The following is a 56,115-nucleotide window of genomic DNA, read 5'->3' as shown; positions in this document are numbered from 1 at the left end:
TGGCGCTCGGCCGCGCCTTGCCGCCCAGCGCTGCGATGGATTTCAGCAGGCGCGGGTCGCAGCAGACCTGCCGCAGCTTCAACAGCGCGTCGATCACCGCGATGGCGTTCTGGCCCAGCCCCTTGCCGCTGGCGGCCAACGCCGCGCGCACCGTCTCGTTCACCGACAGGCGGATGGTCTCGTAAAGGTCGCGCTGGTCGCGTTCCAGGTCGATGCGCACCACCACCTCGGTCTTTGGCGGCAGCTCCTTGGCCACCGCCTCCTTGGTGCGGCGGAGCAGGAAGGGGCGGATGCGGCGCATCAGCAGGTTGGCGCGGGTGTTGTCGCCGCGCTTCTCGATCGGCACGCGGTAACGCTTGCCGAAATCCTTGCGGTCGCCCAGCAGGCCCGGCATCAGGAAGGCGAACTGGCTCCACAGCTCGCCCAGATTGTTCTCCACCGGCGTGCCGGACAGGCAGAGCCGGTGCCGCGCCGGCAGCGCCGCCACCGCGCGGGTCGCCTTGCCGTCGGGGTTCTTGATCGCCTGCGCCTCGTCCAGCACGATCATGTGCCAGGTCAGGCGTTTCAGCAGATCGACGTCGCGCGCCACCACGCCATAGGTGGTGACGACGATGTGGGCGCGGTCGATCTCCGACAGCTTGCCATGGCGGTCGACGCCATGCAGCACCACCACCCGCAGATGCGGGGTGAAGCGCTCCGACTCCGCGACCCAGTTGGGCACGAGGCTGGTCGGCACCACGACGAGGCAGGGCTCGGTCAGCCGGCCCTCATGTTCCTCCATGGCGATGTGGGCCAACGTCTGGGCGGTCTTGCCCAGCCCCATGTCATCGGCCAGGATTCCGGCGACGTTGTTGGCGCGCAGGCTCTGCATCCAGGCCAGACCGCCGCGCTGGTAATCGCGCAGTTCACCCCGGAAGCCTGGCGGCGGGGTCATGTCGCCCGGCATCTCGTCGGCGCGCAGGCGCTGGAGATAGCCGTCGATCTGCGCCGTCTCGTCGCCGCGCCGGGCGATCAAATCGTCGATGTCCAGCAGCGAGTCGGCCTCGGCCAGCGGCACCTTCAGCCGGTCGCCGCTGCTGCGCCCGCTGTCCAGCATCGCTTCGAGAACGCTGAGCAGCCGCTCGATCCGCTCGGCCGGCAGGGCCAGGACATTGCCGTCGTCCAGCACGATGTGGGCGCGGCCGTCGATGACACGGGTGGTCGACAGGCCGCCCTTTTCCACCAGCCGGGCGAGGATCGGCAGCAGCGGCTGGCGCTCGCCGTCGATCTCCACGCCGACATCAAGGTCGAACCAGCCGTCGCCGGCATCGCGGACGGCAACCTCGACCTCCGCCCCCGGTTCGATGACCTTGGTGCCGAAATCGGCGCCGACCTCCATAATCCAGCCGGCCTTGGTCAGGGCGGGGACCTCGTTGGTCAGGAAATGCTGCCAGCGCTCCTCGACGTCGCGGCCGGTCAGCCAGTGGACGCGGGAGCCGCGGGCGTTCAGCGCGCCCTTCGGCGGTTCGATCCGCGCCTGGGCGAAGCCGAGGCCGGACAGCCGGTCCAGCGCCGCCTGCTCGTCGGCCTTGTCGCGTCGGACGAAGGTGACATCGCCGAAGTCGTCCTCATAGCGGGCGAACTGGCGCTGGTCGTCGGGCTCGATCTCCACGGCGCGGCCGGGCTCGCCATAGTCGAAGGAGAGGCGCAGCACGTCGACCAGCCCGTCGGCCGGCGTCACCACGCGGCCGAGGCGCGCGATGATTCGGGGGGAGCGCTCGACGATGGCCGCCGCATCGGCCGCCCCGCTGCGCACGCCGGGGATGGCGTTGTCGCGGAAGCTGGATGTCGCGATGGAGGGCGGCGGCGGGGTGATGCGCGGCATCGACGCCACACCACCGCGCGACGGACCGAACAGGCGGGACGGCGTCGATTTGGACGGGGGAGATTTGGATGGGGGAGATTTGGACGGAACCGGCGGCGGTGGCGGAGCGGCCGGTACCGGCTTGGCCTTCGGCACCTCCACCACCTGGAGGTCGACCGGGAAAACAGTGCCTGAGGCACTGTCCACGCACCAATAGGACTGACCCTTCACCAGCACGCTGCGTTCGGGCAGGCCGGTCGGGCGCAGCTTGCGGGTGGCGGGGTCGCGGAAGGCGCGGACGGTGCGGCCCGGCCCCTCGGCCAGCGGGGTGCCGTCGCGCCAGCGCAGGCGGCCGGTGGAGAGCAGGCGACGCAGCAGGCGGTCCACCGCCTCTCCCCGGCTCTTGGCAACGGGGGTGCGTTCGGTGCCGCCGCCGCCGAGCAGCCGGGCGATGGCACGGTCGGCATCGCCGTCGACGGAGCGCGGCGCCTTGGCCAGCACGTCGCGCGGGCTGGCGGGGCTGGCGTCGGCCGATCCCTCCGCCACGAATTCCACCAGGATGTAGCAGGCGACGTCGCCCTGCCCCGGCTCCAGCGTCCAGCGCAGGCTGCGCACCGGCTCCGGCTTGGGTGCCGGGGGTGGAGGCGGTGGGGGCTGGGGCGCCACGCTACGGATCGGCGGCGGGACCGGCGGGCGGACCAGGGTGAGCGGAGCCTTGGGAGCGGGCGGTGCCGAGGGGGCCGCTGCGGCCGGGGTGGGCGCGACGGGTACAGGCGGCGGCGGAGGAGGCGGAACCAGCGGAGCCTTCACGTCCGCCACGTCGAACAGCGAGGCGCGGCGCCATTCCGGCCGGCTTTCCAGCGCCAGCATCGCCGCCGCCGCCATATGGGCGCAGGCGTTGCGGCCACAGGAACAGCTGCGGTCGAGCACGATGCTGCGCTTGCCCTGCACCGGCGTCACCGTCACCGACAGGCGGCGGCCGAGATCGCTGACCTCCGCCTCGATCCGGTCGCCGCCGGGAGGACCCAGCGTCACCGCACCGGTCATCATCAGCGTGCGGCCGCGCTGCAGCGTCTTGGCATCGAAGACGCGCGTCAGGTCCTCCTGACCGAAGGGGACGGCGGCGCCACCCGACGAAGGGCCACGCGGCAGGGCATCGAAAAGCGACATGCGGTGCGAGGTGACCAGGCGAAAGCTGATGGAATGGGGCGGAACGGAACGGAAACGGGGCGTCGGTATAGGATCTTGCGCGGCGTGGCGCAAGCCTTAGGCTCAAGCATTGACGCGAACGGTGCCGCAACGGCGGAACCGGGCGCGGCCGTCCGTCATAGCACAGGACGACAGCGGCTTCACCCCGGTTGGTGATTTACCCGCGATTGCCGGGGAATACCCGGCTGGCCAGTTCGCACAGGCCGCCCTCGCTGCCCAACTGATGGGCGGCCCAGCGGATGGTTCCCTCGACGAAGGACGGATCGCCGGCGTGGACCAGCAGAGCCAGCCCCAGCGCCATCGCCCCCGCCAGCCAGGGGGAGGGACGCAGGCGCGGGACGGCGTCCTTGCGGCTGCTCCACAGGAACAGCAGGGCCGACAGCCCGCCGATCATCAGCCCGGCCACCACCTCGGCCCCCGAATGGGCGGAGACTGCGATACGCGAGGCGCCGATGGCCAGCACCAGCGCCACCGCCGCCAGCGGCAGCACGATGCGGAGCCAGCGCGATCGGGCACTGCGCGCCGCCAGCGCCGACACCGACCCGTAGAAGACGGCGGAGAAGGCGGCATGACCGCTGGGGCTGACGAAACGGTCGCCGGCGAACAGCGACGGGAACAGCGGAAAATCGGGCAGGCCGCAGCCATGCCCCACCAGCTTCAGCACCACCATGGCGCCAAGGCACAGCGACAGGGCAAGCAGCCAGCGCAGCGCCAGCGGCGCCGAATGGTGCCGCCACAGCGCTGTCGCATAGAGGGCGGAAAGCGGGACGAGAAGGCTGCTGCTGCCCAGATGGGTGATGGCGCCGCTGGCGGTGGCGAGCATCGGTCCCCCATGGATGCCGGTGGAAACGAACGGCTTTGCCACATGGTGCGGCGCAGCAGGATCGGCAAGAGGACGAGTCGAAAGCCCCGCCCCTACCCCTCCATCTGGTCGGCGCGGGCGTCGGCGATGACGCAGTTGCGGCCCGACCGCTTGGCTTCGTACAGCGCCTCGTCGGCCCGGCGGACCAGCCCTTCGGCGGTATCGCCCAGCCGTCCGCCGATCGAGATGCCGACGGACACCGTCACGTTGATCTCGCCGTGGCCGGTCGATACGGCGAAGGGCATGTCGGCGATGCGCGAACGCAGGCGTTCGGCGACGATCAGCGCGGCTTCCCCGTCGGTATCGGGCAGGATGACGATAAACTCCTCGCCACCCAGCCGGGCGACGAGGTCGAAGGTGCGCAGGTTGCGGCTGGCGCGGGCCGACACCTCACGAAGAACCTCGTCACCGATGGCGTGGCCATAGGTGTCGTTGACCACCTTGAAATGGTCGATGTCGAACATCAGCACCGACACCGGCTTGTGGCTGTCGATGGCGCGTTCCAGCAGCCGCGGCAGATGGGCGTTGACGTAACGGCGGTTGAAGACGCCGGTCAGGCTGTCGGTCAGCGCCATCGACAGGCTCTGCTCGTAATTGGAGCGCAGCCGTTCCTGATAGCGCTTGCGCCGGATCTGGGTGCGGGCGCGGGCCAGCAACTCGTTCCGGTCGACCGGCTTGACGACGTAATCGTTGGCGCCGAGTTCCAGCCCCTTCGCCACCTGCCCCAGGTCGCCTTCGTCCACCATCAGCAGGATCGGCACCTGCCGCGTGCGCTCATGCGAGCGCAACTGCGAGCAGAGGCGCAGACCGTCCTCGTTCAGCAGGGTCAGACTGACCACCACCAGATCGAGCGGCGTGCCCAGCGCGCGTTCCAGCGCCTTGGCGCCGGTGTCGGCGGAGAACACCATGTTGTGGTCGCGCTGAAGCGTCTCCGTCACCTTTTCCAGGTCGAGGGCGGAGTCCTCCAGCACCAGCACATTGGCGCGCTCGAAGGATTCGCTCAGCATGGTACCGCTGCGCTCGATGACGCCGAACTGGCCGGACGTGCTTTCGCGCAGGCGCCACTCGTCCATCATCATCTTCAGCCGAACCAGCGAGCGGACGCGCGCGAACAGCGCGATGTCGTTCACCGGCTTGGTCAGGAAATCATCGGCCCCGGCCTCCAGGCCGCGGACGCGGTCGGCGATGTCCGACAGCGCCGTGACCATCACCACGGGAATGTGCATGGTGGCGGGATCGGAACGGATCTTCTCGCACACCTCGAACCCGTCCATGCCCGGCATCATGACGTCCAGCAGGACGATGTCCGGCGATTCCTTCCGCACCATCTCAAGCGCGTCGGGTCCGTTGAAGGCCGTCAGAACATTGAAGTACTCGCGCGTCAGCTTCGCCGCGAGCAGCTTCACATTCGGCAGTACATCGTCGACGACAAGGACACGCGCGGACATCGGAAGGAAATTCCTGCAGAATTGCTACAGAGAAAACAGACTTAGCCGAGAAACTTTTTGACTGTTTCGAGGAACTTCACAACCGAAATGGGCTTCGCGACATAATCCTCGCAACCGCCCTGACGGATTTTCTCTTCGTCACCTTTCATGGCGAAGGCGGTGACGGCCACGACCGGAATGCTCCTCAGATCCGGATCGTCCTTGATCCAGCGGGTCACCTCCAGCCCGGAAACCTCCGGCAACTGGATGTCCATCAGGATCAGGTCGGGGCGGTGCTGACGGGCCAGCCGCATCGCCTCCATGCCTTCGCGGGTCTGCAGCGTGCCATAGCCGTGCGCTTCGAGCAGGTCATGAAAGAGCTTCATGTTCAGCTCGTTGTCCTCGACGATGAGGACGGTCTTCGTCGGCCCACCACCGGTCACCAATGGACCGCAAGGCTCCGCTGACATGCATCCTCCCTGGGTGTGACCCCCGCGTTCACGCCGTCCATTACCGGATTGCGTACCGCAGTTGCGGGGTCGCAAGACCGGTATAGCCCCTTTCTGATTAGGTCGCGACGGTTAAATAGTCGTTACCGGACCGCTGGATGGCAGCCCTGATGACCGCGGACCACCCTGCATTCAAACGAAAACCGCCCGCGGCGGACGCGGGCGGCGATCGGTTATCGACAACGGCAATATACTGAAATGGAGCTGCGTGACGGCTCAGGCCGCCCGCCTGGTCTTGCGCTTTGCATCGCGGCGGCGGGCCCCCTTGGCGCCGTACATCATGGCGTCGGCGCGGCGCATCACCTCGTCCTCGCTGTCGTCGGCGCCATAGGGCTGGGTGCCGACGGAGAAACGGACCGGCAGCGACTGCCCACCCCATTCGACATGGGTGGCGTCGGCGATGGCGGCCAGCTGGCGGGCGCGGGCGAGGCCGCTGGCGGTGTCGGTGTTGGTCAGCAGCACGGCGAACTCGTCACCGCCCAGCCGGGCGACCACGTCCTCCTGCCGGACATTGCCGACGATCATCCGCGCCACCTGCCGCAGATAGGCGTCGCCGGCGATATGGCCGTGGGTGTCGTTGATGGCCTTGAAACCGTCCAGGTCGATCATGACCAGCAGGCCGCCGGCGGACCCGTTGCGGCGGGCCGAGGCCAACTCGCGCCGGAAGTGGCTGTAGAAGCCGCGCCGGTTCAACAGGCCGGTCAGTTCGTCCGTCATCGTCAGGCTTTCCAGGTAGGCGATGCGCTCATGCAACTCGGCGATCGTCTCCTTGGCTTCGGCGAGCAGCGCGATCGTCTCGTCCAGCGTCTGGCGCTCAGTCCCCCGCAGAAGCCCGACACGCGAAGCCAACGCGACCGGCGACCATCCGGCCGGCACGTCGAAACGGTCGGAGGTGTGGTGCTTCAGGTCCAGGGCGGCGACGATGGCATTCATGGGGTCGGCTCCTCTGATGAAGGTCGGAACACTTCGCCTCTACCCAAGCAACCCCTGTGCCAACCCGCCGCACCCCGCAGATACCAAGCATTTTATGCATTTCCGGCGGATTGCGCCGTCGGATCATCGGTAGGGGATGGAGCCTCTTTCCTACCGGACCGGCATCTTCTGCCCACCCCAACCGTTCGGGGCAGGAAATCCCTGCCGGTAAGGGGCGGCCGAAACGCCGGCCCGGTAAAAGGCTCCACCCACCCGTCACACCACCCGATCCGGCGCCGGCCGGCCGGCCATCACCGCATCGATGTTGTCCAGCGCCTTGAATCCCATGGCATTCCGCGTTTCCACCGTGGCGCTGCCCAGATGCGGCAGCAGGAACGCGTTGGGCAGATCGCGGTAGCCGGGATGCAGGTTCGGCTCGTTCTCGAACACGTCGAGCCCGGCGGACGCCAACCGCCCGGCCTTCAGCGCGGCGATCACCGCCTCATCGTCGACCACGCTGCCGCGCGCCGTGTTGATGAGGATGGCCCCCGGCGGCAGCCGCCCGATCCGTTCGGCGTTCAGCCAATGTCGGGTTTCCGCCGTGGCGGGGAAGTGAAGCGACAGGACATCGCACACCGGCAGCATCGCCTCCGGATCGGTATGATAGGTGGCGCCCAGTTCGAGGTCCGGGGTCAGGCGCCGGCGGTTGCTGTAATGGATGGTCATGCCGAAGGCGCGGGCGCGGGCCGCCACCGCCTGTCCGATGCGGCCCATGCCGACGATGCCCAGCCGCTTGCCGCCGACATGGGTGCCCATCAGCTGGGTCGGTGTCCATCCGGTCCAGGCATTGGCACGGATCATCCGCTCGCCCTCCGAGGCGCGGCGCGCGGCACCCAGCAGAAGAAGCAGCGCGATGTCGGCGGTGGCGTCGGTAAGAACGTCCGGCGTGTTGGTGACGGTCAGGCCGCGGGCGCGCGCCGCCTCCAGGTCGATGTGGTCGGTGCCGACGGAAAAGGTCGCCAGCACCCGCAACCGCTGCGGCAAGGCCGCGATGGCGGCGGCGTCCAGCCGATCACCGGCACAGCAGAGCACGGCGTCGGCCCCAACCTCCGCCGCACGGGCGGCGATCTCCGCCCCGCTGAAGGCGCGGTCTTCCGGATTGAGCACGGCCCGGTAATCGCGCGAGGCCCGCGCCTCCACCGCTTCGGGAAGGCGGCGGGTCAGCAGCAGCACCGGGCGGGCAGAGGGCTGGGCAGAGGGGTGGGAGGCGGGACTGTCCGACTGCGCCGCAAACGGCAACTCGGCAGGGCTTGTCATTCCGGCGGTTCCCTTCCATTGATAAGACATTCGGGTGGCGGGCCTTTCGGACCGCGGAAAAAACACCCATACTTCACCAAGAGCCGTCAATCACCTGTGGATCCCGTCTTGCTCGACCGTCTTTCCGCCTTTCCGGCAACCGTCGGCGCGGTCCTCGCGGCCGCCGTTTCCACCGGTGCGCTCCTCGCGGCCTCCCCCGTCCTGGCTCAGCCGGCCGCGACCTCCATGGCGGCGGTGGCGGCCAGGATCCAGCCGCACCGGGCGATCTACACCATGTCGCTGGCCTCGGCCCGCAACGGCTCGAAGGTCAGCGACGTTCGCGGCCGCATGATGTTCGAATGGGCCGACGCCTGCGACGGCTGGACGACGGAGCAGCGCTTCCAGCTGCGCTTCGTCTACAGCGAAGGCGACGACATGGCGATGAACACCAACTACACGACCTGGGAATCGAAGGACGGCCTGCGCTACCGCTTCAACGTCCGCAAGCTGGTCAACGGCGAGGTGGACGAGGAGGTGCGCGGCGAGGCGAACCTGAACCGCGACGGCGCCGGCACCGCCCAGTTCACCAAGCCCGAACCGCAGGAGATGGAGCTGCCGGCCGGCACCATGTTCCCGACCGCCCACACGCTGGCGATCCTGGACCATGCCGAACGGAAGGACCCCTTCTTCACCCGCACCATCTTCGACGGGTCCGACGCGGAAGGACCGACCGAGGTGTCGACCGTCGTCGGCAAGCCAGGCGCGCCGACGGATGCCGGCAAGGATCCGCTGCTGAAGGTGGGCAAGGCCTGGCCGGTCCGCATGGCCTTCTTCCCGACGCAGAGCGATTCGGCCCAGCCGGAGTATGAGATGAGCCTGCATTTGCTGGAAAACGGCATCGCCGAGTCCATGCAGATCGACTATGGCGATTTCACCGTCAACGCGGTGCTGGACAAGATCGAGGCACTGCCGAAGTCGGGATGTTGACGGCGGCGCAACGCGCCCGTGACAATTCACATCGGGTTTGCCGATCCAGGGGACATCCGATGGTTTCCCTGTTGATCGCGACTCGCCGCTGCGCTTAACTGCGGGTTGGGGTTTTGCGCAACAGGCCGGATTTTGCCCATGGGCAACCGGCCGTCCGAGGGTTTATCCGTCATGAGCAAGAAGCATGTCCAGATCGGGCAGGTTTTCCAACCGGTCGGCAGCGCCGGCGGCCGCGGTTGGCGGGTGACGGCAACGGTCAACCTGCTGGGCATCCCGCACGCCCGCGTCGTCAGCACCGAAGACGAGGGGGTGTCGAAGACCCTCAGCTGCTCGGTCCTCGCCGACACCAGCCACTATCGCCTGATCGCCTCGGCACCGGCCGATGGGATGGCGGCGTAAAAGGCACGGTTCAACGGAGGTCGTTTGGCGCCGACTTTCCGGCGCCAGTATGACGTCCACCTCCTACTCGTCCCCCCGCCGCTCGCGCAGCCGCGCCCAATAGTCCAGCCGCTTGCGCAGGTCGCGTTCGAACCCCCGCTCCACCGGCTGGTAGAACTCGCGCCGCGCCATCCCTTCGGGGAAGTAGTTCTGGCCGGAGAAGCCCTCCGCCGTGTCGTGGTCGTACTCGTATCCCTTGCCGTAGCCGATGGTCTTCATCAGCTTGGTCGGCGCGTTCAGGATATGCTTGGGCGGCATCAGCGAACCGGTTTCCTTCGCCGCGCGCACCGCCGACTTGTAGGCAGTATAGCCGGCATTCGATTTCGGCGCCGTCCCCAGATAGATCACCAGCTGCGCCAGGGCCAGTTCACCCTCCGGGCTGCCCAGCCGCTCATAGGCTTCCCAGGCGGCGATTGCCTGGGTCAGGGCGTTGGGATCGGCCAGCCCGACATCCTCAACGGCGAAGCGGGTCAGGCGCCGCGCGATGTAACGCGGGTCCTCGCCACCATCCAGCATGCGGCTGTACCAGTAGAGCGCCGCGTCGGTGTCCGACCCGCGCAGCGACTTGTGCAGGGCGCTGATGAGGTTGTAATGCCCCTCCTGCGCCTTGTCGTAGAGCGGAGCGCGACGCTGGATGGTGGCGGCGAGCGCGTTGGTGTCCAGCACCGTGTCACCCGGCAGCGCGAACAGCTCCTCGCACAGGTTCAGGCAGAAGCGGCCGTCACCGTCGGCCATCGCCTTCACCGCGGCGCGCGCATCGGCGTCCAGCGGCAGCGGCCGGCCCATCTCGGCCTCCGCCCGCGACAGCAGCTTTTCCAGCGCCGCATCGTCCAGGCGGTTCAGCACGAAGACCTGCGCCCGTGACAGCAAGGCGGCGTTGAGTTCGAAGGATGGATTCTCGGTGGTGGCGCCGACCAGCGTGACGGTGCCGTCCTCGACGAAAGGCAGGAAACCGTCCTGCTGGGAGCGGTTGAAGCGATGGATCTCGTCGATGAACAGCAGAGTGCCCTGCCCCGCCACCCGCCGGGCCCGCGCGGCATCGAACACCTTGCGCAGATCGGCTACGCCGGAGAAGACCGCCGACAGCGGTTCGAAATGCAGGTCGGTGCTGTGGGCAAGCAAGCGGGCGATGGTGGTCTTGCCGCAGCCGGGCGGCCCCCACAGGATCATGGAGGCCAGCCGCCGCGCCGCGACCATGCGGCCCAGCGGCCCCTCAGGCTTCAGCAGATGGTCCTGCCCGACCACCTCGTCCAGCGTGCGCGGGCGCAGCCGGTCGGCGAGCGGGCGGGGAGCCGCCGACTCGAACAGCCCGGCATCCCCGCCCGACTCGCCGCGTTTTGCCATGATGGGTGTCTCAGCGCGCCGCGCCGCAGCGCTGGTAGCACTGCTTCAGCTGATAGCTGCAGTTGTCGGTCGGGCTGAACGGGGTCGAGTCGGCGCGATCGATGCCGCCCTGGTTGCGCGCCGCGACCGAGTCCATGCACACATTGTGGCTCCGCTCGCACTGGGCCTGACAGGAGGCGCCGGAACCGGTGCCGCCGTCGATCCGCAGCGACTGGTCGTCGGTGCCGCCGCGCGGAGTGGACGGTCCGGGGACTACGGTGACGGTGGGCGCCGGGCCGGAGGCGGCAGGGCGCGACGCCGGGTGATCGGCGCAGGCCGACAGGCCGAGAAGGGCCACGGCCACGAGCGGGGCGATGAGACGGACCGGACGGAACTTAGCCACGACGGCTCCTATTCTTCTTGTTGTGAGGACGGCCATGGGCATGACGGAATGCCACACCCCTCTGGACCATCCCCCGTTCGGCCCCCACTATGCCGATATCAGCTGTAAGAAGGGAATGACTGAAATGACTTCGAAATCGGACGGCAGACCGCCGCGCAACCGGTCCCTGCGACTGCTGCTGGCGCTGCTTGTCCTCGGCCTCGTCATGCTGGCCTCGCGCGCGCTGGCGCTGCCCAATGTCGGCATGGCCGAGATGATCATCCCGCTGCTGGGCGGGCTGTTCGTGGCGGTCGCCATCGTCATGATCGTACGCCGCGACCGTGCCGACCGCGACGCCCTGCCCCCGTCCCGGCGTGACCGCCAGGACCAGGGCATGCCGGACTGAGTCGTTCAGACGAACTTGAAGCTGAGCAGGCCGCCGACCACGACGACCAGAAGGACGGTGGCCACCAGCATCAGCCGCTTCTCGATGATGTGCTGAACCTGCGGTCCGTAGAAATGCAGCAGGATGGCGATCATGTAGAATCGGGAGAAGCGCGCGACGATCGAACAGAGGATGAAGACCGTCAGGTCCAGATGGGCGAATCCGGCGGTGATCGTCAGAAGCTTGTAGGGGATCGGCGTCACCCCCTTCAGGATCAGGAACCAGGGGCCGAACTCGGTGAACATCTCCTGGAAATGATGGAACGACTCCTGCGCATTGTAGAAGTCGATGATCATCCGCCCGACGCTCTCGAACAGATAAAAGCCCAGCGCATAGCCCAGCAGACCGCCCACAAGCGACGCGAAGGCGCAGATGTTGGTGTAGAACCAGAGTCGCTTCGGCTTCTCCAGACACATCGGCACCAGCATCACGTCCGGCGGCAATGGGAAGAAGGAGCTTTCGGCGAAGGAGATCGCCGACATCCACCAGACGGCATCGTCGCGGGCGGACAGGCGCTGGAGGCGCGTGTAAAGGGAACGCAACATTCGACCGGCCACATAAGAGAAAACCCTTCCTCCGGGGGGTGTCCCCGGAGGAAGGGTCTAACATATCACCGATATCGGCGGTTCCGTCCTGCACGACACGGGGCCCTGAGGCCCGATGCCGCACAGTCAGGATAACCGGCGCGATGCCCGGTCATATCACTCGGCGGTCTCGGCTTCGGCCTCGACGGCATCCTGCGTCGGGCCCGAATCCTGACCCTTGGCGGAGACGTCGCGGTCGACCAGCTCGAACACCGCCATGTCGGCGGCGTCGCCATAGCGGAAGCCGGCCTTCAGGACGCGGCTGTAGCCACCCTGGCGATCCTTGTAGCGGTCGGCCAGAACGGTGAACAGCTTGGTGACCGTGTCGTTGTCGCGCAGCTGCGCGAAGGCCAGACGACGGTTGGCCAGGCCACCCTTCTTGCCGAGCGTGATCAGCTTGTCGACGATCGGACGCAGGTCCTTCGCCTTCGGCAGGGTGGTGGTGATCTGCTCGTGCTTGATCACCGCGTTCGCCATGTTCGAGAACATGGCCTTGCGGTGGCTGCTGGTCTTGCTGAACTTACGTCCCGAAACGCCGTGACGCATGGCGGTCCTCCTTCATGGCATGGCCCCCCTCGGGGAGCCGATCGTGAACCCCGCCGCCCAGTCGTAACGCTGGTACGGCCATGGGGTCGGGCCGCTTCGGCCCTGGGAAATGCGCCCTCCCCGCCCAAGGGCGGAAAGGGCGCGGAAACATGCGAGATGCTTAGTACGGCTCTTCCAGACGCTTGGCCAGCTCTTCGATGTTCTCCGGCGGCCAGTTCGGGATTTCCATACCGAGGTGCAGGCCCATCTGGGACAGCACCTCCTTGATCTCGTTCAGCGACTTGCGGCCGAAGTTCGGGGTGCGGAGCATTTCCGCCTCCGTCTTCTGCACCAGATCGCCGATGTAGACGATGTTGTCGTTCTTGAGGCAGTTGGCCGAACGGACCGACAGTTCCAGCTCGTCCACCTTGCGGAGCAGGTTCTTGTTGAACGGAACCTCCTCGTGCTTCTCCTCGGAAACGGCGTGCGTCGGCTCCTCGAAGTTGATGAACAGCTGCAGCTGGTCCTGCAGGATGCGGGCGGCGAGAGCCACCGCGTCGTCCGGCTTGACCGAACCGTTGGTCTCCACCGTCATCGACAGGCGGTCATAGTCGGTGACCTGCCCGACGCGGGCATTGTCGACCTTGTAGGACACCTTGCGGACCGGGGAGAACAGGGCGTCGATCGGAATCAGGCCGATGGGCGCGTCTTCCGGACGGTTCTGGCTGGCCGGGACGTAGCCCTTGCCGGTCTCGACCGTCAGTTCCATGTTCAGCCGCGCGCCGTTGTCCAGCGTGCAGATGACCAGTTCCGGATCCATGACCTGGATGTCGGGACCGGTCTCGATCATGCCGGCCTTGACCTCGCCCGGGCCTTCGGCGCGCAGGCGCATGCGCTTCGGGCCGTCGCCGCCCATGCGCAGACCCATCGTCTTGATGTTCAGGACGATGTCGGTCACGTCCTCGCGGACGCCGGGGATGGACGAGAACTCGTGCAGCACGCCGTCGATGTGGATCGACGTGACGGCGGCACCCTGCAGCGAGGAGAGCAGGATGCGGCGCAGGGCGTTGCCCAGGGTCAGACCGAAGCCGCGTTCCAGCGGTTCGGCGACCACCGTCGCGAAACGGTCGGCGTCGTCACCGGGCTGGATGTCCAGCTTGCTCGGCTTAATCAGTTCCTGCCAGTTCTTCTGAAGCACGGATCGACCTCAAGATGCCATCGGGTGAACACGAACCCGCGGGGCCCGAACCATTCCCATGCTGAGGGGACCGCGATGGCTGCGGCCCCCTGTCCCGGAATGGCTGGTCCCCGCGGGTGCGGAAACAATGCTAAATCAGACGCGACGCTTCTTCGGCGGGCGAACGCCGTTGTGCGGGATCGGCGTGACGTCGCGGATCGACGTGATCTGGAAGCCGATCGACTGCAGGGCGCGCAGGGCGGACTCACGCCCCGAACCCGGACCCTTCACTTCGACTTCCAGGGTCTTCATGCCGTGTTCCTGGGCCTTGCGGCCGGCGTCCTCGGCAGCGACCTGGGCGGCGTAGGGCGTCGACTTGCGCGAACCCTTGAAGCCCATCGTGCCCGACGACGACCAGGCAATGGTGTTGCCCTGCGCGTCGGTGATGGTGATCATCGTGTTGTTGAACGAGGCGTTCACGTGAGCGACGCCGGCGGTGATGTTCTTGCGCTCGCGGCGACGCAGGCGCTGAGAAGCAGCGGAGGGCTTGGCCATTTTGCGTTCGTCCTCTTACTTCTTCTTGCCGGCGATCGGCTTGGCCGGACCCTTGCGGGTGCGGGCGTTCGTGTGGGTGCGCTGGCCGCGGACCGGCAGGCCCTTGCGGTGACGCAGGCCACGGTAGCAGCCCAGGTCCATCAGACGCTTGATGTTCATGGCGACTTCACGACGAAGATCGCCCTCGACGCGGTAGTCGGCGTCGATGGTCTCGCGGATCTTCAGGACTTCGTCGTCCGTCAGTTCGTTCACGCGACGCTCGGCCGGGATTTCCAGCTTCGCGCAGATTTCCTTGGCCTTGAAGGGGCCGATGCCATGGATGTAGGTCAACCCGATCTCCACGCGCTTCTGCGCGGGGATGTTGACGCCAGCAATACGCGCCACGCTACTCTCCTCAGTCTCGATATCTCAACGGCAGCCCGTCGGGCCGCCTACACACCGAGCAAATCCCGCCCGGCACAAGGCCGTAACTGGGAACGCACAATGTTACCCGCCACCCTGGTAGGGCAGCGAGAGGGTGCGACTATAGAAAAACTCCGGAACTTGTCAAGGTGAATTGCCGGCCGCTATTCGGCCGGAACCGGCTGCCGCACCGGCGTCGGGCCAGTGGCGGCCTGTGCAAGGCCGGAACTGGAGTTGTCATCCGCCATGTCCTCGACCGCAGCCGGCCGCAGCGGCATCCTACCGGCTTTCAGCAGCGCACGGTCACGCAGGACCTGCGGCAGGTCCAGGCTAAGCTTCAATTCGATGTTGCGCCAGATCTGGCGCAGACGTTGGACATGCAGATCCTCGCCGATCGCCTGCACAACCGATTCCAGATTCTCCAGCGTGATGCCGCGGTCGGCCAGCAGCACCGCGCTCTTGCCGTCGGTCTTCGGGCAATTCAGCGCCTGCATCAGCCGTGGTCGCGACTCCGGCCGGCTCATGAAGCGTTCGATGTCGAAGATGGTACGAACATTGATGACCCGCAGCGCCTCGATCTGGTCGAGGTCGAGCGCCAGGATCAACTGCGCCTGCGCCACCCAGTCCATCGTCTCGTAGATGCCGTAGGGCGTTTCGACGAACAGCAGGATCGGGTTTGCCGTGGCCAGATTCTGCACGTCCTCGATCTCGAACTCGGCAAGTCGGAATTTGATGGCCGAATCGATGCCGAGAATCATGTCGATCGGATATTCGCGGATGAAGCTCTGGGCCCGCGGATCGATCCGACGGATCTGCAATTGCGGCACCCGGCTCAGCAGCGTTTGCAGGCCGAGTTTGGGGAAGAAGCCGGTCAGGAAGGCCACCAGCAATTCCGGCACGCCGTCACCGACCGCGCCCTCCGGCGCGATCTTCGCAACGTCCATATAGGCGTGATGCAGCGTGACCGCAGTGATGCAGGCCAGGATGATGTGGCCGGTCACCCGCAGGAAAGAGATCGGGGACAGATCGTAGTTGGAAATGCGGCGAATCAGGTAGTCGATCGACCAGACATAGGCGCCGAAGAAGGCGAAGGACAGCACCGCCACGGTCTGGAGCTGGTAATGCACCAGTTCCATGGGCGTGACCCCGTCAACTCCGTACAGCGTCATTCCGCTGAACAGCGGCTGGAAATGGTCCAACCGGTCCTTGCCCAGCAGCATGCCGCTGGAGGTTAGAAAGCCGCTGAAGGACACCATGATGAAGACCAGGACCGGAAAGAAATAGGCGCGCCATTCCGACGGCTGCGTGTTGTCCGGTCCCTGCGGCAGCGCCCGGTACTTATAGGCCGCGAATTCGAAGGAGGGGATCAGCTGGTCGTGATCCTGCCCTTCGATGCGGAAGACCGACTCCAGGTCCGCGATGATCTTCTGCCGCACATTCTTGATATTGCTGCGGCCGATGAAGATCGTCAGCGGAAGGATGAAGGACAGGCCGAGCAGACCGAGTGCGCTCAGCACCCGCAATTCACCGACCACATGGATCACTTCGTCGAACATCACGCCCCCGGCCGGCCTCCAGCCCGCAGTACCGACACGCCGCTTTCCTGACGTGCAGCCACGACAATGCAGCCTCGTTACGGTCGCACCGCCGAAGGGTATACTCTCATTGAGTGATTTTCAGCGAAATTCTGCGCGCGACAATCTGCGGCGCAAGCCGGTCCGCCTAGAGGTTGGTGCCCGCAATCCGATGACGGATCGCGTCGGCCTGGATTCGAACGCGGCTGAGATGCGGGTTGATCCTCAGCGCCGCATCGAACGCCCGGAGCGCCGGCATTTCGTCGCCCAGCGCCAGATAGACGAGGCCCAACTCGACCAGCGCCCCGAAATGACGGGGTTCGAGCGACAGGGCATGGCGGAGGTCCAGCATGGCGGCGCGATAGTCGCCCAGCATGTAATGGGCGGCGGCGCGCTTGTTCCATCCTTCGGCATAGGACGGGTCGCGGGCGACCACCGCGTCGAAGGCGTGCAGCGCCGACTCGTAGTCGTCGCCGTTCAGGCTGAGCACTCCGGCGCGCATGTCGTGCACCATCACCGGGTCGGGATGTTCCAGCCAGAAGTCCCAGATATGCTCCTCCACCGATTCGGCATAGGCGGCGTCGGTGGCGCTGTGCAAGGCCTGGAAAAGACTGTCGAGACGCATGTTTCCCTGCCCCGCGCCAGCCGGCACCCCGAGGGTCAGCAGCAAAAGCACTGTCAAGGAAAAGAAGCGTCGAATCATCATGCTCCAAATTTGGGCACGGATTCGGCGAGCTGCCAACTATTTTTTGGTTGCAAAACGCTAAAGAATTGGTCAGAGGCGCTGCCCTTGGGCTTTAGAGCCGCAGGCCTATGCCCCCCTATACCATTGGTACAGACCGAAGAATGGTCGGAAACGGCGAACGGCCGGCGGATCGCTCCGCCGGCCGTCTGCTTTACCGGGTGTGTCCCGATCGTCTGGAGGACGATCAGGCGGCCTTGTTACGGCCGGCCACGATTTCGTCGGTGACGTTGCGCGGCACCGGCTCGTAGTGGCTGAACTCCATCGTGTAGGACGCACGACCCGAGGTCATGCCGCGCAGCTGGCCGATGTAGCCGAACATTTCGTTCAGCGGGACATTGGCCTCGACGGCAATGTTCGAACCACGCTCCAGCTGGCCCAGGACGGTGCCGCGACGACGGTTCACGTCGCCGATGACATCGCCCAGGTAATCGTCGGGGGTGACGATCTCGACCTTCATCACCGGCTCGAGCAGGATCGGGCCGGCCTTCGGCAGAGCCTCACGGAAGCAGGCCTTGGCGGCGATTTCGAACGTCAGGGCGTTCGAGTCGACGTCGTGGTACTTGCCGTCCACCAGACGGGCGCTGAAGTCCACAGTCGGATAGCCGGCGAGGACGCCGTCTTCCTTCTGCATCTCCAGACCCTTCTTGACCGACGGGACATATTCGCGCGGAACCGTGCCGCCGACGGTCTCGTCGAGGAACTCAAAGCCCTCGCCCCGCTCGCGCGGCGCGAAGATGATCTTCACCTCGGCGAACTGGCCCGAACCACCGGTCTGCTTCTTGTGGGTGTAGGTGTATTCCACCGGCTTGGTGATCGTCTCGCGGTAGGCGACCTGGGGCTTGCCCATGTTGCCTTCCACGCCGAACTCCGTGCGCATACGGTCAAGCGTCACTTCCAGATGCAGCTCGCCCATGCCGCGCAGGATGGTCTGGCCGGTTTCACGGTCGGTCTCCAGGCGGAGCGACGGATCGGCGCGGACCATCTTGCCCAGAGCGATCGAGAACTTCTCCTGCTCGCCCTTGGTCTTCGGCTCGACCGAGACGCTGATGACGGGGTCGGGGAAGCGCATACGCTCCAGGATGACCGGCGCGGAGGCATCGCACAGCGTGTCACCGGTCTCGGTCTCCTGCAGGGAGACGAGCGCGATGATGTCGCCGGCGCGGGCTTCCTCGATCGGGTTGGCGTCCTTCGCGTACATCTCGACCATGCGGCCGATCTTCTCGCGCTTGCCGCGGGTCGAGTTCAGGATCGACATGCCCTTGGTCAGCACGCCCGAATAGACGCGGACGAAGGTCATCGAGCCGTAGGTGTCGTTCAGCACCTTGAAGGCCAGCGCCGAGAAGGGCGCGTCGTCGGAGCTGAGACGCTCGCCGTTCGGGTTGCCGTCCTCGTCCACCGTCTTGATCGCTTCGACGTCGGTCGGGGCCGGCAGCAGATCGACGACCGCGTCCAGAACCTGGCAGACGCCCTTGTTCTTGTAGGACGAGCCGCAGAGCACGGGCGTGAAGGCGCTGGTGATGGTGCCCTTGCGCAGGCAGGCGCGCAGAACGTCGGGCGAGGGATCCTCACCCGAGTCCAGGTAGGCTTCCATCGCCGCCTCGTCCATTTCCAGGGCGGTGTCGACGAGCTCGGCGCGCAGGGCCGGGATGCTGGCGATGTTGTCCAGGTCTTCCTTGACCGACAGGTTCAGCTTCTGGGCGAGATCGTCGGTGACCTCCCAGGTCTCCCACTTGGCGTCCTTGTCGTCGGAGAACCAGACATAGGCCTTCATCTCGACCAGATCGACCATGCCGCGGAAGTTGTCTTCCGAGCCGAGCGGGACCTGGATGCAGACCGGACGCGCGTTCAGGCGGGTCTTGATCATGCTGACGCAACGTTGGAAGTTCGCGCCCGAACGGTCCATCTTGTTGACGTAGCAGATACGCGGGACGTTGTAGTTGTCCGCCAGACGCCAGTTGGTCTCCGACTGCGGCTCCACGCCGGCGACGCCGTCGAACACCACGACCGCGCCGTCGAGCACGCGGAGCGAGCGGTTCACCTCGATGGTGAAGTCCACGTGGCCCGGGGTGTCGATGACGTTGATCTTCTTCTCACGCCAGAAGGCCGAAACGGCGGCCGACTGAATGGTGATGCCGCGCTTCTGCTCCTGCTCCATGTAGTCGGTCGTGGTCGACGTCTTCAGATCCTTCGTCTCGTGGACGTCGATGATCGTGTGCTTGCGACCGGTGTAGTACAGAATACGCTCGGTGGTCGTCGTCTTGCCCGCGTCGACGTGGGCGATGATGCCGATGTTCCGAATGTCAGACAGTGGCGTTTGGCGCGGCATGTTGCGGTTCCATTGCAGTAACGCGACAACCGAAGCGCGACCGTCAGGGTCGTCCGCTTCGGCGGCAGAGGTTGGTCGGGGTTTTACGGGCGATCTGTTAAGGCGTCATTAACATTCCGTAAACCGACAAGCAATTTGTCGGAATATTGAAGCGCGCGGCCCTCACAGCGTTCGGGCCACGCCGGCACACCCCAACCGAGGCTGCCGGGTCGCCCCGTTTCCGCCGCCTTATTTAGCAGCGGTGACCTGAATTTCAACGAGATACTCAGGAGCGGCCAGCTTGGCTTCCACCGTGGCGCGGGCCGGCGGATTGGCCGGATCGACCCAAGCCTCCCACGCCTTGTTCATCGCGCCGAAGCTGGCGATGTCGACCAGATAAATCGTGGCCGACAGCAGCTTGCTCTTGTCGCTGCCCGCTTCCGCCAGCAAGGCGTCGATCTGGGCCAGGATCTGGGCGGTCTGACGCTCGACGTCGGGCGTCGGCTCGTCGGCGACCTGACCGGCGAGATAGACCGTGTCCTTGTGGACGACCATCTGGCTCATGCGCGGTCCGGTGTGGAAGCGCTGGATCGACATTGCGGAAAGACTCCGGGTTCCGGGGGGCTCGAAAAAGACGGGGGTACGTCTATGCCATTCGGGGCCGCACGCGAAGCGAAAAATGCGTTTCAGCCGCTCAGGGCTGCCCCGCAGCGCTATCCTTCGCCAAAAGTGCGGCGAAACGCGCGGACGGAACCGCAAAATTGCGCACGGCCGGGCCGGGTCCGGCGGCAACGCCGACTCCGGCGACCGACCAGCCCTCTCCGTTCGCCCTGGGTGTCCGCACCAGCAGCGGCCCGCCGCTGGTTCCGCGCGTGGCGTCGCAATCGTGCGCCAGCAGGCCGGCGCTTTCCCCCAGGAGATGACAATCGTGGTCGGCCATCAGGATCTGCGCCCGGTCCTGGCTGTATCCGCCGAGCATCACCGGCGTTCCCGGCGGCAGCTGTCCGGCGCTTAGGGGCAGCGGAGGAGCCGACTCCGGCGCGGGCTGCGACAGGGTCAGCACCGCCCAGTCGGCGGCGACCTTGGGAGTCGCTGATGCGGGATCATACGCGGGGTCGGTCGCGACGCGCGCCACCGTGACATGGCGGGTGAACTCCCCCCGGTCATAACCGAACAGGACATGCAGGGAGGACGCCTGCAGGAAGCGCCGCGTGCGCGGGTTGAACAGGCAATGGCCGGCGGTCACCACCGTGTGCCGGCCAACCAGCGCCCCGGTACAGCGGCCAGCCAGATTGGTCTGCACCCGGACGATACTGTTCCAAGGCTCCGCGGTCGCATCCACCGGCGCCCGTCGGTCCCCGGGCCCGACGCCGGGAAGCAGCGGCCGTTCCGCATGGGCGCCGGAGGCGACGGCCGACACCACGAGAGCAAGCGCGGCTGCGACCATAAGGCCAAGGCCAAGGCTGCGCCGAGCCCACGCATGTTCTTGCTCCGTTTCCCTCAATCCCGTATCCTCCGACGCATGGCGACGCTGATCATCACCGAAAAATCCAGCCAGGCGAAGGACCTGCGCGCGGCCCTGGGCGACCGCTACGGCCGCATCCTGCCGGCCGAGGGCCATCTGCTGCGGCTTGCCGAGCCGGATGAGGTCGATCCCGCCTGGAAGCGCTGGTCGCCGACCCTGCTGAAGCCTGACGGGCTCTTTCCCACCCGGCCCGACCAGGGCGGCAACAAGGCCGCGAAGCTGCAGGCGATCACCGCCGCATTGCGCGCCTGCGACGAGGTGATCCTCGCCACCGACTGCGACCGCGAGGGCCAGCTGATCGGCCAGGAGATCCTGGAGCATGTCGGCTATCGCGGCAAGGTGCGGCGCGCGCTTTTCACAGCTCAGGACCCGAAGACCCTGCGCGATGCCTTCGCCCAGCTGAAGCCGAACGACTCCATGCGACCGCTCTATGAGGCGGCGGTGGCGCGCCAGCAAGCCGACCAGATCTACAACCTGTCGCTGACCCGCACGGCGACCAAGACCCTGCTGGCCCCCGGCACCCGCGGCGTCATCGGCATCGGCCGGGTGAAGACCCCGACGCTGGCCATCGTGTGCCTGCGCGAGTTGGAGATCCGCAACTTCAAGCCCGAGGATTATTTCGAGATCGTGGCGACCGCCACCGTGGCGGAGGGCAGCTTCCTGATGCGCCACGCCCCGGCGCCGAAGGACCGCATCAAGGACCGCGCCGCCGCCGAGGCCATCGCCCGCGCCGCCGACAACCACCGCAGCCCGCTGACCGTCACGGTGGAGGAGAAGCGGCAGGCGCCGCCCAAGCTGTATGACCTGCCCTCGCTGCAGAAGACTTGCGGCCAGCGCTGGGGCTGGACCGCCGACCGTACGCTGGCGGTGGCGCAGGAACTGTATGACGGTGAGGGCAAGAAGCTCATCACCTATCCGCGCGCGGAGGCACGTTACCTGTCGGAGAACCAGATCGCCGACGCGCCGGCCATCGTCGGGGCGCTGACCCGGCTGCGCGGCTTCGCCCATCTCGACATCGCCCGGCCGGTAATCCGCAAGGGCAAGTCCGGCCATTTCTGCGACAAGGCGTTGGAAGGCGTGTCGCACCATGCGGTGATCCCCAACGTCAATGTGCTGGACGATCTGGAATCGCGGCTGGTCCGGTTGACCGACGACGAGAAGCGGCTGTTCGCGCTGATCTGCCGCTCCTACCTCGCCGCGGTGATGCCGGATTACGAGTATCGCCAGACCAGCGTGACCATGCCGGTTCCGGTGCCATCGGCTGAGGGTAGCAAACCGGTCGCCTTCCGCGCAGTCGGCCGTATCCCGCTGAAGCTGGGCTGGAAGGCCGCCTTCGGCTCCGCCGAGAGCGACGACCGCTCCGGCGGCAAACCGGAGGAGGAGGCCGAGCAGACCCTGCCGCCGCTGACCGACGGCGAGTCGGCGACCCTGAGCGATCCCAAGGTGGAGGCCAAGCGCACACAGGCGCCGCCGCGCTACAACGAGGGCACGCTGGTCGACGCCATGCAGAACGCCTGGCGGTTCGTCGAGGATCCGGCTCTGCGCGACCGGCTGAAGGAGGCCAAGGGAATCGGCACCCCGGCCACCCGCGCCGAGGTGATCAAGGGGCTGCGCAAGCAGAACCTGCTGGGCGCGGACGGCAAATGGCTGGTGCCCACCCCTGCCGGGCTGCATCTGTTCGAAACTCTGCGCGCCGCCGCCCCCACCCTGGTCGATCCCGGCACCACCGCGCTGTGGGAAATGAAGCTCGACGAGGTGGTGACCGGCCGTGCCGATTTCCGCCGGGTGATCGACGCAATTGCCAGCGAGGCCGACCGACTGATCGGCGCGTTGGTCGGGCAGCGCGGCACCGCGCTGGATCTCGGCTTGCCCGCCGCCAAGGTCCGATTCGCCCGGCGCGGCACTGCGGGACGAAGCACGACGACGCGGGGCGGCGCCGCCGTGTCGGGCGATGCAACGAAGCCTGCACGACGGCGGACCCGCAAGGTTGCAGCTCCCGCCGAGGGGGAAGCGCTGGCGCCGAAGCCGCGGCGCACCCGCAAGACCAAGGGTGCCAGCAGCGCCCCGCCGGCTGCCGCAGTGGCTGAAAGCGCGCCGGCAGAGGCATCGCCCATTCCGGAGTCGCGGCGCCGTCGCGAACCGACCGAGCGTATGGTTGCCTTCGCCCGCAGCTTGGCAGAACGCAAGGGCATCGCCCTGCCCGATCCGTGCCTGCGCGATTTCGATCAATGCCGTAGTTTTCTGGATCAGCACGCGCGCTGACCACCGCCCGACCGCCGGGCTTCGGTTGCGTACAAGCACAGATTTACGCGATTTTGGCGATATTGGTTGCTGGACGAGGCCTGCTCGGTCGGTAACTCTCAAGGCAGTCTCAATCAATGCTGAGCGCTTCCCATGAGATTTTCCAGCCCGACCTCGCGAACCGTCACCGCAGCCGCGCTGACCCTGGTGGCGACAGCCCCTGCGCTGGCCCAGAGCCAACCAAGCTACGGCGGCGCCAGCGTGACGCAATGTATCCCGTTCGCGAATTTCCAATCGGTGTCCTTCACCGATCCGCCGAAGCTGAATTTCAGCATTGCCGGCGACAGCACCATCCACACGGTGACGATGGACACCGGATCGGTCGGCGTCGCCATGTCCGCCACCAACATCCCCAACTATGAGACGCTGAAAACGGCGCCGGGCGCCAAGCCGGGCACGCAGTTCCTGTCGAGCAGCAAGGTGCTGTGGGTCGGCACCTGGGTGCCGATGACGGTCACGCTCTATGACCGCGGCAACAAGCCTGTCGCGACCTCCGAGGTCTTGATCCTGGGCGTGGAGCAATCAGGCCGCTGCGACAGTTACCAGACCGACCAGAAAATTTGTCCCAACCTGCCCGCGCCGGAGAAGCCGGTGCTGTATATGGGCGTCGGTTTCGGCCAGGAGGCCGATTTCCAGCCGCAAGGCACACCGGACAAGAATGTCCTGCTGAACCTGCGCAACGTGAACGGCCAGCCCATCGCCGATGGCACGCTGAACAAGGGTTACATCATCGGCCGCCAGGGCATCCAGGTCGGCCTGACCGCCGCCAACACGTCCGGTTTCCGCTTCGCCCAGTTGGCCCCCTACCCGCAATATCCCGGCGACTGGATGATGCCGCAGGGCTGCATCACCGTTAATCCGGAGGTGAACCGCAATGCCGACGGTCCGGTCTGCACGACGGCCAACATCCTGGTCGATACCGGGATCCCGCAGAGCTACATGACGCTGCCGCCCGCGATCCAATTCGACAACGTGCAGCAGGCCGATCTGAGCGAGCCGACAAAGATGGTATGGGTACTGGCGCCCAACACGTCGGTGGCTGTCCAGATTCCGAATGCCGGCAATCCGATCGCCACCGACGCCTTCATCGTCGGGGCCGGCGCACCGAGCGAGCCGGCACAGGTGATCCCCTCGAGCACCGAACCGCCCCCGCCCGCTCCCAAGAAGGCGCCGTTCATCAACACCGGCCGCCATTTTCTGCGCCAATACCAATTCCTGTATGACGCCAAGCAGGGGTATGTCGGCATGAAGGACCAGCCCAATCCTTGCGGCGAGCAGTAACCGGCAAAGGGGCGCCCGCCCGGCGCCCCACACCATGCGGACATGAAAAAAGCCCCGGAACGGGGCCTGACTGCATGGACAGCAATGGAGATGATGGTGGGCGATGAGGGGATCGAACCCCCGACATTCTCGGTGTAAACGAGACGCTCTACCGCTGAGCTAATCGCCCGTACCTGAAAAATCATGCACTGAAATGCAAGCCGGCCGGGTGGTTGCCCGGCCGGCCGCACTATGCCCTGAGCAGGCCGGAAACTTCAAGCTTGCTGAACCTCACGCTCAGTTCAGAGCGTCCTTGAGGGTCTTGCCCGCCTTGAACTTCGGCTGCTTGGATGCCGGGATGTCGATCTTCTCGCCGGTACGCGGGTTGCGGCCCTCGGTCGCGGGGCGCTCGGCCACCGCAAAGGTGCCGAAGCCGACAAGACGGACTTCATCGCCGTTCTTCAAGGATTCGGCGATGCTGTCGAACACGGCGTCGACGGCCTTCGTGGCGTCGGTCTTGGACAGACCGGACGCTTCGGCAACATGCGCCACGAGATCGTTCTTGTTCACGCAATCCCCCTTCGAAATTCAGCAAATACTGAAAGACAAAAGCCGCCCCAGGACTTTTCGTCCACGACTTTTTGGAAGCAAAGGATAAGCACAGCGTTTGCCGCCCGTCAATTCCCGACGGGCGGCAAAGCTCCTATTGTCCCAAAAGTCGACTGCCCGGCGACGGCTATGATCAGATCATGGCCGTTCTGGCCCCGGATCAGTGACGCAGGACCTCGCCGTCGGCACCCTTCTCCTGGGCTTTCGCCGCGGCCGGATCGACCTCCGGCTCGGTCCACTCGATGGGCTCCAGCGGACGGACCAGCGCGTTGCGCAGCACCTCGTCCACCGTGCCGACGGGCAAGATCTCCAGCCCGCGCTTCACGTTGTCCGGGATGTCCGCCAGGTCCTTCTCATTGTCCTTCGGGATCAGCACATGCTTGATGCCGCCACGCAGAGCGGCCAGCAGCTTCTCCTTCAGGCCGCCGATGGGCAGGACCCGGCCACGCAGCGTGATCTCGCCGGTCATCGCCACGTCCTTGCGGACCGGAATGCCGGTCAGCACCGAGACGATGGAGGTGGCCATGGCGACACCGGCCGACGGGCCGTCCTTCGGCGTGGCGCCTTCGGGAACGTGGACGTGGATGTCCTTCTTCTCGAACAGCGTCGGCTTGATGCCGAAGGCGACGGCGCGCGACTTGACGTAGCTCTCGGCCGCCTGGACCGATTCCTTCATCACGTCGCCCAGCTTGCCGGTGGTGGTGACGCGGCCCTTGCCGGGCAGGCCGACGGCCTCGATCGACAGCAGTTCGCCGCCGACCTCGGTCCAGGCCAGACCGGTGGTGACGCCCACCAGATCCTCCAGTTCCGCCTCGCCGTAATGGAAGCGGCGGACGCCGGCATACTTGTCAAGGTTGCGGCGGGTAACCGCGACCTTGGCGTTGCCGCCGCTCTTCAGCAGGATCTCCTTGACCGCCTTGCGGCACAGGTTGGCGATCTCGCGCTCCAGCGAGCGGACACCGGCCTCCCGCGTGTAGTAGCGGACCAGATCGCGCAGCGCGTCGTCGGAGATGGTGAACTCGCCCTTCTTCAGGCCGTTCGCCTCGATCTGCTTCTCGATCAGGTGGCGCTTGGAGATCTCGACCTTCTCGTCCTCGGTATAGCCGGCGACGCGGATGATCTCCATGCGGTCCAGCAGCGGCTGCGGCATGCGCATCGTGTTGGCCGTGCAGACGAACATCACGTCGGACAGGTCGTAGTCGACCTCCAGGTAATGATCGTTGAAGGTACCGTTCTGCTCCGGATCCAGAACCTCCAGCAGGGCGGACGACGGGTCGCCGCGCCAGTCGGCGCCGAGCTTGTCGATCTCGTCCAGCAGGAAGAGCGGGTTGGAGGACTTGGCCTTCTTCATGCCCTGGATGACCTTGCCGGGCATCGAGCCGATGTAGGTGCGGCGGTGACCGCGCACCTCGGCCTCGTCACGGACGCCGCCGAGCGACATGCGGACGAAGTTGCGGCCGGTCGCCTTGCCGATCGACTTGCCGAGCGAGGTCTTGCCGACACCGGGCGGGCCGACGAGGCAGAGGATCGGCCCCTTGACCTTGTTCATGCGGTTCTGGACGGCGAGATACTCGAGGATGCGTTCCTTGACCTTCTCCAGACCGTAATGATCGTCGTCCAGCACCTTCTGGGCCAGCTTCAGGTCGCGCTTCACCTTGGTGCGCTTCTTCCACGGAATGGACAGCATCCAATCCAGGTAGTTGCGGACCACGGTGGCTTCCGCGGACATCGGGCTCATCGACCGCAGCTTCTTCAGCTCGGCCAGAGCCTTCTCGCGGGCTTCCTTGGAGAAGCGGGTCTTGTTGATCTTCTCTTCCAGCTCCGCCGATTCGTCGCGGCCGTCCTCGGTCTCGCCGAGTTCCTTCTGGATCGCCTTCAGCTGCTCGTTCAGATAGTACTCGCGCTGGGTCTTCTCCATCTGCCGCTTGACGCGGTTGCGGATGCGCTTTTCCACCTGTAGCACGCCGATCTCGCCTTCCATGAAGGCATAAACCCGCTCCAGGCGCTCAGACACGGTGGCGCATTCCAGCAGCTGCTGCTTTTCCGGAATCTTCAGCGCCAGATGCGAGGCGACGGTATCGGCCAGCTTGCCGGCTTCCTCGATCTGGTTGATCGAGACCAGCACCTCCGGCGGGATCTTCTTGTTCAGCTTGATGTACTGCTCGAACTGGGAGACGACGGCGCGGCTCAGGGCTTCGAGCTCCTGGTTCTCGCCGGTCTTTTCCTCGACCAGTTCGGCCTGGGCCTGGAAGAACTCCTCATTGTCGGCGAACTTGGTGATGGCGGCGCGCTGGCCACCTTCCACCAGCACCTTGACGGTCCCGTCCGGCAGCTTGAGCAGCTGCAACACGGTGCCGACGGTGCCGACGCTGTAGATGTCGGCCGGAGTCGGATCGTCCTGCGCGGCGTTCTTCTGGGTGACGAGCAGGATCTGCTTGTCATCCTTCATCACGTCTTCCAGCGCGCGCACGGACTTCTCGCGCCCGACGAACAGCGGCACGATCATGTGGGGGAAGACCACGATGTCGCGCAGCGGCAGGACCGGGTAGAGGGCACCACGGGAGAGTTCGATCATGGGCAGGGCCTCAATGAATGGATCGCCGCCAGCCCGGAATGGGCCTGACACAGCCCCCGCCTCGGGTTGAGCGCGGGGATCGCCTACGGCACCGGACTAACGTGGCACACGGCCATGCGCCCTTCAAGGGGCTGCGACCGTCTTCCCGCCGTTTCCGCAAGGTGAAACGGCCGTTTGGCCGGCCAAGACCGCCTTTGCTCCCCTTTCGCACGACTTAACAGGCGGTTCGAGCCGGTTTTACGCCCCTTCGACCTCCCAAACGGAAGCTTTGCGGCGTCATTCACCCTGTCAGCCGCAGACGATCCGCTCCAAAGGCACTGGAGGGGCGACGATTCGGAATGACCAGTCCGGGTGCCATGCGTCGACCGCATTGGAAATGCGCCGAAAAAGAAAAAGGGGCGCCGAAGCGCCCCTCTCGTCGTCCCGTCACAAAGAGTGCGACGGCTTCTCGTCCGATCACGCGCCCGGCGCTTCGCTGCGCCGTTCGGCGTGGACGTAGAGCGGCTTGGCGCGCCCTTCGACCACTTCCTTGTTGACCAGGATGCTCTCGATGCCGGTGAGGCCCGGCAGGTCGAACATCGGGTCGAGCAGGATGGCTTCCATGATCGACCGCAGACCGCGGGCACCGGTCTTGCGGGCGATGGCCTTGTGGGCGATGGCGCGCATGGCGTCCTCGGAGAACTCCAGATGGACGTCCTCCATCTCGAACAGACGCTGGTACTGCTTGACCAGGGCGTTCTTCGGCTTGCTCAGGATCTCGACCAGCGCCGCCTCGTCCAGATCGGACAGGGTGGCGAGCACCGGCAGACGGCCGATGAACTCGGGGATCAGGCCGAACTTCAGCAGATCCTCGGGCTCGACCTCGTGCAGGATCTCGCCGGTGGCGCGCTCGTCGGCGGAGCGGACATCGGCGCCGAAGCCGATGCTGGTGCCCTTGCCGCGCTGGGCGATGATCTTGTCCAGGCCGGCGAAGGCGCCGCCGCAGATGAACAGGATGTTGCTGGTGTCGACCTGCAGGAATTCCTGCTGGGGATGCTTGCGCCCGCCCTGCGGCGGCACGGAGGCGACGGTGCCTTCCATGATCTTCAGCAGGGCCTGCTGCACGCCCTCGCCCGACACGTCGCGGGTGATCGACGGGTTGTCGGACTTGCGGCTGATCTTGTCGACCTCGTCGATGTAGACGATGCCGCGCTGCGCCCGCTCGACATTGTAGTCGGCGGCCTGGAGCAGCTTGAGGATGATGTTCTCGACATCCTCGCCGACATAACCGGCTTCGGTCAGCGTCGTAGCGTCGGCCATGGTGAAGGGAACGTCGATGATGCGGGCCAGCGTCTGGGCCAGCAGCGTCTTGCCGCAGCCGGTCGGGCCGATCAGCAGGATGTTCGACTTCGCCAGTTCGACGTCGTTGTGCTTCGTCCCGTGGGCGAGGCGCTTATAATGATTGTGGACCGCCACCGACAGCACGCGCTTGGCGTAAGACTGTCCGATGACGTAATCGTCGAGCACCGCATGAATGTCGCGCGGAGTCGGGACCCCGTCGCGGGACTTCACGAGGGTCGTCTTGTTCTCCTCGCGAATGATGTCCATGCACAGTTCGACGCATTCATCGCAGATGAACACCGTCGGACCGGCAATCAGCTTGCGGACCTCGTGCTGGCTCTTGCCGCAGAAGGAGCAGTAGAGCGTATTCTTCGAATCGCCGCTGCTGGACTTGCTCATCGGTACTCCGTCATCTCGCGGGAGGCGTGGACCCCTAGGACCATGCCCGTTCGCGGCGCCCCCCGACGCCGGTCCTACTCAGGTTATCGCGGACGACGTCCGCGACAAGGTCACGCGCCGGTTTAGCGACGCATTACAATCCGCATACCGGACATGCCACAAGGGGCTTCCCCTATGACTGGCCCCTATGACCGGATCGTGTCACTGCCATTCAACATCAGCGTCACGACCCGATCAACCCTTTGTTGGGAGGGCCCTAGAAGCGTGGGTTACGAATGGTGATCGACGCCCGGACGCTTCTCCACCACCTCGTCGATCAGACCGAAGGCCTTCGCCTCTTCCGGCGACATGAACTTGTCGCGCTCCATGGCGGACTCGATGGTGTCGAGATCCTGCCCGGTGTGCTTGGCGTAGATGTCGTTCAGGCGCGAGCGCAGCTTCAGGATTTCCTGGGCCTGGATTTCGATGTCCGAGGCCTGGCCCTGGGCGCCGCCCGACGGCTGATGGATCATAATGCGGCTGTTGGGCAGCGAGAAACGCTTGCCCGGCGCGCCGGCGGCCAGCAGCAGCGAACCCATCGAGGCCGCCTGCCCCATGCACACCGTCGACACCTGCGGACGGATGTACTGCATGGTGTCGTAGATGGCGAGGCCGGCCGAGACGTAGCCGCCCGGCGAATTGATGTAGAGCGCGATGTCCTTGTTCGGGTTCTCCGACTCAAGGAACAGCAGCTGCGAGCAGATCAGGCTGGCGACGGCGTCGTTCACTCCGCCGATCAGGAAGATGATCCGCTCCTTCAGCAGGCGCGAATAGATGTCGTACGCGCGCTCGCCCCGGTTGGTCTGTTCGATGACCATCGGGACCAGAGCATTCATCTTCGGCTCGAAGTCGTACATGTGTTCTTCCCTGCCCCCGCAGTTGGCTGAACCGGTGATCGTTGCCGGCACGGAACCACATATAGGAACCTTTGGGGGCGGATGGTAGTCCGCCCCCACTCCTTTCGGGGAGTTAGGCCGCTTCGGACTCGTCCTCGTCCTTGCTCAGCTCTTCGACGCTGACGGTCTTCTCGGTCACCTTGGCCTGATCCAGGATGTGATCGACGACCTTGTCCTCGAAGATCGGGGCGCGGAGGTTCTCGAGCGCCTGCTGGTTCTGCTTGAAGAACTCGAACACCTGACGCTCCTGACCGGGGAAGCGGCGGGCTTCGTTGATCAGGGCGCGGTTGACCTCGTCCTGGGTGACCTGGATGTTGTTGCGGCGGCCGACTTCCGACAGCAGCAGACCCAGGCGGACGCGGCGCTCGGCGATCGAGCGGTACTCGGCCTTCAGGTCGTCCTCGGACTTGTTGGCGTCCTCGCCGGCGGTGCCGTTCTTCAGCTCTTCCTGCAGGCGGGCCCAGATGCCCTCGAACTCGATGTCGACCATGCCGGCCGGCACCTCGAAGGAATGGGCCTCCGCCAGCTTGTCGAGCAGCTGACGCTTCACGCGCAGGCGCGACAGGCCGTCATACTCGCCCTTGATGCGATCGCGGATCGCTTCGCGCATCTTCTCCAGGCTCTCCATGCCGAACTCCTTGGCGAGTTCGTCATTAACCTCGGCCGGGACGTTCTTGCGCAGCTCCTTCACGTCGACCTCGAAGACCGTCGCGGCGCCCTTCAGGCGCTCATGCGGGTAGTCTTCCGGGAAGGTGACGTTGACGGTGCGGTGCTCGCCGACCTTGGCGCCGACCAGCTGCTCCTCGAAGCCCGGCACGAAGCGGCCGGCGCCCAGCTCCAGCGGGTAGTCCTTGCCGTCCATGCCCGGCAGGGCCTCGCCGTCGACGGAACCCGCAAAGTCGATCACGGCGATGTCGCCGGTCTCGGCGGCGCGGTCCTCGGTGACCGGGGCCTGGGTCGAGTGGGCCGAGGCCAGACGGGTCAGCGCCTCTTCCACCGACTCGTCGGTGACCTCGGCGACCGGCTTCTCCAGCTCGATGCCCGAGAAGTCGCCCGGCTCGACGTCCGGCAGCAGCTCGACCGCCATCTTGTAGGTGAGGTCGCCGCCGTCCTCGTACTTCTCGACTTCGATCTTCGGCTGCAGGGCGACGCGCAGGCCGCGCTCGCTCAGCGCCTGGCGCGAGCTGTCGGAGATGGCGTCCTCCAGCACCTCGGACAGCACGCCGCCGAAATAGCGCTGCTTGATCACGGTGACCGGCACCTTGCCCGGACGGAAGCCCGGCAGCTGGACCGTGCGGCGCAGCTCTTCCAGCTTGCCGTTCACCTTCTCTTCGATGTCCTTGGCGGAAATGACGACCTGAAATTCGCGCTTGAGGCCGTCGGTGCTGGTCTCGGTGATGTTCATCGGAACGAAAGCCTATCTCGTTGTTCCGGCCCGGCGGCGCCCGTCCGGGCGGCCCGAATCCGTGTTGTCCATGCGGTCCAAGGTGTTGCCATGGTGCGGGCGAAGGGACTTGAACCCATACGACCGAAGTCACTGGAACCTAAATCCAGCGCGTCTACCAATTCCGCCACGCCCGCGTTCATGGCAAAGGCAGCCGCGACGGGTGCCGAAACACCCGCCGGACCGCCGGCGAAGTCCGGTCTATAGCACAGCGCGCCGGAAGCAAACAGGCAAAATGGCCCCACGCAAGAGAGTGAGGCCCGCTCTGTTCGCGTCAGCCGCCGGCCTTCCCCGCCGTCTTGCTCCCCGCCTTGTCGAGGGACCGCACCGCGGACGAGGTGATGATGCGTCCCTCACCGGTGTAGGCCTCGTGATTGGCGTCGATCTCGCCCAGCCGGTAGCGGTAGTTGATCATCATTCCCAACGACTGCTTCAGCCCCTTGGCCGAGCGGTCGGCCAGCCAGTTCAGCCGCTCCATCCGGGCGCCGTTGGTCAGGTGGAAATGCGCCACCGGGTCGAGCGCGCGGGGGCGGCCATTGCCCTTCGCCTCCTGCACACTGGACAGGTAATGGACGCACATCCGCATCAGCGGGCCGCGCAGGTGCTTCTGCAGCTCTTCATCGTCCGCCCAGCCGGGACGGGAAAGAGCGCGGGCGAGCAGCGGCGATTCGTCGGTGCCGACGCCGCCTTCGGTGGTCGCCTCGCCGTCGTCGGCCTGCTCCAACTCGGCCAGCCGTTCGGCGATGCGTTCGGCCTCCGTGTTGGTCAGCAGGGCATCGCCATCGCGGTCCAACAACCGGTCGAACCAGCGGCGGAAACCGGGGATCGGCGAGAGGGTGGCGTAGCACTTGATGTTGGGGAACTCGGTCGCCAGCCCATCGACCACCCGCTTGATCAGGAAATTGCCGAAGCTGATGCCGGCCAGCCCGACCTGCGCGTTGGAGATCGAATAGAAGATGGCGCTGTCGGCGCTCTTGGGGTCGCAGACCGGGGCGGTGGGGTCGAGCAGGGCCTGCACATTGTCCGACATGCCCTGGACCAGCGCGACCTCGACGAAGATCAGCGGCTCGTGCGGCATGCGCGGGTGGAAGAAGGCGAAGCAGCGGCGATCCGAATCGAGCCGGTCCTTCAGGTCCTGCCAGCCGCTGATCTCGTGCACCGCCTCGTACTTGATGAGCTTTTCCAGCAGCGAGGCCGGGCTGTCCCAGGTGATGCGGTGCATCTCCAGGAAACCGACGTCGAACCACGCCCGCAGCAGGTTCTTGAGATCGTCCTCCAGCGCCTGCAGCAGCGGTTCGCCGCGCGCCATCTCCATCAGCTCTGCGCGCAGGTCGACCAGGAACTTGACGCCTTCCGGCAGAGCGTTGAACTGGGTGAGCAGGCGCAGGCGCGGCGGTTCCAGCGCCCGGCGCAACGCCCGTTCGGCATGGCCGCGGGCCACCGGGTCGGCGGCGGCCTGGAATGTCGCCATCGCGTCCATCACCGCATCGCGGTCGACGTCGAAGTCGCGCGCGAGCATTACTAGGAAGTTGCGCCGACCCTGGGGGTCCAGCGCCAGATAGGTGCGACCGAGCTGGGCAGCGCGGGCGCGGGCCGAAACCTCGCCGCCCCGCGATTCCAGGCAGGCCTCGATCTGCTCCTTGAGGCGCTCGGCGTCCTCCTTCGGCAGATGGGTGCGCGGCGGCGCGCCGACGGCGCCGCGGGCCGATGCCGCGATCTCGCGCCAGCGGGTGCGCAGGTTGTCCAGCGCGCGGTCGAAGAAATTGGGCTGCGCGGCCGGAGATGGCGGCACAGGCTCCAGAGTGGTGGTGTCGGGTGCGTCGCTCATGCCCCGGAGTCTGGCCCGCCCGGAGCGCCGCCGCAAGAGGGCGCGCGAACGCCGTCGTCAGGGGTACCGCAGACGTCGACTTATGGGCCGGTCCTGGCAGACCTCAACCCTGCGCCTTCAGCGCCTTCAGCACACCGGGCAGCGCACCCGCCAGATCGTCGGAGATCAGGCCGGGGCCGAGCGCGCGCCCCGCCTCGCCATGCAGCCAGACGGCGGTGCACGCAGCCTCGAACCCGTCCATTCCCTGCGCCAGCAGGCCCAGAACGATGCCGGCCAGCACGTCGCCGGTGCCGGCGGTCGCCAGATCGGGCGGCGCGTTGACGTTGACGACGGCACGCCCGTCGGGCGCCGCGACCACGGTGTCCGCCCCCTTGAGGACGACGACCGCACCGGACCGCGCGGCGGCCGCCCGCACCCGCGACAGCTTGTCGCCGTCCATGCCGACCGAATCACCGAACAGCCGGGCGAACTCCCCCTCATGCGGGGTGAGGACGCAACGCTTGTCGAGCCGGTCGAGCAGTTCGTCGGCCGACTCGGCGAAGCTGGTCAGCGCGTCGGCATCCAAAACACAGGCTCGCCGGGCGTCCAGCGCGGCCGTCACGGCGGCACGGGTCTGCGCCCCCCTGCCTGCCCCCGGACCGATCAGCACGGCGTTCTTGCGCGGGTCCTGCAGCAGCCGGGCGAAGGCGCCGGCATCCTCCAGCGGATCGACGATCACGCTGGCGCAGCCGGCGGCATAGATGGGGAACGCTTCCGGCGGGCAGGCGATGGTGACCAGCCCCGCCCCGGCCCGCAGCGCCGCGACAGAGGCCAGGCGCGCCGCGCCGGTCATCCGCGCGCCGCCCAGCACCACGGCATGGCCGCGCGCATATTTGTGGCCGTCCAGCGCCGGCCAAGGGAAACGGTGGTGCCACAGCGAAGGCTCGTTCACCGCGGTCTGCGGGGCGATGCTGTCCAGAACACGCTCCGGGATGCCGATATCGGCGACCACCACCTCGCCGCACAGGGTGCGGCCGGGCAGCAGCACATGGCCCGGCTTGCGGCGGAAGAAGGTGACGGTCAGCGCCGCTTGCGGAGCGGCTCCCAGCACCCGGCCGCTGTCGCCGTGCAGGCCGCTCGGCACGTCCACGGCGACGACCGTGCGACCCTCCATCGCTTCGACGATGGCGCGGGCGAGGCCATCGAGCGGCCGGGACAGGCCGGCGCCGAACAGCGCGTCGATGACCAGGGGATTGCCCTTGAGGATGTAGGGATCGGCCGCTTCGATCGGGCCGGGCCAGCGCTCCGCCGCCACCGCCGCATCGCCGGTCAGGGCCGAGCGCGTGCCGAGCAGCGCCAGCCGCACCGGCCAGCCGGCCTCCAGCAGAAGCCGGGCGATGACGAAGCCGTCGCCGCCATTGTTGCCGGGGCCGCAGAACACGGCGGTCGGGTGCGGCGCCCAGCGCTCGCACACGGCACGGACCACAGCGGCGCCGGCGGCCTCCATCAGGGCCGGACCGGACACCCCGGCGGCGATGGCCAGCTGGTCGGCCCGATACATCTCCGCGACGGACAGAAGCTCATCCATCCCCCACTCTCCCCAACCTTGGCCGACCCCGGCTTGCCTTGCCGTTCCTTGTGCGGGCGAACATTCGCACGCCTGCTCTACCCGTAGGCAGTGTCTTCACCGGGAACAAATGATGCGGACAAGCATAAACGTCCGCGAAACGGCGGGCCAGCCGTGCGGACGTTTATAAAACCGAAATTTTCCAAGACGCGAAGAAGAAGATGGGGCGATGGATGGGACTCGAACCCACGACCGCTCGGACCACAACCGAGAGCTCTACCAACTGAGCTACCACCGCCGCCGTCAGCGTTTCCGCCGTCGGGAGCCGCGTTATGCTCCACCGCGGCTGGCCGGTCAAGCGCCTTTTTCACGAAAAGTGAAAAAACTTCTTTCGGGGCGGAACGGCACCCCTTTCGCCCGGCCGAAAAGGCCGTGACACGCCCGGCGCCGCGGAGCGCTTGCACCAGTTGCACAAATATTGTTCACTCCGCTGAATCCTTTGGCAGCACCCTGCCCCATTGGACGGCACCCGTCCGTCTTATGACCAGCATCGATGCCGCCGGATCGGACCGGCCGAATGTGGCACGCTCCATGCTTATCGTCGTCGCTGTCGGCAGTGCCGTGGACGGTGCCTGCCGACGTTGGCACCTCGTACACGAGAGACCCATGAAGAAGATCGAAGCCATCATCAAGCCGTTCAAGCTCGACGAGGTGAAGGAAGCCCTTCACGAAGTCGGGATCAAGGGGATCACCGTCACCGAAGCCAAGGGCTTCGGCCGCCAAAAGGGCCACACGGAGCTTTACCGCGGCGCGGAATACGTCGTGGACTTCCTGCCGAAGGTGAAGATCGAGGTGGTGATGGAGGATTCCCTGGTGGAACGGGCGATCGAGGCGATCCAGCAGGCCGCCCATACCGGCCGCATCGGCGACGGCAAGATCTTCGTCACGCCCGTGGAGGAGGTGGTCCGCATCCGCACCGGGGAGAAGGGCGCCGACGCGATCTGATCGCGCCCGGATAGCATCGTCCACCGGCTCCTCCCTTCCGACCGGCACCCTCCCGACCAGCATCCGCCAACATGCGCCGCTTTCCCCATCACCTCCTGCCGGCCCCGGCCGCACACCTCGCCGAACGGCCGATGGCCGCCTATGGCGAACGTGCGACTTTTTGGGTTGGCGCGTTGTGCGGGGAAGAAAGGCGTGAGATAACGTCCGCCGCGAGCGCCGCCCTCCGCCGCCAAGACCCCGACGGGGCTTGGGCAGCGGCTTGACGCAGCGGGATCCAACCCTCTTAAAGCGTGGAAAAAGAGACATGTCCGACATCAGCAAGGTCTTCGACCTGATCAAGGAACACGACGTCAAGTACGTGGACCTGCGCTTCACTGACCCGCGCGGCAAGCTGCACCACACGGCCCAGCACGTTTCGACCATCGACGAGGACGTGTTCGAAGACGGCATCATGTTCGACGGTTCCTCGATCGCCGGCTGGAAGGGCATCGAAGAGTCGGACATGATCCTGAAGCTGGACCCGACGACGGCCATCATGGACCCGTTCGCCGCCCAGCCGACGCTGAACATCCTCTGCGACGTCTATGATCCGGGCACCGGCGGCTCCTACGCCCGCTGCCCGCGCGGCATCGCCAAGGCCGCCGAGAAGTACACCGCTTCGGCCGGCATCGGCGACACCGTCTTCTTCGGTCCGGAAGCCGAGTTCTTCATCTTCGACAACGTGAAGTACACGGTCGAGATGAACAAGGTCTCCTACCAGTTCGATTCGGACGAGGGCACCTACTCGTCCGACAAGGACTATGAGGACGGCAACCTGGGCCACCGTCCGGGCACCAAGGGCGGGTACTTCCCGGTCGCCCCGATCGACAGCTGCAACGACCTGCGCGCCGAGATGCTGAGCGTCCTGGCCGAGATGGGCGTTCCGGTCGAGAAGCACCACCACGAGGTGGCCGCCGCCCAGCACGAGTTGGGCATCAAGTTCGACACGCTGGTCCGCACCGGCGACAACATGCAGTACTACAAGTACGTGGTGCACAACGTCGCCCACGCCTACGGCAAGACGGCGACCTTCATGCCGAAGCCGGTCTTCGGCGACAACGGTTCGGGCATGCACTGCCACCAGTCGATCTGGAAGGACGGCCAGCCGCTGTTCGCCGGCAACCAGTATGCCGACCTGTCGGAGCTGGCTCTGTACTACATCGGCGGCATCATCAAGCACGCCAAGGCGCTGAACGCCTTCACCAACCCGTCGACCAACAGCTACAAGCGTCTGGTCCCGGGCTATGAGGCTCCGGTCCTGCTGGCCTACTCGGCCCGCAACCGTTCGGCCTCCTGCCGTATCCCGTACGTCGCCTCGCCGAAGGGCAAGCGCGTCGAAGTCCGCTTCCCGGATCCGTCGGCCAACCCGTACCTGGCCTTCGCCGCCATGCTGATGGCCGGCCTGGACGGCATCCAGAACAAGATCCATCCGGGCGACGCGATGGACAAGAACCTGTACGACCTGCCGCCGGAAGAGCTGGCCAAGGTCCCGACCGTCTGCGGCTCGCTGCGCGAAGCCCTGAACTCTCTGCGCGAGGACAACGAGTTCCTGCGCAAGGGCGATGTCTTCTCGCAGGACATGATCGACGGCTACATCGACCTCCGCACGGAAGAGATGATGGCCTTCGAGACCATGCCGCACCCGATCGAGTACAAAATGTACTACTCGGTCTGATGTTGCCTCGCGGCGTCCGGAAACGGGCGCCGCGGCCGGCTTTGCATCAATCGATAGCCGCTCCTGGCTCGCGCCGGGGGCGGTTTTCTTTTTTTGCCTGTTCGATCCAGACCCCGACATCGGTCGGTGCACAGCCCTCCCGCTCGGCGCAATCGGCCTTTGCGCAATTGCAGGCCGGGAACAGGCAGCCGTCGCCGTTCAGGTCGGTCGCCCGCACGGCAAGGTCGTAGCGCACGCCGCGCATGATGGCGGGGCCGGCGGTGCTGTGGCGCTCGTAATGCTCGACGACATGGCGGACGCGGGTGAGCAATTCGCGCCGTTGATCGTGTCCCGGGTCCATGCCTTAGCCCCCAGTCGCCAGTGATTGCAGTTGTAAACAGGGACGCCGGAGAGCCGCGTCCTGTTCCGGCATCCATGCGCAGTACGGCGCAAGGGGAACTCAACGCACAGGAATGATGCGGCGGCCCGGCTGTTGCCACAGCAGTGATCAAGATGGGTGACCAGGACGGGAGGGCAAGATGGATCGCGACAGGCTGCACCGCGTCGCCAAGGCGCTGGGCGATGTCCGCCTTTACGAGAAGCACCACACCGGGGAGTTCATCACCATGCGCCTGCGCGACTCGCTGGCCGACACCCCCGGCTATGATGAGGCAGAGGTGGACAAGAAGTTGTTGGAACTGGCCCGTGTGGCGCTGGAGGCCGCCGAATAGCGGGCGCACAGGGTGACGAAGCGGCGGACGGCCTGTTGGTGGAGGGGAACCGAGCCAACAGAGGGAGAAAGCCGCCATGGCCGAAGACAAGACGCACCAGAACGACCGCCCAGCGACCAAGCCGATCCCGGTGAAGCCGGCGGTCGAGCCCATGAGCGACAAGGACGAAGCTCCGCCGGGCACGCCGGGCACGGGCGAGAACATCGATCCGAAGACCGGCGAAAGCTATGTGCAGGGGATCGGCGGGGCATGATGGGCAGGTGTCGGCCAACGACACTCCAAACGAAAAGGGCCGGCTCCTGCGAGCCGGCCCTTTCGCTGTCACGTCGCCCGCGTCACGCCACGAAGGGCGGAACGGCGGTGAAGTTGGCGGCCTTTTCGACGACATGGCCGACGCGCAGCAGCGTCTCCTCGTCGAAGGGGCGGCCGATCAGCTGCAGGCCGAGCGGCAGGCCGTCGGCACCCAGGCCGGCCGGGACCGACATGGCCGGCAGGCCGGCGAGGTTGATCGGAACGGTGAAGACGTCGTTCAGGTACATCTGCACCGGATCGTCCATCTTCTCGCCGATGGCGAAGGGCGTGCTGGGGGCGGTCGGCGTCAGGATGACGTCGCAGCTCTTGAACGCCTCGTCGAAGTCCCACTTGATGCGCGTACGCACCTGACGAGCCTTGTTGTAGTAGGCGTCGTAATAGCCGGCCGACAGCACATAGGTGCCGATCAGGATGCGGCGCTGCACTTCCTTGCCGAAGCCGGCGCCGCGGGTGTTTTCGTACATCTCCTTGAGGTTGCCGCCCTCGACCCGCAGGCCGTAGCGCACGCCGTCATAGCGCGCGAGGTTGGACGACGCCTCGGCCGGCGCGATGATGTAGTAGGCGGCCAGCGCGTATTTGGTGTGCGGCAGGCTGACCTCGACCGGCTCGGCGCCGGCCTCCTTCAGCCAGGCGATGCCCTGATCCCACAGCGCGGCGATCTCGGCCGACAGCCCCTCGACCCGGTATTCCTTCGGAATGCCGACGCGCAGGCCGCGGATGTCGCCGGTCAGAGCGGCGCGGAAATCCGGCACCGGCATGTCGACCGAGGTCGAATCCTTCGGATCGAAACCGCACATGGAGCGCAGCATGATCGCCGCATCCTCGACCGTGCGGGTCATCGGCCCGGCCTGATCCAGCGAGGAGGCGTAGGCGACGATGCCCCAGCGCGAGCAGCGGCCGTAGGTCGGCTTGATGCCGACGGTGCCGGTGTAGCCGGCCGGCTGGCGGATCGAGCCGCCGGTATCGGTCCCGGTGGCGCCCAGCGCGGCACGCGCGGCGATCACCGCGGCCGAACCGCCCGACGAGCCGCCGGCGACGATCTTCCTCTCCCAGGCACCCGGCGCGCCGGGGCTCCACGGGCTGACCGTCTCGCCCTGATGGGCGGTGATGGTGGCGGAGCCCATGGCGAATTCGTCCAGGTTCACCTTGCCCAGCATGACGGCGCCGTCGCGCCACAACTGGGAAGTGACCGTGGATTCATATTCCGGCTTGAAGCCGTCCAGGATATGGCTGCCGGCGGTCGTCGAAACGCCCTTGGTGCAGAACAGGTCCTTCACCGCGATGGGCAAGCCGTCCATCGGCCCGGCCGAGCCCTTCGCGCGGCGCTCGTCGCTGGCCTTGGCCATCGACAGGGCGGCGTCCGGGGTCTCGGTGATGAAGATGTTGAAGGGACGCACGGCCTCGACCGCGCGCACGTGCGCCTCGGTCAGTTCGACCGCGGTGAACTCCTTCTTGGCGAGGCCATCCAGGGCCCCGGCCATCGTCAGATGCGTGAGCGCCGTCATCACTCGACCACCTTGGGCACGACAAAGAAGCCTTCGGCCGTTTCCGGACCGTTCGACAGGACCTGCGCGGCGTAACCGCCGTCGGTGACCTCGTCCTTGCGGCGGCGCAGCTTCTGCGCGGCGACACTGGTCATCGGCGGCACGTCCTTCGTGTCGACCTCGTTGAGCTGTTCCACGAAGGTCAGAATCTGGCTCAGTTCCCCAGCCAGGGATTCCAGTTCCTCGTCCGGCACCTTGATGCGGGCCAGATGCGCGATCTTGGCCACCGTGGCCTTGTCGAGCGACATGCCTCTACTCTCTTCCAAAACATTGGAAATCGGCCGCGAAGCTATCACCCGCGCACGCGCACCGCAACGATTGCGGCCATTCCAACGCTCAGAAGGCGCCGGATCATGCGGCGATGCGGGTCGCCGACTGCCAATTGGCGCGGTCCATGCGCAGTTTGAACAGCGCGATCGGCTCGCCCCAGGGCGTCACCCGCGTCTCCAGCGCGATCGGCGTCATGCCGAGCTTGGCATAGAGCAGCAGGCCCGGCGTGTTGGTGTTGAAGCAATAAAGCGTCAGTTCGGGCAGGTGATGGTGATCGAAAGCGCGGTCGATCATCGTCCGCACCAGATATTCGGCAATGCCGCGGCGGCGCAGGGTCGGGTCGACGCTGACATTGCCGATGCTGGCGGTGCAGCCATCCTCGAACGTGGCATAGTTGGCATAGCCGACCACGCGTTCCCGCCCATCCTCGGTCAATGTGACCACGGTCGGATCGCGGCGGAGGCCCAGCGTCGCCCGGACCTGATCCGGGGTCAGCGGCCAGACGGCGCGCGGGAACAGGAAATACAGCTCCTCCGCGTTGCGTGGGAACCCGCAGATGGTGGGGATGTCGGCGTCGGCGAGCGGCCGGTGCGACAAGGCGGTAAGGGATAGTGCGCTGCTCATACTTAGAAGAATAAGTATCTTTTACAACAACTCAAGCGATCTTGCAGTGACAAGGCTGCGGCCTTATGGTCGGATCATGATCCATACCCTCTCCGAACTCGCGGCCCGGCTGGGCAAAAACCAACGTTTGCTTGGCCTTGACGTCGGCACCAAGACCGTCGGGCTGGCGGTTGCCGATCCGGGACTGATCGTCGCATCTCCCATCGGAACGCTGAAGCGCACCAAATTCACCCAGGATGCGCGCGAGCTGGGCAAGACAATCCGCGATTACGGCATCGGCGGGCTGGTGGTCGGGCTGCCGCTGAACATGGACGGAACGGAGGGGCCGCGTGCCGAGTCGGTGCGCGCCTTCGCCAAGAACCTGCTGGAGCGTCCCGACCTGCTGGGCTGGGAGGCCGAAATCGCCTTCTGGGACGAGCGGCTGTCCACCTCGGCCGTTGAGCGCTTCATGATCGGCGAGGCCGACATGACCCGCAAACGCCGGGACGAGGTGGTGGACAAGATGGCCGCCGCCTACATCCTGCAGGGTGCGCTCGACATGCTGGCCAACCAGCGCCGCCTCGCCGCGGAAGCGGATGAAGACGATGCTGAGGAAGAGCGGGACGACGATTACGACCGGGACTGAAACCGGTCGCCGACAAGGGCCGACCTCAGTCGAAGTTCAGGGCGAAGGACGCCCGCTCCTGCCCTGCCGCCGCCCGCTGCCACATGGCACCGAAGGCCGCCTCCAACGCGCGGGTAAAGCGCACGCCATCCAGTGCGGGCGAGGCGGCGAGCCGGTCGCGCAGGCGGCTGCGGATGCTCGCCAGCCCGTCCGGGTCTGACACCAGCGCCGCCGCCATGGCGATGTAGGCTTCCTCCCCCTCGACCGCCAACGCCGGAAGCCCGGCCGAGGTCAGGTGGGTCACCGTATGGCGGGCGCAGAACCGGTTGCCGCCCAGCGTCACCACCGGAACGCCCATCCACAGCGCCTCCAGCGTCGTCAGCCCGCCTGAGTAAGGGAAGGGATCGAGCGCGACGTCGATCTCGCCATAGGTCGCCAGGAATTCGGCATGCGGAGCCGCACCGTGCAGTTCGATGCGGACAGCATCGGCGCCGGCGGCCGTGAACAACGCCAGCGTCCGCTCCCGCAAATCCGCATCGTCCAGGCCGGGCGTGCGCAGAAGCAGCCGCGATCCAGGCACCGCCGCCAGCAGGCGGGTCCACAAGGAGGCGACCTGCGCGTTCAACTTGGGCAGGGCATTCAGCGACCCGAAGGTCGGGGCGCCGCGCGCGATCATCGGCAGCGGCGCCACGGCGGGTGCGGCGGCCGGCGGCGACCACGGGACATAGGCATCGGGCATGCGGACGATGCCCTCGATGGCCCAACCGTCGGCACCCTCCGGGCTCTGCCGCGGGTCGGAGATCAGGTAATCCATCGCCGGCAGGCCGGTGGTGCCGACATAGCCGGCCCAGGTAACCTGCACCGGCGCTGCCCGCCGGGCGAAGACGCCCAGCCGGTTGCCCAGCGTGTGGCCGGCCAGATCGACCAGGATATGGATGCCATCGGCGCGGATGCGCTCCAGCAGGGCCGCATCGTCCATCGCCACGCTGTCGACCCAGCCGTCGGCCAGACCGCGCAGCCGCGCCGTCACGGCGTCGGGGTTGGCGGTGTTGGAATAGCAGATCGCCTCGACCGCAGCACGGTCGTGGGCGGCCAGCACCGGTTCCAGGAACGTGCCGACGGGGTGGGCCCGGAAATCGGCGGAGACGTAACCGACGCGCAGCCTCGGCGCCGGCGCCGCCACCGCGGCGGCCGGTCGGTCGGGATAGCGGGCACCCCAATCGGCATGGGCCTGCGCGATCTGCGGCATCGTCCGCGCCGGGTCGTATTGCATCAGGAACAGCCGGGCGCTGTGCAGCGAATCGGCGCCGGGCGCCAGCTGTAGAGCGCGGTCGAGCGCGGTCAAGGCCTCGCCGATGCGGGCCTGGGGGGCGAGAGAGCGGCTGGCACGGTTGGCCCACAGTTCCACCCGCGACGGCTCCAGGCACAGCCCGGCGCGATAGGCGCGGTCGGCCTCGCCCGGCCGGTTCATCTCGGCCAGGGCGTTGCCGATGTTGTAGGGCGGGATCCAGCTGTCGGGTTCGACGTGTGCAGCGCGGCGGTGCAGCGCGGCCGACTCAGGCCTGCGGGCCTGCGCCCGCAGCAGATTGCCGGCATTCACGAGCGCGGCCAACGCGGCCGGGTTGAGCGCGATGGCGCTGCGGTAGCAGACTTCCGCCAGATCGGCGCGCCCGGCGCTGGCCAGCGTCTCCGCCATCACCAACAGGCCGTCCATCGCCATGGCGAGACCGCCGTCGAGGTTCAGCGCCCCGGCATAGGCCTGCGCCGCTCCCATGGCATCGCCCTGACTTTCCAGCACCAGCCCGTAATTGGCCCACCAGACGGCGACGCCCGGCCGGGCGGTGATGGCCTGGGCGAGAAGGTCCTGCGCCTCGGCCCAGCGGCCGGCCTGCGCGGCGATCAGGCCCTGGCGGTAGGTGCTTTCGGCCTGATCCGGCGTCATCGTCTTCGGTTCCGTCTTAAGCTTCGGTACGGCCCAGCTGGTCCATCAGCTCCCGCCATTCGCGCTTGGACAGGCCGCTGGCCTCCTGCGTCACCGGCTCGCCGGCCAGCAGGCGCTTCACCACGTCAAGGCCGGTGCGCGACAGGTGGGCGCCGCCCATGCGGTATTCGGTGAAGGATTCAAAGACCGCCGGGACCCAGCGCTTCACCACGTCCAGCATGGCGTCGGCGTAGACGCGGATCTCGTACTGGGCGTGGGCATCGGCGCGCAGCGACAGGAAATGCAGAAGGTTGTGGAGATCGACCTTCCAGTACCATTGCGTGTAGTAGTTCAGCGACAGGTTCATCCGCGCCAGTTCGCGCGCCAGACCCTGGCGGGTCGGGTCGATGACCGTGCCGTCCTCGCGGTGGTTCAGCATCTCTTCATAATGGCTGTAGGCGCGTTCGGAATCCTCGCGCAGCAGCCGCATGACATTGGCCGCCTCCTCGCCTTCCAGCACGTCGCCGCGGCCCTGGCGGTTCACCACGGCCTGGGCGCCCAGCTGTTCCGGCGCCGGTACGTAGAACTCGCGATCGAGGATGGAGTAGCGCGCCGAATATTCGTTCACGTTCGCGGTGCGGTGGCGAATCCACTGGCGGGCGACGAAGATCGGCAGCTTCACATGGAACTTGATCTCGCACATCTCGAACGGTGTCGAGTGGCGGTGGCGCATCAGATACTTGATGAGGCCGGAATCCTCGCTGACCTTCTTGGTGCCCTTGCCATAGGACACGCGCGCCGCCTGCACGACCGCCGAATCGTCGCCCATATAGTCGATGACGCGGACGAAGCCGTGGTCCAGAACCTCCAGCGGCTGATAGAGGATCTCTTCCAGGGCCGGGACGGTGGCGCGGCGGGTGGTGGCGGTGACGGCGCGCAGGCGATCGATTTCGTCGCGCTGCTCGGGCGTGATCGGCATGGTGACTCCGGGGTTACGGTGCCGGCTGTCTTATCAGACCGCGTGGCTGTCGGGAACGGTGAACGAACGAACCGGTCCGCGTCAACGCAACGCATTCGGCGATCATGCACACACCCCCTTCCCTTGCCGGGCGGGAGTGCCTATATTCGCCTCGTCGGTTCGCCGACTATGGCGATAAACGCCTTGTGGAATAAGCGTTGTGGACCCGGGGGCGGTACCCGGCGCCTCCACCAACCTTACACCGGACTCGTTGACCGGGGTCGTTGGGGGCGAAATAGGATCGACACGCGTGGTAAAGGCATGGTTTTCGCTCGGCATGGTTCCGCCGTTATCGGGCCGTTGCAATAGTTGCCAACGACAACGTTGCTCAGGCTCGCCTCGCTGCCTAACGGCGGCTGGTAGCCTAAACCTAATCCCCGAGGGTTAGCGCCTAAGGGTGGGGCCGTGGGCCGCCTAGCAACAGAAGGCCCACACCTCTTCTTTCCAGCGTTTCGTGCCGGCCCTCGGCCAAGGCGGGACGCCGGACCGATCGCGTTATCAGGGACCCGCCCAAGCATGCCGAAAGAGCAGCTCCGCTATGACCGGATGGTCGAGACCGCGTTGCGCGGCGTTGTCCGCGACGCGCTGACCGAGGTTGCCGAGCGCGGCTTGCCGGGCAATCACCATTTCTACCTGACCTTCCGCACCGGCTTCCCCGGCGTCGAGATCCCGGATTACCTGGCTTCCCAGTATCCGAACGAGATGACCATCGTCCTGCAGTTCCAGTATTACGGGCTGGATGTGACGGACGACCATTTCGAGGTCACGCTGAGCTTCAACAACGTGCATGAGCGGCTGGTGATTCCGTTCGCCGCCATCACCACCTTCGCCGATCCGTCGGTGAATTTCGCGCTGCAGTTCCAGCCGCTGGCCGCCGCCGAATCGGCGGAGGTCTCGACCATGCCGCCCCGCCCCGCCGCCGAACGCGCCGAGGAAAAGGCGGAGGAAGCCGCCCCGGCCGAGGAGCCGAAGCGCGGCGAGGTCGTTGCCCTGGACGCCTTCCGCAAGAAGTAACCGTTTCCCACAAATGCCCGCCCAGCCGCCCAGCGAGTATGTCGCGACACTCTGCGAGATGCTGGCGCCGCTGGGCGATCTGCGTGTGCGCCGCATGTTCGGCGGCTATAGCCTGTCGATCGGCGGGCTGACCTTCGCGCTGATCGCCGACGAGATTCTGTATTTCAAGGCGGACGACGTGAACCGCGCGGCGTTCACGGAGCTGGGGCTGGAACCATTCCGGCCGATGCCGGACAAGCCGACCACCCTGTCCTACTACCCGCCACCCGACTCGGCGCTGGACGACCATGACGAACTGCTGCCCTGGGCCCGGTCGGGCTTCGAGGCGGCTCTGCGAGCTGCCGCGAAGAGGGACGCGAAGGCGAAGCGGAAGAAGCCCGTCACGGCGGGATAGTCCCTCTTCCAGGGCAGGTTAGAGGACACACGGATCTTAGACATATGTAACTCAGGGAGAGATGAAGCACTTTTTCGGCCGTCATTCCCGCGAAGGCGGGGATCCAGCCGACTCAGCGGCTGATCCGCAGAGTTTCCTGGATCCCCGCCTTCGCGGGGATGACGGTAAGTTGCTTTGTCTTCAAAGAGTTAGAGCTCCTCAGATATTGTCCGCCATGTGGATCGTCGCGTTGCTCGCCTGGGCGCCGGCGGTGCGTTGGCGCATCTGACGGGCGAAGCGCAGCGGGTTGGGGAGGAAGTTCAGCATCGAGCCGAGCTTGCCGACCGACGAGGTCGCCTTGCCCACCGCCATCACGTCGGCCAGCCGCCGGTCAATGAAGGCGCGGGTCTCCGCATGGTCGTCCGACTTGTCGTCCAGCCAATAGAAGGTGGAGGAACTGACCACCGCCGCCAGCAGTGCCCGCTTGGTGTAGTGGTTGTAGTCGGTGGAGGTGTCGCCGGCGGCGAACCACATGGCGTCCACCGTGCGGTAGAGCAGCCGCAGGCCGAGCGTCACGTTCTGCGGCATCGCCAGATAGGAAAGCTGCCGGCGCTTGGCTTCGCGATAGGGCTCCAGCACCTCGAAATAGGTGCGGACGGCGAGAGAGATGCGCTCGCGCACCTTCATTTCGGCCATCGGCTGGGCTTCCAGCCGGTCCAGCATCTGGCGGTCGGTCCAGTCGGCGAAATGCTCCACCGCGTCGGTGACGCCGCCGGGGAAGGCGCGCAGCAGCGCCGACGGCTCGTGCCCCGTCATCTCGGTGCCGTCGCGCAGAGCCTGCAGGCTCCAGCCGTCGAAGACGACGTTGGGCAGGCTGGCCACCAGGATCTCGTCGCGAAGCGTGTCGATGCTCATCGCCAAATCTCCCTGCGCTCGCCCTCAGGCGGGGGTCGGCGCATCCTTTGCCGCGGCCAGCGCGGCGTTGAGGTGATGCATCTCCTCGGTGCAGACGAGGAGCCGCAGATCGTCCATGCGATCAAGATAGAGCACGCCATCCAGGTGGTCGACCTCGTGCTGGACCACACGGGCATGGAATCCCGACGCTTCCCGCTCGATCCGGGCGCCGTCAAGGCCATAGCCGCGGTAGCGGATGCGGGCAAAGCGCGGCACCAGCCCGCGCAGGCCCGGAATCGACAGGCAGCCTTCCCAGCCCATGACCATGTCGTCGGTCAGCGGCTCGATCACCGGATTGACCAGGACTGTGTTCGCCACCTCCTCCCCCTCGCCGCGGTCGGCGGGGACGCGGAAGACGATGATCCGGCGCGACTCCGCGATCTGCGGCGCGGCCAGCCCGACGCCGGGGGCATCCAGCATGGTGGCGATCATGTCGGCCGCCAGCCGGGCGATGGCCGGATCGGTCGGGTCGGCGATGGGCTCCGCGATCTTGCGGAGTACGGGATTGCCCATCCGGGCGATTGGAAGCACTGGCATGCCGCTATATCTGGAGTGTGGATGCGGCCGGAGCAACCGATTCCTGTGGTTATGCCACAGCGGTTCTGGCCGGGCTTATGCTTGCGGGCCGAAGACTCCCCTTCACAAAGGCGGTGGAGCATGCTACACACTGCGCCCACACAAGGGGTGCGCCCGCCGCGCATACCTATTTGTTGCCTTTGCGCAACACGGCACACTTGGAAGGGTGACGGTAAACGTGCAAGTTCTGGTCCGAGATAACAACGTCGATCAGGCCCTCCGCGCGCTGAAGAAGAAGATGCAGCGCGAGGGCATTTTCCGTGAAATGAAGCTGCGTCGCAACTACGAGAAGCCCTCGGAGAAGCGTGCGCGTGAGAAGGCTGAAGCGGTGCGTCGCACCCGCAAGCTGCTCCGTAAGCGGATGGAACGCGAGGGCTATTAATCGTCGGTCGCCCGTAGCGACTGCGAAGGGCGCGTGTGATGCGCGCCCAAGACCCCTTGTGTCTTGCACCCGACCGTCCCGCGATCCTCGCGTGGGCGGTTTTGGTGTATATGCGCCATTTCACTTGACCTGATTGTGCGTCGTTCAAGCGTATTGAACGGTCAGCGAGCCAAAACGTCGCAGCCCGTACCGGAAAGGCCCGATCATGAGCGCTTCCAACCTCACCGCCCGCCACTCGGTTCCGGCGTTGCGCGCCCGCAAGGGGGGCGAGCCGATCGTCTGCCTGACCGCCTACACCGCCCCGGTGGCCCGGCTGCTCGACCCGCATGTCGATATCCTGCTGGTCGGCGATTCGCTGGGCATGGTGGTCTATGGGCTGGACAGCACGCTGCCGGTGACGCTGGACATGATGATCGCCCATGGGGCCGCGGTGGTGCGCGCGTCGGAACGGGCCTGCGTCGTCGTCGATCTGCCCTTCGGCAGCTATCAGGAGAGCAAGGAGGCCGCTTTCCGCGCCTCCGCCCGCGTGATGGCGGAAACCGGCGCCCAGGCGGTCAAGCTGGAAGGTGGGCTGGAGATGGCGGAGACGGTGGCCTTCCTGACCGCCCGCGGCATCCCGGTGATGGGCCATGTCGGGCTGACGCCGCAGTCCGTCAACACGCTCGGCGGCTACAAGGCGGTTGGTCGCGATGCCGAAGCGGCGGAGCGGATCGCCGCCGACGCCCGTGCCATCACCGAGGCCGGCGCCTTCACCCTGGTGATCGAAGGCACGATGGAGCAACTCGCCCGCCGCATCACCGAAGAGGTGGCAATTCCCACCATCGGCATCGGCGGCTCGCCGGCCTGCGACGGTCAAGTGCTGGTCACCGACGACATGCTCGGCCTGTTCGGCGCCTTCCAGCCGAAGTTCGTCAAGCGCTACGCCAACCTGGGCGAGACGGTGAGCGAGGCCGCCGCGACCTACGCCGCCGAGGTCCGCAGCCGCGCCTTTCCGGGGCCGGAGCATTGCTTCGGGATGAAGAAGGCGGCCGCGGTTTAATACCCTCTCCACCACATCGTTCTTCCTCCGTTCCAGGCGATCCGCTACAGTCCGACCGCCATGGATGCCCCCTCCCCTGCCCTGATCCCGCCCAACGTCGCCGCGTGGTTCCGGTCGCGCGGCTGGGCGCCGCACCCGCATCAGGTCGCCATGGTGGAGGCGGCGGAACGGGGTGAAAGCGCCCTGCTGATCGCCCCCACCGGCGGCGGCAAGACGCTGGCCGGCTTCCTGCCCTCGCTGATTGAGCTGGCCGAACGGCCGCGCGAGGGGCTGCACACCCTCTACATCTCGCCACTGAAGGCGCTGGCGGTCGACATCCAGCGCAATCTCGAACAGCCCATCGCCGAGATGCGGCTGCCGATCCGCGCGGAGACCCGCACCGGCGACACGCCGGACGCCAAGCGCAAGCGCCAGCGCAGCCATCCGCCGCACATGCTGATGACGACGCCGGAAAGCCTGGCGCTGCTGCTGTCCTACACCGACGCCGACCGGCTGTTCCGCAATCTCCGCTGCGTCATCATCGACGAGCTGCATGCGCTGGCCGGCACCAAGCGCGGCGATCTGCTGGCGCTGGGTCTGGCGCGGCTGTCGCGGCTCGCCCCCGCCGCCCGCCGCGTCGGGTTGTCGGCCACGGTGGCGGAACCGGAGCGGCTGCTGGCTTGGCTGTCCCGCCGTGGTCGGCATGACGGAACCGACTCCGACGACGTGCGCCTCGTCCTTGGCCGCTCCGGCGCGCAGGCTGAGGTGGAGATCCTGACCTCGCAGGAGCGGGTGCCCTGGGCCGGCCACATGGCCATGCACGCCATGAAGGAAATCTACGAGCGCATCCGCCGCCAGCGCACCACCCTGCTGTTCGTCAACACCCGCGCCCAGGCGGAGTTGGTGTTCCAGGCGCTGTGGCGGGTCAACGACGACAATCTGCCGATCGCGCTCCACCACGGCTCGCTGGCGGTGGAGCAGCGCCGCAAGGTCGAGGGCGCCATGGCGCGCGGCGAGTTGCGGGCGGTGGTCGCCACCTCCTCGCTTGATCTCGGCATCGACTGGGCGGCGGTGGACCTTGTGGTGCAGATCGGCGCGCCGAAGGGATCGAGCCGGCTGGTCCAGCGCATCGGCCGCGCCAACCACCGGCTGGACGAGCCGAGCCGCGCCCTGCTGGTTCCCGCCAACCGGTTCGAGGTGCTGGAATGCCGCGCCGCGCTGGAAGCGGTGCACGACCACACGCTGGACGGCGAGGCGCCGCGGCCGGGCGGGCTGGATGTGCTGGCCCAGCATCTGCTCGGCATGGCCTGCGCCGCGCCCTTCCTGGCCGATGAACTGTATGAGGAAGTGGTCTCCGCCGCCCCCTATGCTGCGATGACGCGCGACGAGTTCGACGACGTGCTGGATTTCGTCGCCACCGGCGGCTACGCGCTCGGCGCTTATGAACGGTTCCAGCGTTTGAAGCTGCGCGAGGATGGCCGGATGGCGGTCGCCGGCCCGGCGGTGGCGCGGCAATACCGGATGAATGTCGGCACCATCACGCAGGAGGCGCTGCTGCGCGTCCGCCTGAACCGCGGCCCGGTGCTGGGCGAGGTGGAGGAGTATTTCATCCAAGGCCTGACCCCCGGCGATACCTTCCTGTTCGCCGGCCAGCTATTGAAGTTCCTCGGCGTGCGCGAAATGGAGGCGCAGGTCGCCAAGGGCGGCACCGGCGACCCGAAGGTTCCCGCCTATGCCGGTGGGCGGTTGCCGCTGACCACCCATCTGGCCGGGCGCGTGCGTGCCATGCTGGCCGATCCGCGCCAGTGGGACGGGCTGCCGGAAGACGTGCAGGAGTGGTTGCGGCTTCAGCGCTACCGGTCCGTCCTGCCCAATCGCGACGGGCTGCTGGTGGAGACCTTCCCCAAGGCGGGCAAGCAGTTCCTCGTCGCCTACGCCTTCGAGGGGCGGAATGCGCACCAGACGCTGGGCATGCTGCTGACCCGGCGGATGGAGCGCTTCGGGCTGGGGCCACTGGGCTTCGTCGCCACCGACTATGTGCTGGCGGTTTGGTCCTTGCGCTCGCCCACCGACATGGACACGCTGTTCGACCAGGACATGCTGGGCGACGATCTGGAAGCCTGGATGGACGAATCGTCGATGCTGCGGCGGACCTTCCGCAATGTGGCGCTGATCGCCGGGGTGATCGACCGCCGCCATCCGGGGCAGGAGAAGACCGGGCGGCAGGTCACCTTCTCCTCCGACCTGATCTATGACGTGCTGCGCAAGCACGACCCCGGCCATGTGCTGCTGCGGGCGACGCGGGCCGATGCGGCGGGCGGGCTGACCGACATCCGCCGCCTGTCCGATTTCCTGGCGCGGGTGCGCGGGCGGATCACCCATAAGGACCTCGATCGCATCTCCCCGCTGGCGGTGCCGGTGATTCTGGAAATCGGGCGCGAGCGGGTGGACGGAAGCGCCACCGACGAACTGCTCGCCGCCGCCGAGGCCGAACTGCTGGCGGAGGCGATGCCGGAACTGGCGCCTCCCAAACGTGTCGAACCGCAACAGGGCCGGTTGATCCTGTGATGAGCCTCACCGAGAGCACCGGTCGCGCGGCGCTGACGCTGTGCGGCGCCGATCTGCTGGCCGATCCGTCGGGCGCCCTGCTGTGGCCGGACGAAGGCATCCTCGCCGTTGCCGACCTGCATCTGGAGAAGGGATCGGCCTTCGCCGCGCGCGGCCGGATGCTGCCGCCCTACGACACGCGGGCGACGCTGGGCCGGCTGGCGGAGATCATCGCGATGGCGCGGCCGGCACGCGTGCTGTGCCTGGGCGACAGCTTCCACGACCGCCGCGCGGCGGAGCGGATGGACCCGGCCGACGTGGAGCGGCTGCGCGGCCTGACCGCCGCCGTCGCCGACTGGGTGTGGATCACCGGCAACCACGATCCCGAACCGCCGCAGGGCCTGGGCGGCCGGGTGGCGGCGGAGCTGTCCGTCGGCCCCCTGACCTTCCGGCACGAGGCGCAGCCGGGCGCGGTGGGCGAGCTGTCGGGCCACCTGCATCCGGCCGCCGCGGTGGCGCTGGCCGGACGGCGGGTGCGAGAACGCTGCTTCGCCCATGACGGCGCCAAGCTGATCCTGCCGGCCTTCGGCAGCTTCACCGGCGGGCTGAACGTGCTGGACGCCGCCTTCGATGGGCTGCTGGCGCCGGATTTCGAGGTGCTGATGACGGCGCGCGGCCGGGTCTACCGCTTCCCCTGCGCCCGTTTGTCGCCGGACCGCGCGCGCTGACGCTCTGGCCGAAGCGTGAGCGCGGCCTATATCGGTGGATCCGGATGAGACCAATCGAGCACCGCGCATGCCCGCCCCTATCATCGTCTGGTTCCGCAACGATCTGCGCCTTGCCGACAATCCGGCGCTGACCGTCGCCGCCCAGGCTTCCGCCGAACGCGGCGCCCCAGTCATCCCGCTCTACATCCTGGAGGAGGAAACCGGCGATGCCTCCTTGGATCCCTGGACGCTCGGCGGGGCGCAGCGCTGGTGGCTGCACGGCAGTCTGGAACGGCTCGCCACCTGCTGCGCCCGCCACGGCTCGCCGCTGGTGCTGCGCCGGGGCGAACCGGGCGCCGTGCTCGATGCGCTGATCGCGGAGACGGGGGCGGAGTGCGTGCTGTGGAACCGCCGCTACACCCCGGCCCAGACCGCCCGCGATTCGGCGATCAAAGAACGGCTGAAGGCGCGCGGCATCGACACGCGCAGCTTCAACGCCGGCCTGCTCGCCGAACCCTGGACCGTCCGCAACAAGAGCGGCGGTCCCTTCAAGGTCTTCACCCCCTTTTGGCGCCACCTGTCGGCCACGCTGAACCCGCCGCTGCCGACCCGCGCCCCTTCCGAACTGACGGCACCGCCCGTCGCACCGGCCAGTGACGATCTCGACGGTTGGGCCCTGCTGCCGACAAAGCCCGATTGGGCGGCGGGCCTGCGCAAGCGCTGGGTGCCGGGGGAGACGGCGGCGCTGTCCCACCTTGCCGATTTCCTCGACGGGCCGGTCGGGGTCTATGCAACGGAGCGTGACCGGCCGGACCGTCCCGGCACTTCCGTCCTGTCGCCCTATCTGGCCTTCGGGGAGATCGGACCACGGCAGGTCTGGCATGCCGCCCGCCATGCCGCCGAGGCCCGGCCGGAACTGGCGCCCGGCATCGACGCCTTCCTGCGCGAGATCGGCTGGCGCGAGTTCCAATATCACCTGCTGCACCACGCGCCGGAGTTGCCCGACCGGCCGCTCGACCGCCGCTTCGCCGACTTCCCCTGGCGCGAGGATGCCGCCGGACTGCGGGCTTGGCAGCGCGGGCGCACCGGCTATCCCATCGTCGATGCCGGCATGCGCCAGTTGTGGGAGACCGGTTGGATGCACAACAGGGTGCGGATGATCGTCGCCTCCTTCCTGATCAAGGATCTGCTGCTGCCCTGGCAGGAGGGGGAGCGCTGGTTCTGGGACACGCTGGTCGATGCCGATCTGGCCCAGAATGCCGGCAACTGGCAGTGGGTGGCCGGCTGCGGCGCCGATGCCGCCCCCTTCTTCCGCGTCTTCAATCCCGTCCTGCAGGGCGAGAAGTTCGATCCCCAGGGCGATTACGTCCGCCGCTACGTGCCCGAACTGGACCGGCTGCCGCCGCGCTGGATCCATCAGCCCTGGGCCGCCCCGACCGAGGTGCTGCGGCAGGCCGGCGTCCGGCTGGGCGACGACTACCCGCGCCCGATCATCGACCATGCCGTCGCCCGCGACCGCGCGCTGACCCTCTACAACGAACGCAAGGGCAAGGTGGAGGCCGAGACCTGAGCGGCGATCATCATTGAAGAGTCATCGCCGCGCCCGCAAACGGTCACGCGCCTCCGCTATCGTGCCGGCAGCGACCCGGTGCGGTCGCGCCGTCCCAAAAAGAAAGAACGACCGCCACCTGACAAGGCGGCCCCTCCCCCGGGGCCGCCTTTTCCCTTGTCGCGTTGCATCAGGCGACAGAGTGTTATAAAGTAACACCCATGTCCGCGCTTCACGACCATACCCACTGCATCGCCGATGCCCTGACCCGTGCCGACGCGCTGTGCGCCGAACGGGGGGCGCGGCTGACCGCGTTGCGCCGCCGCGTGCTGGAGCTGGTGTGGTCCAGCCACCGGCCGCGCGGCGCCTATGCGATCCTGGAGGATCTCAGCCAGCAGGACGGCAAGGCGGCGGCGCCGCTGACCGTCTACCGCGCACTGGAGTTCCTGGTCGAGCAGGGGCTGGTCCACCGCATCGAGTCGCTGAACGCCTATGTCGGCTGTGCGGCGCCGGGGGATGTCCATTCCGGGCAGTTCCTGGTGTGCGAGGCCTGCGGCGACGCCGCCGAGATCGACGATCCGGGCGTCGGCGCAGCCATCGTCGCCGCGGCGGCCGAGCGTGGCTTCCGCGTCCAGCGCCCCACCGTCGAGGTGCGCGGCCTGTGCAAATCCTGTCAGGAGATTCCCCGTTGAGCGCTCCCGCCGCCCCTCCCGCCCGTCTTCCCGTCTCGGTGCTGACCGGCTTTCTCGGCAGCGGCAAGACCACGCTGCTGCAGGCGCTGCTGCGCAACCCGGCGATGGCCCGCACCGCCATCGTCATCAACGAGTTCGGCGAGGTCGGGCTCGACCATCTGCTGGTCGCCAAGGCGTCGGAGAACATGGTGCTGATGGACAGCGGCTGTCTGTGCTGCACCATCCGCGGCGATCTGGTCGACACGCTGCGCGACCTGTTTCTGAAGCGGGTGAAGGGCGAGATCCCTGAATTCGACCGGGTGGTGGTGGAAACGACCGGGCTGGCCGATCCCGCCCCGATCATCCATACCCTGATGTCCGATCCGTTGCTGGCCGCCCGCTTCCGCCTGGATGGCGTCATCGCCACGGTGGACGCGGCGCACGGCTCGCTCCAGCTCGACCGCCAGCCGGAAAGCGTGAAGCAGGCCGCCGTCGCCGACCGCATCGTGCTGACCAAGACCGACGTCGCCACCCCGGCGGCCACCGCCGCCCTGATGCAGCGCCTCGCCGCCATCAACCCGGCCGCCCCGATCATCCCCGCCGCCCATGGCGAGGTCGATCCGAACAAGCTGTTCGACGCCGGGCTCTACAACCCGGAAACCAAGAGCCCCGACGTCGCCCGCTGGCTGCGCGAGGAGGCCTATCGCGACGAGCAGGCCAAGGCGCATGGGCATCATGACCATGATCACCATGGGCACGATCATGACCACGACCATGTCCACGATCACGGCGACCATTGCGGCCCCGACTGTGGCCATGACCATCATCACCATGACGCCAACCGCCATGACGACCATATCCGCGCCTTCTGCATGGTGATCGATCGGCCGATTCCCTGGAACGGCTTCGTCGACTTCATGGAGGCGCTGATCGCTCAGGCCGGCGAGAATCTGCTGCGGGTGAAGGGCTTGCTGAACGTCCAGGAAAGCGAGCTTCCCGTGGTCGTCCACGGCGTCCAGCACATGTTCCACCCGCCGGTCCGGCTGGAGGACTGGCCCAGCGACGACCACCGCACCAAGCTGGTCTTCATCACCCGCGACCTTGGCCAGTCGGTGATCGAGCCGCTGTTCAACGGGCTGGTCTGGGGCGAGGGGAAGGAAGGGTAAGTGCGGGCTGCGGGGTGCCCCCACCCCACATTGGTTGCCCCCTCCCCATCCCTCCCCCGCTTCGCGGGAGAGGGGGCAGGACCTTTGCGGAGGTTAGCAAAGGACGGCGGCAGTCCCCTCTCCCGCGAAGCTCTCGCACAAAGCTTTGCTTTGTGCTGACGCGACAGGCGGACCATAGGTCCGCTGAGAGCGGG

General features: G+C 66.8%; 52 protein-coding genes, 3 tRNA genes and 1 other RNA gene (1 of these 56 only partly in view). 20 read left to right on the top strand and 36 right to left on the bottom strand.

The window, feature by feature from the left end; translation table 11 throughout:
* From TSO5_RS01045 to TSO5_RS01020, 6 genes are all read right to left on the bottom strand, one after another.
* Positions 1-3,013: the 5' portion of a DEAD/DEAH box helicase gene (locus tag TSO5_RS01045; protein ID WP_109149858.1), read on the bottom strand. Its footprint begins 518 nt before the window's first position; only the first 3,013 of its 3,531 coding nucleotides appear in the window; it begins with the start codon at positions 3,011-3,013; its stop codon lies off the left edge, out of view.
* A gap of 196 nt (positions 3,014-3,209) precedes the next feature.
* Complete coding sequence (locus tag TSO5_RS01040) at positions 3,210-3,875, bottom strand: phosphatase PAP2 family protein (RefSeq protein ID WP_109149857.1); 666 nt, start codon at positions 3,873-3,875, stop codon at positions 3,210-3,212.
* Positions 3,876-3,967: 92 nt separating this feature from the next.
* Entirely contained in the window at positions 3,968-5,362 is a 1,395-nt protein-coding gene (locus TSO5_RS01035) for a PleD family two-component system response regulator (protein ID WP_109149856.1), read from the bottom strand.
* A 41-nt stretch (positions 5,363-5,403) separates the two neighbouring features.
* Entirely contained in the window at positions 5,404-5,811 is a 408-nt protein-coding gene (locus TSO5_RS01030) for a response regulator (RefSeq protein WP_109149855.1), read from the bottom strand.
* 255 nt (positions 5,812-6,066) lie between these two features.
* Positions 6,067-6,783, bottom strand: a complete 717-nt coding sequence (locus tag TSO5_RS01025; protein ID WP_109149854.1) for a GGDEF domain-containing protein — start codon at positions 6,781-6,783, stop codon at positions 6,067-6,069.
* A 255-nt stretch (positions 6,784-7,038) separates the two neighbouring features.
* Positions 7,039-8,079 (bottom strand): D-glycerate dehydrogenase, encoded by a 1,041-nt coding sequence (locus tag TSO5_RS01020; RefSeq protein ID WP_247870518.1) that lies wholly within the window; start codon positions 8,077-8,079, stop codon positions 7,039-7,041.
* Between the two features lie 108 nt (positions 8,080-8,187).
* Here TSO5_RS01020 and TSO5_RS01015 point away from each other — a divergent pair, with 108 nt between their 5' ends.
* On the top strand, positions 8,188-9,045 hold the full coding sequence (locus TSO5_RS01015) for a cell envelope integrity EipB family protein (protein ID WP_247870517.1): 858 nt from the start codon (positions 8,188-8,190) through the stop codon (positions 9,043-9,045).
* 171 nt (positions 9,046-9,216) lie between these two features.
* Positions 9,217-9,444, top strand: coding sequence for a hypothetical protein (locus TSO5_RS01010; protein WP_098739542.1), 228 nt, complete (start codon positions 9,217-9,219; stop codon positions 9,442-9,444).
* Between the two features lie 63 nt (positions 9,445-9,507).
* Here TSO5_RS01010 and TSO5_RS01005 read toward each other — a convergent pair whose 3' ends face one another.
* Entirely contained in the window at positions 9,508-10,827 is a 1,320-nt protein-coding gene (locus TSO5_RS01005; protein ID WP_109149852.1) for a replication-associated recombination protein A, read from the bottom strand.
* Positions 10,828-10,837: 10 nt separating this feature from the next.
* On the bottom strand, positions 10,838-11,209 hold the full coding sequence (locus tag TSO5_RS32890) for a hypothetical protein (RefSeq protein ID WP_199230783.1): 372 nt from the start codon (positions 11,207-11,209) through the stop codon (positions 10,838-10,840).
* A 124-nt stretch (positions 11,210-11,333) separates the two neighbouring features.
* Here TSO5_RS32890 and TSO5_RS00995 point away from each other — a divergent pair, with 124 nt between their 5' ends.
* Positions 11,334-11,594, top strand: coding sequence for a hypothetical protein (locus tag TSO5_RS00995; protein ID WP_109149851.1), 261 nt, complete (start codon positions 11,334-11,336; stop codon positions 11,592-11,594).
* Positions 11,595-11,599: 5 nt separating this feature from the next.
* On the opposite strand, the gene TSO5_RS00990 is transcribed toward TSO5_RS00995, so the two are convergent.
* From TSO5_RS00990 to TSO5_RS00945, 10 genes are all read right to left on the bottom strand, one after another.
* Complete coding sequence (locus tag TSO5_RS00990) at positions 11,600-12,178, bottom strand: YqaA family protein (RefSeq protein WP_109149850.1); 579 nt, start codon at positions 12,176-12,178, stop codon at positions 11,600-11,602.
* 156 nt (positions 12,179-12,334) lie between these two features.
* Positions 12,335-12,763: a 50S ribosomal protein L17 gene (gene rplQ, locus TSO5_RS00985; RefSeq protein WP_109073821.1), complete on the bottom strand. Its 429-nt coding sequence runs from the start codon at positions 12,761-12,763 to the stop codon at positions 12,335-12,337.
* Positions 12,764-12,923: 160 nt separating this feature from the next.
* Positions 12,924-13,940: a DNA-directed RNA polymerase subunit alpha gene (locus TSO5_RS00980; protein WP_085089782.1), complete on the bottom strand. Its 1,017-nt coding sequence runs from the start codon at positions 13,938-13,940 to the stop codon at positions 12,924-12,926.
* 135 nt (positions 13,941-14,075) lie between these two features.
* The gene (gene rpsK / locus TSO5_RS00975) at positions 14,076-14,474 is read right to left on the bottom strand and encodes a 30S ribosomal protein S11 (protein ID WP_012974490.1); all 399 of its coding nucleotides are present in this window, start codon (positions 14,472-14,474) and stop codon (positions 14,076-14,078) included.
* A 15-nt stretch (positions 14,475-14,489) separates the two neighbouring features.
* Positions 14,490-14,858, bottom strand: coding sequence for a 30S ribosomal protein S13 (rpsM, locus tag TSO5_RS00970; RefSeq protein WP_012974491.1), 369 nt, complete (start codon positions 14,856-14,858; stop codon positions 14,490-14,492).
* A gap of 182 nt (positions 14,859-15,040) precedes the next feature.
* The gene (locus TSO5_RS00965) at positions 15,041-16,432 is read right to left on the bottom strand and encodes a hypothetical protein (protein WP_109149849.1); all 1,392 of its coding nucleotides are present in this window, start codon (positions 16,430-16,432) and stop codon (positions 15,041-15,043) included.
* 166 nt (positions 16,433-16,598) lie between these two features.
* Positions 16,599-17,075: a tetratricopeptide repeat protein gene (locus TSO5_RS00960; protein ID WP_247870516.1), complete on the bottom strand. Its 477-nt coding sequence runs from the start codon at positions 17,073-17,075 to the stop codon at positions 16,599-16,601.
* Between the two features lie 304 nt (positions 17,076-17,379).
* Positions 17,380-19,521, bottom strand: a complete 2,142-nt coding sequence (fusA, locus tag TSO5_RS00955; protein WP_109149847.1) for an elongation factor G — start codon at positions 19,519-19,521, stop codon at positions 17,380-17,382.
* A 228-nt stretch (positions 19,522-19,749) separates the two neighbouring features.
* Positions 19,750-20,097 (bottom strand): RidA family protein, encoded by a 348-nt coding sequence (locus TSO5_RS00950; RefSeq protein WP_014248117.1) that lies wholly within the window; start codon positions 20,095-20,097, stop codon positions 19,750-19,752.
* Positions 20,098-20,194: 97 nt separating this feature from the next.
* On the bottom strand, positions 20,195-20,842 hold the full coding sequence (locus TSO5_RS00945) for a trypsin-like serine protease (RefSeq protein ID WP_247870515.1): 648 nt from the start codon (positions 20,840-20,842) through the stop codon (positions 20,195-20,197).
* A 180-nt stretch (positions 20,843-21,022) separates the two neighbouring features.
* On the opposite strand from TSO5_RS00945, the gene TSO5_RS00940 reads away from it, so the two are divergent.
* Together TSO5_RS00940 and TSO5_RS00935 are read left to right on the top strand one after the other, a co-directional pair.
* Entirely contained in the window at positions 21,023-23,287 is a 2,265-nt protein-coding gene (locus TSO5_RS00940; RefSeq protein WP_109149846.1) for a DNA topoisomerase, read from the top strand.
* Between the two features lie 132 nt (positions 23,288-23,419).
* Positions 23,420-24,607, top strand: coding sequence for a hypothetical protein (locus tag TSO5_RS00935; RefSeq protein ID WP_109149845.1), 1,188 nt, complete (start codon positions 23,420-23,422; stop codon positions 24,605-24,607).
* 94 nt (positions 24,608-24,701) lie between these two features.
* On the opposite strand, the gene TSO5_RS00930 is transcribed toward TSO5_RS00935, so the two are convergent.
* The 10 genes from TSO5_RS00930 to TSO5_RS00885 form a co-directional block, all read right to left on the bottom strand.
* A tRNA-Val gene (locus tag TSO5_RS00930) sits at positions 24,702-24,776 on the bottom strand.
* A 107-nt stretch (positions 24,777-24,883) separates the two neighbouring features.
* A complete protein-coding gene (locus TSO5_RS00925) occupies positions 24,884-25,156 on the bottom strand; it encodes an HU family DNA-binding protein (protein ID WP_012974523.1) in 273 nt (90 codons plus the stop codon).
* Positions 25,157-25,355: 199 nt separating this feature from the next.
* Positions 25,356-27,770, bottom strand: a complete 2,415-nt coding sequence (lon, locus tag TSO5_RS00920) for an endopeptidase La (RefSeq protein WP_109149844.1) — start codon at positions 27,768-27,770, stop codon at positions 25,356-25,358.
* Between the two features lie 456 nt (positions 27,771-28,226).
* Positions 28,227-29,489, bottom strand: a complete 1,263-nt coding sequence (gene clpX, locus TSO5_RS00915; RefSeq protein WP_012974526.1) for an ATP-dependent Clp protease ATP-binding subunit ClpX — start codon at positions 29,487-29,489, stop codon at positions 28,227-28,229.
* A 269-nt stretch (positions 29,490-29,758) separates the two neighbouring features.
* Positions 29,759-30,385: an ATP-dependent Clp endopeptidase proteolytic subunit ClpP gene (clpP, locus tag TSO5_RS00910; protein WP_109149843.1), complete on the bottom strand. Its 627-nt coding sequence runs from the start codon at positions 30,383-30,385 to the stop codon at positions 29,759-29,761.
* A gap of 112 nt (positions 30,386-30,497) precedes the next feature.
* Positions 30,498-31,829 (bottom strand): trigger factor, encoded by a 1,332-nt coding sequence (gene tig / locus TSO5_RS00905; RefSeq protein WP_109149842.1) that lies wholly within the window; start codon positions 31,827-31,829, stop codon positions 30,498-30,500.
* Between the two features lie 91 nt (positions 31,830-31,920).
* A tRNA-Leu gene (locus tag TSO5_RS00900) sits at positions 31,921-32,005 on the bottom strand.
* Between the two features lie 137 nt (positions 32,006-32,142).
* Complete coding sequence (locus tag TSO5_RS00895) at positions 32,143-33,696, bottom strand: malonyl-CoA decarboxylase (protein WP_109149841.1); 1,554 nt, start codon at positions 33,694-33,696, stop codon at positions 32,143-32,145.
* 103 nt (positions 33,697-33,799) lie between these two features.
* Positions 33,800-35,263, bottom strand: a complete 1,464-nt coding sequence (locus TSO5_RS00890; RefSeq protein ID WP_109149840.1) for an NAD(P)H-hydrate dehydratase — start codon at positions 35,261-35,263, stop codon at positions 33,800-33,802.
* A gap of 201 nt (positions 35,264-35,464) precedes the next feature.
* A tRNA-His gene (locus tag TSO5_RS00885) sits at positions 35,465-35,540 on the bottom strand.
* A gap of 368 nt (positions 35,541-35,908) precedes the next feature.
* On the opposite strand from TSO5_RS00885, the gene TSO5_RS00880 reads away from it, so the two are divergent.
* Both TSO5_RS00880 and glnA read left to right on the top strand, forming a co-directional pair.
* The gene (locus TSO5_RS00880) at positions 35,909-36,247 is read left to right on the top strand and encodes a P-II family nitrogen regulator (RefSeq protein ID WP_012974531.1); all 339 of its coding nucleotides are present in this window, start codon (positions 35,909-35,911) and stop codon (positions 36,245-36,247) included.
* A gap of 304 nt (positions 36,248-36,551) precedes the next feature.
* On the top strand, positions 36,552-37,961 hold the full coding sequence (gene glnA / locus TSO5_RS00875) for a type I glutamate--ammonia ligase (RefSeq protein WP_109073834.1): 1,410 nt from the start codon (positions 36,552-36,554) through the stop codon (positions 37,959-37,961).
* Between the two features lie 46 nt (positions 37,962-38,007).
* Here the strand turns inward: glnA and TSO5_RS00870 are convergent, their stop codons facing one another.
* Positions 38,008-38,301: a hypothetical protein gene (locus TSO5_RS00870; RefSeq protein WP_199230782.1), complete on the bottom strand. Its 294-nt coding sequence runs from the start codon at positions 38,299-38,301 to the stop codon at positions 38,008-38,010.
* Between the two features lie 178 nt (positions 38,302-38,479).
* Between TSO5_RS00870 and TSO5_RS00865 the strand changes: the two genes are divergently transcribed.
* Positions 38,480-38,671 carry a hypothetical protein gene (locus TSO5_RS00865; RefSeq protein ID WP_109073844.1) on the top strand — a complete coding sequence of 64 codons (192 nt, stop codon included), beginning with the start codon at positions 38,480-38,482 and terminating at the stop codon, positions 38,669-38,671.
* 76 nt (positions 38,672-38,747) lie between these two features.
* Complete coding sequence (locus TSO5_RS32515; RefSeq protein WP_158282323.1) at positions 38,748-38,924, top strand: hypothetical protein; 177 nt, start codon at positions 38,748-38,750, stop codon at positions 38,922-38,924.
* An 82-nt stretch (positions 38,925-39,006) separates the two neighbouring features.
* Here TSO5_RS32515 and gatA read toward each other — a convergent pair whose 3' ends face one another.
* From gatA to TSO5_RS00850, 3 genes are all read right to left on the bottom strand, one after another.
* A complete protein-coding gene (gene gatA, locus TSO5_RS00860; protein WP_109149838.1) occupies positions 39,007-40,488 on the bottom strand; it encodes an Asp-tRNA(Asn)/Glu-tRNA(Gln) amidotransferase subunit GatA in 1,482 nt (493 codons plus the stop codon).
* The gene (gatC, locus tag TSO5_RS00855; RefSeq protein WP_042691134.1) at positions 40,488-40,775 is read right to left on the bottom strand and encodes an Asp-tRNA(Asn)/Glu-tRNA(Gln) amidotransferase subunit GatC; all 288 of its coding nucleotides are present in this window, start codon (positions 40,773-40,775) and stop codon (positions 40,488-40,490) included. The genes gatA and gatC overlap by 1 nt, the downstream gene beginning before the upstream one ends.
* A gap of 103 nt (positions 40,776-40,878) precedes the next feature.
* Complete coding sequence (locus TSO5_RS00850; protein ID WP_109149837.1) at positions 40,879-41,421, bottom strand: GNAT family N-acetyltransferase; 543 nt, start codon at positions 41,419-41,421, stop codon at positions 40,879-40,881.
* 76 nt (positions 41,422-41,497) lie between these two features.
* On the opposite strand from TSO5_RS00850, the gene ruvX reads away from it, so the two are divergent.
* Positions 41,498-42,046 carry a Holliday junction resolvase RuvX gene (ruvX, locus tag TSO5_RS00845; RefSeq protein ID WP_109149836.1) on the top strand — a complete coding sequence of 183 codons (549 nt, stop codon included), beginning with the start codon at positions 41,498-41,500 and terminating at the stop codon, positions 42,044-42,046.
* 25 nt (positions 42,047-42,071) lie between these two features.
* Here the strand turns inward: ruvX and TSO5_RS00840 are convergent, their stop codons facing one another.
* Positions 42,072-43,967 (bottom strand): hypothetical protein, encoded by a 1,896-nt coding sequence (locus tag TSO5_RS00840; protein ID WP_109149835.1) that lies wholly within the window; start codon positions 43,965-43,967, stop codon positions 42,072-42,074.
* A gap of 16 nt (positions 43,968-43,983) precedes the next feature.
* A complete protein-coding gene (gene thyX, locus TSO5_RS00835; RefSeq protein WP_109149834.1) occupies positions 43,984-44,925 on the bottom strand; it encodes an FAD-dependent thymidylate synthase in 942 nt (313 codons plus the stop codon).
* Between the two features lie 114 nt (positions 44,926-45,039).
* On the opposite strand from thyX, the gene ssrA reads away from it, so the two are divergent.
* From ssrA to TSO5_RS00820, 3 genes are all read left to right on the top strand, one after another.
* Positions 45,040-45,400, top strand: a transfer-messenger RNA (tmRNA) gene (gene ssrA / locus TSO5_RS00830).
* Between the two features lie 80 nt (positions 45,401-45,480).
* Entirely contained in the window at positions 45,481-45,978 is a 498-nt protein-coding gene (locus TSO5_RS00825; protein WP_085089801.1) for a ClpXP protease specificity-enhancing factor SspB, read from the top strand.
* Positions 45,979-45,991: 13 nt separating this feature from the next.
* Positions 45,992-46,372 (top strand): TfoX/Sxy family protein, encoded by a 381-nt coding sequence (locus TSO5_RS00820; protein ID WP_109149833.1) that lies wholly within the window; start codon positions 45,992-45,994, stop codon positions 46,370-46,372.
* A gap of 198 nt (positions 46,373-46,570) precedes the next feature.
* On the opposite strand, the gene TSO5_RS00815 is transcribed toward TSO5_RS00820, so the two are convergent.
* A complete protein-coding gene (locus tag TSO5_RS00815; RefSeq protein ID WP_109149832.1) occupies positions 46,571-47,266 on the bottom strand; it encodes a COQ9 family protein in 696 nt (231 codons plus the stop codon).
* A 24-nt stretch (positions 47,267-47,290) separates the two neighbouring features.
* Positions 47,291-47,842, bottom strand: a complete 552-nt coding sequence (gene def, locus TSO5_RS00810) for a peptide deformylase (protein WP_109149831.1) — start codon at positions 47,840-47,842, stop codon at positions 47,291-47,293.
* A gap of 217 nt (positions 47,843-48,059) precedes the next feature.
* On the opposite strand from def, the gene rpsU reads away from it, so the two are divergent.
* The 7 genes from rpsU (at position 48,060) to TSO5_RS00775 (ending at position 55,921) form a co-directional block, all read left to right on the top strand.
* Positions 48,060-48,263: a 30S ribosomal protein S21 gene (rpsU, locus tag TSO5_RS00805; protein ID WP_012974546.1), complete on the top strand. Its 204-nt coding sequence runs from the start codon at positions 48,060-48,062 to the stop codon at positions 48,261-48,263.
* A gap of 205 nt (positions 48,264-48,468) precedes the next feature.
* Positions 48,469-49,302: a 3-methyl-2-oxobutanoate hydroxymethyltransferase gene (panB, locus tag TSO5_RS00800; RefSeq protein WP_109149830.1), complete on the top strand. Its 834-nt coding sequence runs from the start codon at positions 48,469-48,471 to the stop codon at positions 49,300-49,302.
* Between the two features lie 60 nt (positions 49,303-49,362).
* Positions 49,363-51,849 (top strand): ligase-associated DNA damage response DEXH box helicase, encoded by a 2,487-nt coding sequence (locus TSO5_RS00795; protein ID WP_109149829.1) that lies wholly within the window; start codon positions 49,363-49,365, stop codon positions 51,847-51,849.
* A complete protein-coding gene (gene pdeM / locus TSO5_RS00790; RefSeq protein ID WP_109149828.1) occupies positions 51,849-52,556 on the top strand; it encodes a ligase-associated DNA damage response endonuclease PdeM in 708 nt (235 codons plus the stop codon). The genes TSO5_RS00795 and pdeM overlap by 1 nt, the downstream gene beginning before the upstream one ends.
* A 67-nt stretch (positions 52,557-52,623) precedes the next feature.
* Positions 52,624-54,105, top strand: a complete 1,482-nt coding sequence (locus TSO5_RS00785; protein ID WP_109149827.1) for a deoxyribodipyrimidine photo-lyase — start codon at positions 52,624-52,626, stop codon at positions 54,103-54,105.
* Between the two features lie 200 nt (positions 54,106-54,305).
* Positions 54,306-54,776: a Fur family transcriptional regulator gene (locus tag TSO5_RS00780; RefSeq protein WP_109149826.1), complete on the top strand. Its 471-nt coding sequence runs from the start codon at positions 54,306-54,308 to the stop codon at positions 54,774-54,776.
* Positions 54,746-55,921 (top strand): GTP-binding protein, encoded by a 1,176-nt coding sequence (locus TSO5_RS00775; protein ID WP_109149825.1) that lies wholly within the window; start codon positions 54,746-54,748, stop codon positions 55,919-55,921. The genes TSO5_RS00780 and TSO5_RS00775 overlap by 31 nt, the downstream gene beginning before the upstream one ends.
* Positions 55,922-56,115 lie beyond the last annotated feature (194 nt).

Origin of the sequence: Azospirillum sp. TSO5 (assembly GCF_003116065.1) — a bacterium.
GTDB lineage: Bacteria > Pseudomonadota > Alphaproteobacteria > Azospirillales > Azospirillaceae > Azospirillum.
This window is presented reverse-complemented; position numbering and strand designations above follow the sequence as displayed.

Excerpts from the sequence above, each read along its gene's own strand:
- TSO5_RS01040 (WP_109149857.1), bottom strand. The coding sequence starts at position 3,875 with ATGCTCGCCACCGCCAGCGGCGCCATCACCCATCTGGGCAGCAGCAGC.
- TSO5_RS01035 (WP_109149856.1), bottom strand. The coding sequence starts at position 5,362 with ATGTCCGCGCGTGTCCTTGTCGTCGACGATGTACTGCCGAATGTGAAG.
- TSO5_RS01030 (WP_109149855.1), bottom strand. The coding sequence starts at position 5,811 with ATGTCAGCGGAGCCTTGCGGTCCATTGGTGACCGGTGGTGGGCCGACG.
- TSO5_RS01025 (WP_109149854.1), bottom strand. The coding sequence starts at position 6,783 with ATGAATGCCATCGTCGCCGCCCTGGACCTGAAGCACCACACCTCCGAC.
- TSO5_RS01020 (WP_247870518.1), bottom strand. The coding sequence starts at position 8,079 with ATGACAAGCCCTGCCGAGTTGCCGTTTGCGGCGCAGTCGGACAGTCCC.
- TSO5_RS01010 (WP_098739542.1), top strand. The coding sequence starts at position 9,217 with ATGAGCAAGAAGCATGTCCAGATCGGGCAGGTTTTCCAACCGGTCGGC.
- TSO5_RS01005 (WP_109149852.1), bottom strand. The coding sequence starts at position 10,827 with ATGGCAAAACGCGGCGAGTCGGGCGGGGATGCCGGGCTGTTCGAGTCG.
- TSO5_RS00995 (WP_109149851.1), top strand. The coding sequence starts at position 11,334 with ATGACTTCGAAATCGGACGGCAGACCGCCGCGCAACCGGTCCCTGCGA.
- TSO5_RS00990 (WP_109149850.1), bottom strand. The coding sequence starts at position 12,178 with ATGTTGCGTTCCCTTTACACGCGCCTCCAGCGCCTGTCCGCCCGCGAC.
- rplQ (WP_109073821.1), bottom strand. The coding sequence starts at position 12,763 with ATGCGTCACGGCGTTTCGGGACGTAAGTTCAGCAAGACCAGCAGCCAC.
- rpsK (WP_012974490.1), bottom strand. The coding sequence starts at position 14,474 with ATGGCCAAGCCCTCCGCTGCTTCTCAGCGCCTGCGTCGCCGCGAGCGC.
- TSO5_RS00965 (WP_109149849.1), bottom strand. The coding sequence starts at position 16,432 with ATGTTCGACGAAGTGATCCATGTGGTCGGTGAATTGCGGGTGCTGAGC.
- TSO5_RS00960 (WP_247870516.1), bottom strand. The coding sequence starts at position 17,075 with ATGCGTCTCGACAGTCTTTTCCAGGCCTTGCACAGCGCCACCGACGCC.
- fusA (WP_109149847.1), bottom strand. The coding sequence starts at position 19,521 with ATGCCGCGCCAAACGCCACTGTCTGACATTCGGAACATCGGCATCATC.
- TSO5_RS00950 (WP_014248117.1), bottom strand. The coding sequence starts at position 20,097 with ATGTCGATCCAGCGCTTCCACACCGGACCGCGCATGAGCCAGATGGTC.
- TSO5_RS00940 (WP_109149846.1), top strand. The coding sequence starts at position 21,023 with ATGGCGACGCTGATCATCACCGAAAAATCCAGCCAGGCGAAGGACCTG.
- TSO5_RS00935 (WP_109149845.1), top strand. The coding sequence starts at position 23,420 with ATGAGATTTTCCAGCCCGACCTCGCGAACCGTCACCGCAGCCGCGCTG.
- lon (WP_109149844.1), bottom strand. The coding sequence starts at position 27,770 with ATGATCGAACTCTCCCGTGGTGCCCTCTACCCGGTCCTGCCGCTGCGC.
- clpX (WP_012974526.1), bottom strand. The coding sequence starts at position 29,489 with ATGAGCAAGTCCAGCAGCGGCGATTCGAAGAATACGCTCTACTGCTCC.
- clpP (WP_109149843.1), bottom strand. The coding sequence starts at position 30,385 with ATGTACGACTTCGAGCCGAAGATGAATGCTCTGGTCCCGATGGTCATC.
- tig (WP_109149842.1), bottom strand. The coding sequence starts at position 31,829 with ATGAACATCACCGAGACCAGCACCGACGGCCTCAAGCGCGAATTTCAG.
- TSO5_RS00895 (WP_109149841.1), bottom strand. The coding sequence starts at position 33,696 with ATGAGCGACGCACCCGACACCACCACTCTGGAGCCTGTGCCGCCATCT.
- TSO5_RS00890 (WP_109149840.1), bottom strand. The coding sequence starts at position 35,263 with ATGGATGAGCTTCTGTCCGTCGCGGAGATGTATCGGGCCGACCAGCTG.
- TSO5_RS00880 (WP_012974531.1), top strand. The coding sequence starts at position 35,909 with ATGAAGAAGATCGAAGCCATCATCAAGCCGTTCAAGCTCGACGAGGTG.
- glnA (WP_109073834.1), top strand. The coding sequence starts at position 36,552 with ATGTCCGACATCAGCAAGGTCTTCGACCTGATCAAGGAACACGACGTC.
- TSO5_RS00870 (WP_199230782.1), bottom strand. The coding sequence starts at position 38,301 with ATGGACCCGGGACACGATCAACGGCGCGAATTGCTCACCCGCGTCCGC.
- TSO5_RS00865 (WP_109073844.1), top strand. The coding sequence starts at position 38,480 with ATGGATCGCGACAGGCTGCACCGCGTCGCCAAGGCGCTGGGCGATGTC.
- TSO5_RS32515 (WP_158282323.1), top strand. The coding sequence starts at position 38,748 with ATGGCCGAAGACAAGACGCACCAGAACGACCGCCCAGCGACCAAGCCG.
- gatA (WP_109149838.1), bottom strand. The coding sequence starts at position 40,488 with ATGACGGCGCTCACGCATCTGACGATGGCCGGGGCCCTGGATGGCCTC.
- gatC (WP_042691134.1), bottom strand. The coding sequence starts at position 40,775 with ATGTCGCTCGACAAGGCCACGGTGGCCAAGATCGCGCATCTGGCCCGC.
- TSO5_RS00850 (WP_109149837.1), bottom strand. The coding sequence starts at position 41,421 with ATGAGCAGCGCACTATCCCTTACCGCCTTGTCGCACCGGCCGCTCGCC.
- ruvX (WP_109149836.1), top strand. The coding sequence starts at position 41,498 with ATGATCCATACCCTCTCCGAACTCGCGGCCCGGCTGGGCAAAAACCAA.
- TSO5_RS00840 (WP_109149835.1), bottom strand. The coding sequence starts at position 43,967 with ATGACGCCGGATCAGGCCGAAAGCACCTACCGCCAGGGCCTGATCGCC.
- thyX (WP_109149834.1), bottom strand. The coding sequence starts at position 44,925 with ATGCCGATCACGCCCGAGCAGCGCGACGAAATCGATCGCCTGCGCGCC.
- TSO5_RS00825 (WP_085089801.1), top strand. The coding sequence starts at position 45,481 with ATGCCGAAAGAGCAGCTCCGCTATGACCGGATGGTCGAGACCGCGTTG.
- TSO5_RS00820 (WP_109149833.1), top strand. The coding sequence starts at position 45,992 with ATGCCCGCCCAGCCGCCCAGCGAGTATGTCGCGACACTCTGCGAGATG.
- TSO5_RS00815 (WP_109149832.1), bottom strand. The coding sequence starts at position 47,266 with ATGAGCATCGACACGCTTCGCGACGAGATCCTGGTGGCCAGCCTGCCC.
- def (WP_109149831.1), bottom strand. The coding sequence starts at position 47,842 with ATGCCAGTGCTTCCAATCGCCCGGATGGGCAATCCCGTACTCCGCAAG.
- panB (WP_109149830.1), top strand. The coding sequence starts at position 48,469 with ATGAGCGCTTCCAACCTCACCGCCCGCCACTCGGTTCCGGCGTTGCGC.
- TSO5_RS00795 (WP_109149829.1), top strand. The coding sequence starts at position 49,363 with ATGGATGCCCCCTCCCCTGCCCTGATCCCGCCCAACGTCGCCGCGTGG.
- pdeM (WP_109149828.1), top strand. The coding sequence starts at position 51,849 with ATGAGCCTCACCGAGAGCACCGGTCGCGCGGCGCTGACGCTGTGCGGC.
- TSO5_RS00785 (WP_109149827.1), top strand. The coding sequence starts at position 52,624 with ATGCCCGCCCCTATCATCGTCTGGTTCCGCAACGATCTGCGCCTTGCC.
- TSO5_RS00780 (WP_109149826.1), top strand. The coding sequence starts at position 54,306 with ATGTCCGCGCTTCACGACCATACCCACTGCATCGCCGATGCCCTGACC.